This window comes from Kitasatospora sp. MBT66, from assembly GCF_000710405.2.
In the GTDB taxonomy this organism is placed as follows: domain Bacteria; phylum Actinomycetota; class Actinomycetes; order Streptomycetales; family Streptomycetaceae; genus Kitasatospora; species Kitasatospora purpeofusca.
The window spans coordinates 416,707-472,731 of the sequence record NZ_JAIY01000010.1 but is presented as its reverse complement, the minus strand read 5'-3'; the positions used below and the strand labels follow the sequence as shown (position 1 = coordinate 472,731).

Genomic DNA, 56,025 nt, shown 5'->3' with positions numbered 1-56,025 from the left:
TTCCGCACCCGCAAGGAGCTCAAGAACGTCGCCCGGCTCGGCCCGAAGGCCTTCGAGCAGTGCGCGGGCTTCCTGCGGATCCCGGACGGCGACGACCCGCTGGACGCCTCCGGGGTGCACCCGGAGGCCTACCCGGTGGTGCGCCGGATCCTGGCCGCGACCGGCGGGGAGCTGCGCGAGCTGATCGGCAACGGCAGCCGGCTGCGCGCGCTGCGGCCGAGCGACTTCGCCGACGGCACCTTCGGCGTCCCGACCGTCACCGACATCCTGGGCGAGCTGGACAAGCCGGGGCGCGACCCGCGTCCGGCGTTCCGCACCGCCACCTTCAAGGAGGGCGTCGACAAGATCGGCGACCTGGAGGTCGGCATGGTGCTGGAGGGCGTGGTGACCAATGTGGCCGCGTTCGGCGCCTTCGTCGACGTGGGTGTGCACCAGGACGGCCTGGTGCACGTCTCGGCGCTGTCGAAGAACTTCGTCAAGGACCCGCGCGAGGTGGTCAAGCCCGGCGACATCGTGACCGTCCGGGTCACCACGGTGGACGTGCCGCGCAAGCGGATCGGGCTCACCCTGCGGCTGGACGACGAGGTCGGCCGCGGTGGCGGCGAGGGCGGTCGGGGCGAGGGCGGGCGCGGCGGCGACCGGCAGGCGCGGCCGCCGCGCCAGGAGCGGCGCGGAGGCCAGGGGGGCCAGAGCGGTCAGGGCGGTCAGGGTGGCGGCCAGGGCGGTCGTGGCCAGGGCGGCGGCGGTCAGGAGCGTCGGGACCGGGGTGGTTCCGGTGGCTCGGGCGGCTCGGGGTCGCTGGGCAACAGCGCCATGGCGGACGCGCTGCGCCGGGCCGGTCTGGCCAGCGGGGGCGGATCGGACGACCGCCGCTCCGGGCGGCGCTGACACCCGGGGCGCCAGGACGTGGTGCAGTGGCCGGTGGACGTGCGTCCACCGGCCACCGCGGCCCTACCGGGGGTCAGACCAGCAGCTTGTCCTTGGCCCGCTGGTACTCCTCCTCGGTGATGGACCCGTCGGCCTTGAGCGCGGCTAGTTTCGCCAGGTCGTCGACATGGCTGCGGCCCGTGCCCTCGCCTCCGGTGCCGCCCTCGCCGGGGGTACCGGCCGCGTCCCGGATGTACGCCTTGAACGCCGCGTCGGCCTTCTGGGCCTGGGCGACATCGCGTTCCCCCATGCTCTTGCCGCGCACGATCACGTACACCAGCACGCCGATCAGTGGCAGCAGGATCACCAGGATCATCCAGCCGGCCTTGGCCCAGCCGCCCATGTCGTGGCTGCGGAAGATGTCCGTGATGATCTTGAACAGCAGGAAGAACCAGAGGATCCAGAGGAACAGCTCCAGCATCGTCCAGAAGATGTTGAGCAGCGGGTAGTTGTCCATGACGGCTCCCGTCGGTGCGGGCCCGAGAGGGACCCGAGTCCCTTCGAGTCATATCACCGTGAATCGGGCGCCATGCTGCCGTACTGGGCCATTCCGGTGACCTTCGCGGCGCGGCGCGGCGAGCCTCCGAGCGTTGGTCCGACGGGCTCCTGGGCGCGGCCCGGCGGCCGTCGGGCCCGGCTCAGCGCGGTCGTGACCGCAGCTCGACCGCCAGCGCGATCAGCTCGCCCCACCAGGCCTCGTGGCCGTCCAGCAGCAGCCGCCGGGCCTCGTCCGGCTCCACCGCCCGCACCTCGACGACCTGCTCGCCGTCGTCCGGGTTGGTCGGCACCGAGTCCACCGCCACGTCGGCCCAGCCCCAGAGCCACGCCTTCTCCGGGTGCGGCTGCCACGGCCGGTAGGGCACCGGGTCGTCGGTCACGCAGCGGTGCGCCCCCAGCCAGACCGGCTCGCCGAGCAGCCGGGCGCCGGCCTCCTCGCGCAGCTCACGGACCAGGCAGGAGTCCACGGACTCGTTGTGCTCGCGGGTGCCGCCGGGCAGGAACCAGTGGTTCCGGTCGTCACGGCAGAGCACCACCCGGTCGCCGTCGGTGAAGCCCACCAGGTGGATGTTGGTGACCAGCTCGTCCGGCGGCAGGACGGTCGAGAACTGCGCGTCGTAGCGGCCCCAGGCCCAGTACTGCGGGGCGTGCAGGGCGGGGAAGAGCGCGGCCAGCTCGGTGGCCCGGGACGCGTCACCGGGCCGGGGCGGTCTGGGGATCGACGGCGCCCCGGCCGTCCCGGTCGCCCCGGCCCCATTGGTCGCCCCGGCCGTATCGGTGACAGCGCCGACAGCTGTGACAGCGGCGGCATCGGCCGTCCCGGCCGCATCGGTGGCATGGCTGGCATCGGTGGTATCGGTCATTCGGTGATCGTAGTCCCGGCCGGACGCAGCAGGGGGGTGGTCTGGTGAGCCAGGGTCAGCTCTGCGGCGTCGATCGCCCGGGGCCGGCGCGGGACCTTCGCCTCCAGCGGTTGCCGCACCCAACTGCCCAGCGAGATCTCGGCGGTGATGCCCGGGCCGAAGCCCGCGATCAGACCCTGGGTGCCGTCCTCGACGCCGCCCTCCTCGAACATCCGGGCCAGAGCGTCGAAGACCACGGCGCTGGCGATGTTGCCGCGCTCGGTGAGCGTGGCACGGGAGAACCGGAACGCGGCCGGTTCCAGGTTGAGGAAGGTGCAGAGGTCGTCGAGGATCCGCGGGCCGCCCGCGTGCACGATGTAGAAGCCGAGGCCGGAGACGTCCCAGGCGTGGTCGGTGGCCAGGGCGCGCAGGGCGGGGGCGAGCATCTCCATGGTGCCGGGCACGCGCTTGTCGAGCTGGAAGTGGAAGCCGGTGTCCTTGACCCCGTAGGAGATCCAGTGCTCGGTGTCCGGGACGAGGTGCGAGCCGTTCCGCTCCAGGTGGACGCCGGTGCCGCCGTGGCCGCGCAGCACGACGGCGGCGATCGCGTCGCCGAACAGCCCGTTGGAGAGCAGCGAGCCGACGCCGAGGTCGGTGGGCTGGTAGCAGAGCGAGCAGAACTCGCAGGCGACGATGAGCACGTTGGCGCCGGGGTAGGCGCGGCAGAAGTCGTGTGCCCGGTTGACGGCGGCGCCACCGGCCGCGCAGCCGAGCTGGGCGATCGGCAACTGGCGGGTGTCGGAGCGGAACCCCATGCTGTTGATCAGCCAGGCGGTCAGCGAGGGCATCATGAAGCCGGTGCAGGACACGTAGAGGATGAGGTCGATGTCCTGGGCCGTGAGGTCGGCGTGGCCGAGGGCGCGCTCGACCACCTCGGGGACGCGGCGTTTGGCCTCCCGCTCGTAGACGGCGTTGCGCGCGGTGAAGCCGGGGTGGCGGAGGGTCTCCTCGATGGGCTGGACCAGGTGCCTGGTCCGCACCCCGGTGTTCTCGATCAGCCGCAGGGCGAGCCCGAGTTGCGGGTGGTCGGCGTGCAGGGTGCGCGCCAGGTCGAGGGTCTGGTCGAGCGTGATGACGTGCTCGGGGACGGCGACGGCGGGGCGGCAGAGCGTTGGCATGGCGGGGTCTCCGATGGGCAGGTGGCCTGGGTGCAGGTGGCCTGTTGGCAGGGTTCCTGCGGGCAGGCGGTCTGCGGCTGGGGGCGGTCGTCACCAGGCGACGGGCAGGGTCCGCGGGTAGCGCCAGATCGAGCCGGTCCGCCAGTCCAGCGCCTCCGGCGGCACGGCGAGCCGGAGCCCCGGGAACCGGTTCAGCAGGGTGCCGATGGCCACCTGGAGCTCCATCCGGGCCAGATGGGAGCCGAGGCAGTGGTGGGTGCCGTAGCCGAAGGTCATATGGGTGGGGGCGCCCCGGTCGAGGTCGAGCTCGTCGGGCCGCTCGTACACCGCCGGGTCGCGGTTGGCGGCCAGGTAGGAGACGTGCACCGGCTCGCCGGCCCGGATCAGCACGCCGCCGAGCTCGACGTCCTCGGTGGCGACCCGGGCGATGCCCACGCCCTGGCGGAACGGGATGAAGCGGAGCAACTCCTCCAGGGCGCGCGGCAGCATCTCGGGCTGGGCGCGGAGTTTGGCGAGCTGCTCGGGGTGGGTGAGCAGGGTGTAGGTGATGTTGGACAGCTCGTAGGTGCTGGTGTCGTGGCCGGTGACCAGCAGGACCATGGCCATCACGGCGAGTTCGTCGTCGTCCAGCAGCTCGGCGCCGTCGCGGGCGGTGGCGAGGGCGCTGATGAGGTCCTCGCCGGGGTCGCGGCGGCGGGCGGCGGTGAGCTCGGCGAAGTAGGCGCGCAGCGCGGTCTTGGCGTTGACCTGGCCGGCGCCGCTGTTCGGCCCCATCGCCATCATCGCGACGGCGTGGCCGCGGAGTTCGGTGCGGTCCTCGGCGGGGATGTCGAGCAGCTCGCAGATGGTGGTGAGCGGGAGCCGGGCGGAGAGGTGGGCGACGAGGTCGGCCGGGGCGCCGTGCTCGGTCATCTCGTCGAGGTAGCCGTCGACGACGCGCTGGGTGTGTGCGCGCATCCGCTCGACCTGGCGGTTGGTGAACCCCTGGGCGACGAGGCGGCGCAGCCGGTTGTGGGCCGGCGGGTCCATGAGGTTGATGGACTCGACCTGGGCGATCGGGGCGGGCGTCATCCGGGGCAGGTCCCGGCCGATGCCCGCGGCGCGGCTGAACCGGCGGTCGGTGGTGACCACGCGGACGTCCTCGTAGCGGGTGGCCAGCCAGGCCTCGCCCTCGCCGTGCGGCAGGCGGATTCTGGCGATCGGCTCCTCGGTGAGCAGTCGCTTGAGGAGGGGGTCGAACTCCAGGCCGTCGGTGTGGTTGAAGGGGCAGTCCCACACGGATGCGGAGGAGGGAGTCACGGGCTGATCCAGGGGCCGGGTTCTGCCGCCCGACCGGGATCGTTCGGGCGCGGACGTGCTGATGTTCCCCCATCCGGCGGCGAAAATGGCGTCATGGGCGATCTTTCCCTCGATCGAGGGAGATAGACGATTGTCATGCCATATGGGCGAGTTGGGGGTCTTCGGGCCGTCCGTGCCCGGCGGCGGCGTCAGCCCGCGGGGCGCGGGCCGACGCCGTGGAGGACGGTGTCCACGATCCGGGCCGCCAGCGCGTCCGGGTCGAGGGCCGTGGTCGTTCCCGCAGTGGCCGTTCCCGCGGTGGCCGGGCCGCAGCCGTGGGCCGGCTCCCCGTGCAGGACCTCGCCGATGAGGGCGTAGTAGACCCGCCGCACCCACTCCAGGTCGGCGTCCGCGGCGATCACGCCCTGCTCCTGGATCCGGCCGAGCAGTTCGACGCAGCGGCGGGCGATCTCCTCGTGGATCCGGGCGGCCGGCTCGCTCCCGGCGGCCGCCGGCCCGAGGGCGAAGCCCCAGGCCGCCTTCACCCGCAGCACATTGGCCGTCGCCCGGTGCAGCGCGACCAGCGGCGGTGCGGTCTCCGGGTGCCCGTCCTCGATCGCCTCGGCGAGCTTGGCCGCGGCCTCGGTGGCCAGCGCGTCGACGAGTGCCTGCCGGTTGGCGAAGCGGCGGTGCACGGTGGTGCGGGTGACCCCGGCGGCCTCCGCGATCTGCTCCATGGTCGCGCCCGGGTGCTCGGCCAGGACGCGTTCGGCCGCCGCGAGGATCGCGCGGACGCTGCGTTCGGCGTCGGCGCGCAGCGGGCGCCCGGGCGTGCGGTTCATCTGTGTGCCTCCAGCTCTGGCGTACCCGGGAACGGTACAGCGGGGGATCGGCTCGCCCACTAACTGAAACAGAGGTGTCGCAGATCTGCGGTTATCCGATACTCTAATGTCACAGATCGTGTCACAGATCGCGGGACAAGGGAGCACCACCGTGCGTACTGCCACCACTGCTCTGATCACCGGCGCGTCCTCCGGCCTCGGCGCCGAGTTCGCCGCCCAGCTCGCCGCGCGCGGCCACGACCTCGTCCTGGTCGCCCGCTCCGAGGACCGCCTGCACGACCTCGCCAAGCGCCTCGGCGAGGCCCACGGCATCACCGCCCACGTCCTGGTCCAGGACCTCTCCGCCCCCGACGCCGCCCACCGCGTCGGCGCCGAACTCGCCGACCGGGGCCTAGCCGTGGACCTCCTGGTCAACAACGCCGGCTTCGGCACCTGCGGCCCCTTCGAGACGATCGACGGGCAGCGTGACCACGACCAGCTGATGGTCAACGTGGTCGCGCTCGTCGACCTCACCCACGAACTGCTGCCCGGCATGCTCGCGCGCGGCGGGGGGTCGGTGATCAACGTGTCCTCCACGGCGAGCTTCCAGCCCACCCCGTACCTCGCCGTCTACGGCGCCTCGAAGACCTTCGTGCTCAACTTCAGCCTCGCGCTGCGCCAGGAGTACCGGCGGCGCGGGATCCGGGTGCTCGCCTTCTGCCCCGGGCCGGTGGAGACCGAGTTCTTCAACGTCATCGGAACCAGGAAGGCCGCCGTCACGGGCAGCTTCGCGACGGTCGGACCGGTCGTCCGGGCGGCGCTCCGGGCCCTCGATGCCGACCGCGCCTACGTCGTCCCCGGCCTGGCCAACCAGCTCAGCGCCCACCTCACCCCGCGCCGCCCGCGCACCCTGGTCGCCGCGATCGCCGAACGCCTCTCGCGCGGCGTCCGCGACGCGATGGCGGGCGGCGGGGCGGAGCGGCGCGAGCCGAGCGGCGAGCGGGTGGCCTGAACGGGTGATTTTTCCCCCCGACCGGGTGAACGGCCGGTACGGGGGCGGGTGCGGGGGAATCGACGCTGCGCCGGATGCGCCGGCACTGTTGAGCCCGAGGAACCACCATGCGCTTTCGCAACTCCCTGGTCGCCGCTACCGGGGCCCTGCTGATCACCCTCGCCGTACCGACCTCCGCCAACGCCGCCGACGGCGAGTTCCTCTACAAGGTCGGCCCCGGCGTCCCGACCGGACTGGCCGAGCCCGTGAGCGGCGACTGCATCAATGTGTTCGGTGCCACCGAGGAGCACCCGGCCTTCGCGCCGGAGAACTTCACCACCTCCACGGCCACGGTGTTCCTCGACTTCAACTGCGTCGGCGACACCTACTACGTCATGAACCCGGGCAAGCGGCTCGGCAACCGCCTGAAGTTCCGCTCGGTGATCTTCAGCTGACCGACCCGCCCCACCCCCTCGGCCTGCTGACCCCGCCAGGCCGAGGGCCGGGCACATGCACGTCGAAGCCCACCCCGCCCGACCCTTGGTTGTACGGGCCGCGCCGAACCGGAGTGCCAGGTCACGCGTTCGCCGCCGCGTAGGCGACGCGGTAGAACTCGGCAACGGTGGTGGCGTGTTCCCGGCGCGCGGCAAGGGTCGCGGCGTGGTTGGCGAGTTGGTTCGCCTGGTGGTACACCCGGGCGATGGCCGGATGTCGTTCGATCTCCACGATCGCTGACCAGTGCGCCACGAACGAGCGGAGCGGCTGAATGTTTCCGGTTGCGACGGCCTCGGCCATTGCCTCGGCCTGTCCGTCGAACATTTCCGGGAGGCGGTCTGCGGCAACCACGGTCAGTGCGGCCCTGAGCGCTGCCGGGTTCTGCTGGGGCCGAGGGATCAGCGCGATGCCCTCGTGGACGGGCCGGCTCATGAAGCACTCCTCTCTCCTGGAGTGAGGCTGTTCGGTATCGGCCGGACCGGGGAGGTGGGCGATGCCGAGGGGGTAATTCGCTTGACCTGGGCAGTCGGGGCGGATGCACTGTGGCTGGCGCCACGGGAGGTGGTGCGGACGAGCCGGGGAGGCCGCAGTACCGATGGAGATCCGCGCCACGACCGAGCAGGACCGCGAGAAGTTCATCGCCACCATGCACTCGGCCTTCGGGCTGTTCCCCGGAACCACCACCGAGGACGGCGGCGGGGCCTGGTGGTCGGCGTTCGAGATGGACCGGGGACTGTTCGCCGTGGCGGACGACGGGCGGCCCGTCGGCACCGCTGCCGCGTACACCTTCGAGCTCACCCTGCCCGGGGGCGCCGTCGTCCCGGTCTCGGGTGTCACCGCCGTCGGCGTCGCGCCCACCCACCGGCGCCGGGGCGCGCTCACCGCGATGATGCGGCGCCAGCTCGCGGACGTCCGGGAGCGCGGCGAGTTCCTCTCGGTGCTGCTGGCCTCGGAGGCCGTGATCTACCGCCGCTTCGGCTACGGACCGGCGACGTGGACCAACCGGCTGACCGTGCCGCGCAGGCGGGCCGAGCTGATCACCCCGAGGGCGGGCGGCGAGGACACCGGTTCGGTCGAGCTGCTGCGGAGCGACGACTGCCAGGAGATCCTGGAGGACGTCTACGACCGCTACCGCCTCGCCCAGCCCGGTGCTCTCTCCCGCCCGCACCGCTGGTGGGCCCTGCGGGGCGGACAGCCCCCCATCTCCCCGGCGCCGCGCTACGTCGTGCTGCACCGGGACGCCGCCGGCGTCCCGGACGGCTACGCCAGCTACGCGCTCGGCGAGTTCGACCGCGTGAACAAGACGAGCACGCTGACCGTGGACGAGGTCATCGCCCTCGACGACACGGTGTTCACGACCCTGGCCCGGACGGTGCTCGGCCACGACCTGGTCGGCCAGATCGTGTTCAAGCACGTCCCGTCCTGGCACCCGCTGCGGTGGCAGCTGGAGGACATCCGCAGCGGTGAGACCAGCGCCGAGGAGGACTGGCTCTGGGTGCGACTGCTGGACGTGCCGCGCGCCCTGGCCGCACGAGGCTGGTACGCGGACGGGGAGCTGGTGCTCGACGTCGACGACGCCTTCCTCGGCGAGCGCAACCGCTACCTGCTGACCGTCCGGGACGGCAAGGCGGAGTGCGTGGAGACCGAGCGGGAGCCGGACCTGACCCTGGACGTCAGCGACCTCGGCTCGATCTACCTCGGCGGCACCACCCCGAGCACCCTGGTCCGCGCCGGCCGCATCGAGGCCCGCCATCCGGGCGCGGCGGCCGTGGCGGACACCCTCTTCCGCACCGAGCAGCCCCCGCACTGCCTGCACTGGTTCTGACGGGCGTTCGGGGAGCGCAGGAAGTCGGATCCGCCGACTTCCTGCGCTCCGTTCACCCCTGAGTCGTCTCCGCCCGCACCCACTCCAGGTAGGCGGCGCTGCTCGCCACCACCGGCACGGCGATCACCTCCGGCGTGTCGTACTCGTGCCGCTCGCCGATGAACTCCACCAGTGCGTCAGCCAGTTCGGCGCGCGTCTTGAAGTCGGTCCGCCACTCCGCCGCGTCCTGGACCTCGCCGTCCCACCAGTACACGGACTGGATCCGGTACACCTGCGCACAGGCGGCCAGCCGCGCCCGTACGACGTCCGCCGCCAGGGTGCGCGCCGTCGTCTCCTCGTCGTGGGTCGTGGTCACCACGAGGAGCTCACTGTCGTTCGTTGCCATGACGGGAGAGCCTAACCACGGAGCGGAGCGCCGAGGGGGCACCGGAGCCCCGCGCTCGATAGGCTGCCCGCCCGGGATGTCCCTTCTTCACGACGCGACGACGGAGTGAACGCGATGCCTCTTGAGGGCGAGTACGAGCCGAGTCCGGCGCAGTGGATCCGCGACCAGGTCGAGCTGTACGAGAGTTCGGGCGGCACGCAGGGCACGACCCTCTGGGACACGGGCCTGCCGGTCGTCATCGTCACGATGCGCGGCGCGAAGAGCGGCAAGATCCGCAAGATCCCGGTGATGCGGGTGGAGCACGATGGGCGGTACGCGGCCGTGGCCTCGAAGGGCGGCTTCCCGGAGCACCCGGTCTGGTACTTCAACCTCAAGTCCGACCCGCACGTGGAGCTCCAGGACGGTCCCGCGCGCCAGGAGATGACGGCCCGCGAGGTCACGGGCGAGGAGAGGGCCGAGTGGTGGGAGCGCGCGGTCGCCGCGTACCCGGCGTACGCCGAGTACCAGGAGAAGACCGACCGGGTGATCCCCGTCTTCGTGCTGGAGTAAGGGCTCCGGTAGGCCCGGGTTCCGGGTTCACCCCAGCCGGCGTGCTTCGAGGAGGTAGGTGAAGGGGGTGTGCTGCTTGGGCGGCGTCGTGAATCCCGACGCCGCTTGGGACAGGCCGAGGAGAGCCCCCACGAGATCGGGTTGGTGCAGGGTCCAGGCGGCGCCCGCTCCGGCGAGGGCGAGCGATGCCAGGGGGCGGCCCCAGGCTCGACGGGTCCGGCGGAGTTCGGCGGCCTGGTCGGCGAGCGATTCCTTGCGATCGTTCAACAACTGCTTACGGTCTGCCGGGTGATCGATCCCTTCGAGCGCCCGGACGAAGACGCGCAGCTCACGGGCGTACCTCTTGTAGTCGTCGCCGTACCGTTTCTTGAAGTCGAGGATCTCGTCGAGCGGCACCGGCGAGAGGTCGATGCCGACGTCCTCCAGGTCGCGGTGCACGGCGAACGCGGTGGCGTGATTCGCTTCGGCCAGGTCACCCACCAGGTGCAGGCGGCTGTCGGCGATGCGCTGCTGGGCGACGAGGGCCAGCGCCATGAGGGCGGCCTCGCGGGCGGTGGGCGCCATCTCGACCATGTCCGGGCCGAGGTCAGGGCGCAGACGGGTCACCGCGCCGGACTGCAGCAGTTCGTCGATGCGTGGGGCCCGTATTTCCACGGGGCCGAAGTGGTCGGCGGTGATCGACCCGCTGAAGTCACCCGTCCTCGCGGCGTTCAGCGGCTCCTGGACCGTGCTCCGCCGAGTGTTCTGGGCAGCCTCCTGGACGAGCATCGCACTGTCCGCGTCGAGCCAGGTGTCCGGCTCCAGGTTGTGCAGCAGCCCCTTGTCGTGCAGCGGACCGGCGAGCCGCGCCTCGCGGGCGACCGTCGTCCCGAAGTGGTGCTCGGGCAGCAGCAGGGCGAAGCCGTCGAAGTAGAGCAGCAGGCTCTTCATCCGCCCCACGGCGGCGTCGTCCCAGATCCAGCCCGGGTAGTAGTGCGCCAGCTCCAGCGGTGCTCCCTCGGTGCTCATGCGGCAATTCTGGCAGCGGGTCGTGACCGCAGGCGGGCTGTCGGGGAATCTGCCCGTGCCGATCCGAACGACAGAGTCCGCGTACGGCGGTAACCTACTCACTTACCCAGCGGGGGATGTGCCCAAGCCGTCCTGAAGTCGCCATTTCTGACACGCACCTGACGAGACGTCAGCCATGTGCGTTCGAGGGAGTACCTATGTCCCGGAGCCGCAAGCTCCACCGTCTCAGCAATCCCGATGCCAACGAGCGCCGCGCCCAGCGGATGCTGTTCCGGCACCTCCGCGACGACACCAATGCGAACCGCGGCCGGATGGCACGGCGGGTGCGCGAGCTCCAACTCCTGCTGGAGATGGACCCGATCGAGTTCGAGCAGCTGATAGCCCGGCTGATGGAGTCGATGGGCATGAAGGTCGAGCTGACCGCCCGGTCGAAGGACGGCGGGGTGGACGTGCGCGGCATCGACAGCGACCCGTTCCGGGGCGGGAATGTGATCGTGCAGGTCAAGCGCTACCGGGACACGGTGACCCCGTCGGTCGTGCGGGACCTCTTCGGAACGCTCCAGCACGACCGGGCGGCCACCAAGGCCGTGCTCGTCACCACCAGCAAGTTCGGCCCCAGCTCGCACCAGTTCGTCTCCGGCAAGCCGATCACGCTGATCAACGGCTCCGAGCTGGTCGGCCTGCTCAAGCACCACGGCTTCCACGAGATGTTCGCGCCCGCCTACGCGAGCGCCGCGGACGACGCGGCCGGCGGCGGGTCGGGCGACAGTGCGCCCGCGATCGACGTGGCCGCCGAGCCCGCGCGGCTCCTGCTGCACTGGACGGGGGAGGAGGAGTACGACATCGCCGCCCTGGTCTGCCAGGGCAACCGCGCGCTCTCCGACGACCACCTCGTCTTCTACAACAACGCCTCCACGCCGGACGGTTCGGTCCGCCTCGTCACCGGCTACGACGACGCCAACGCCTGCCTGATGGTCGACTTCGACGCGCTGCCCGCCGAGGCGGACCGGCTCGTCGTCATCGCCGCCGCCGACACCGAGAACCACCCCTCGGCCACCATGGCCGGGTTCGCCGGACCGGCGCTGATCCTCGAGGCGGGCGCCGACCAGGACGCGGCCGTCGTCCACCTCGCGGACGGGGCGGAGAGCAACATCGCCATGCGCCTCGGCCGCTTCGACCGCAGCGAGGCGGGGGACTGGGACTTCACCCCCGCCCTCGCGGGCTATCCGGGCGGCCTGCGGCAGGCGGTCGTGGCGTACGGCCTGGAGGTCACGGACGAGGAAGCGGTGGCTGCCGGGCAGTGACCGCGGGGCAGTGACCGCTACCGGCCGCCGCGCAGGAAGTCGGCGAGGTCGACCTCCTGCGCGGCGGGCGTCGGAACGATCGTGCGTGACCCGATCGTTCGAACGGCATGACGGTAGTGGTGGCAGTGGTCATGGCGGCGGCCGTCCTGGTGACCGGTCTGGTCGCCCTGGCGGCGGTGGTGAGCAATCGCCGCAACGGCGGGCCGGAGGCCGGATCGGGATCCTCCGGTGGCTTCGGCATGTCGGTGTTCGAGGAACTGCACGCCCTTTTCCACGCGGGCAAGCGCGTCCAGGTCGAGCAGCGCCAGGCGCAGCTCGTCCTGCGCGACGACGACCACGCGACAGCCCCGCCCGGCCACGGTATCGACCTGGACGCGGGCACCGCGGTGGTGATCCGCAAGCGGGTGGCCGAGGAGGCGGCCGGGGGTCCGTCCGGCGGCTGAACGGGCACCCGGACCACTTATCGTCAGTTGGACGTTAAATATGTATGCTCGGCCGTGTGCGCCGCAGGGAACCGGCGTTCCGTGCGCGAGGGAGTGCCGAGGATGGATGAGGACCAACGGGCCGAGCTGCGGTACGAGCTGGGGGACCGGATCGACCGGCTGTGGGATCTTCTGGGGTTGAGTGAGTACGGCAGGCCGGGTTTCGCCCATGCGGAGGGAAGGCTCCTGGTGGTCGGTGTCGACGGGCGGCTGAGCTGTCTCGACTTCGACCGGGGTGTGAAGATCGGCGAGTGGGTGACCGACGACGAGTCCGAGCTGCTGTACCGGCTCGTCTGCGACGCGCTCCGCAGGCCCGAATGGACGGTGGAGCGGCGGGCGGCCGCGCTGTATGCCCTCGATCCGGCGTGGGCCGAGCGTTGGTGCGCGGAACTGGCCGAGCGGCCGCATGCGGTGCCGAAGCTTCCCCCGGAGGAGCCCTTTGTGCTTCGGCCGCCCAAGCTTCGAGCGCGCAGGTCGACGATCGCAGCCCGGGCGAAGGCCGCCGAGCGGGCCGCCCGCACCGAGCGCCCGCCGGTCCGGCTGCCCGCCGCGTTCGTGAGCTCAACCCGGTCGGTCGATTCGTGCGGCGCGTGCCGGGTGCGGCGGCGCACACCGAGGGAGTTTCCGCGTTTCAGGCTGCTCGACCGGTAGTGCCGGGGCGAGCAGGATCGATGAATGCGAAAGGACGTCCGGACCGCGACCACGGGCCGCGGTCCGGAGGGCCGACTCGCGGTCGGTCGGTCACCACGCCGCCTCGCGGTAGTCCTTGAGGAAGACCCCCGAGACCGGGGAGCCCGCCTCGCCGCGGACGACGGGGTCGTAGACGCGGGCGGCGCCGTCGACGATGTCGAGCGGGGTGCGGAAGCCGGTGGCGGCGATCCGGGCCTTTCGGGGGGCCGGGTTCTCGTCGGTGATCCAGCCGGTGTCGACGGCGCACATGTGCACGCCCTGGGTGGCGAGTTCGGCCGCGCTGGTGCGGGTGAGCATGTTGAGCGCGGCCTTGGCCATATTGGTGTGCGGGTGGCCGGCGGTTTTGTTGCGGACGGCGAACCGGCCCTCCACGGCCGTGACGTTGACGATGTAGCGGCGCGGGTGCGGGGAGGCGAGCAGCAGTGGCAGCAACCGGTCGCAGAGCAGGGCCGGGGCGAGCGCGTTGACGAGCTGGACCTCCAGGACCTCGGTGGGGTCGAGCGAACCGAGGCGTGCGGACCAGGAGTTGGTGTCCGCGAGGTCCGGCAGCAGGCCGGCCTCGTCGGCCCCGAGCGGGATCGGGAGCGTGATCGGAAGCGTGATCGGGAGCGGCCCCGGGAGCGGTGACGGTGACGGAGCCAGGGCGGCCGTCGGCCGGAAGCCGGGCGCATGCGTGATGCTCGCGGCGTCGCCCGAGGGCAGGGCGGACCGCTCGCCGGCGGTCAGCAGCGCGTAGGACTCGGGCGGGCGGCGCAGGGTCTGCGCGGCGTTGTTGACCAGAATGTCCAACGGCCGCCCGTCGGCGCGCAGTTGCTCGGTGAGGCCGAGGACCTGGCGCGGGTCGCGCAGGTCGATGCCGATGACGGTGAGCCGGTCCCACCAGGCGGCGCTGCCCTCGGCGGCCCGGAAGCGGCGTACGGTGTCGTGCGGGAAGCGGCTGGTGACGAGCAGCTCGGCGCCGTCGCGCAGCATCATCAGGGCCAGCTGGAAGCCGATCTTCACTCGGCCGCCGGTGAGCAGCGCGCGGCGGCCCCGGAGGTCGGTGGAGAGTGCGCGGCGGGCGGTGTTGTCGGCCGCGCAGGGGCGGCAGAGCATGTGGTAGAACGCGTCCACCTCGCGGTAGCGCTGTTTGCAGACGTAGCAGCGGCGGCTGCCGCGGAGTTCGCCGAGCGGTGCGGGGTGGGCGGTTGCGGGGCGGCCCGTTGCGGGGCCGACGGGTACGGCGGCGAGCGGGGCGTCCTCGCGGCGGTCCGGGGCGCCGGTGGCGGTGGCGGCGAGCAGACGGGCGTCGGCGGCCAGGATCTCGGCGCGCTCCTCCTGACGGCGCTGCTTGCGGCTCTCGCGGTGGAAGGAGCTGAGTTGTCGCTCGGCGTGCAGCCGGGTGAGGTCGCCGGTGGGCAGTGCGCGCAGGCGGCCGAGGGTGCGGCTGAACGCGGCCAGTTCCTCGGGGGTGATCTCCCCGGTCGTGGTGCCCGTGTCGTCCCGGACTGTCATGTCCGCCCCCTCGTGTGCCTGTTCACCTGCGTCGGAGCCGCTGGTGGGCGGCCCCGGTGATGGGGGGACTGTAGTGGACCGTCCGCGAACGCGCGCTCGAATAACGCCGCACCGGCGGCCCGTGGGGGTGGGGCCGCCGGTGCGGGTGCGGATGGGGCTGTTCGGCCGGGGTGTTCGGCCGGAGTCGCCCGGCCGGGGTTGCTCAGCCGGCGTACTGGGCGAAGATCTTGGCGAACTCGTAGGGCTGCTGCGGGATGTTGGTGCACTTGAAGAGGCCGCCGGTGCAGGCGTTGGCGTCCCGGGTGGCGTCCCAGAAGGCCAGCTCGCCGAGGTGGTGCTGACGGGCGAAGGCGACCAGCTGCTGGGCGTCGGCCTGGTTGTAGACCTGGTGGTCGTCGTTCTCGCCGATCATCGGGGTGACGCCGACCGCCGACCACAGCTGGGCGTCGCTCTTGGCCGGGTACAGGGCCTTGAGCTGGCCGTACAGGGACTGCGCGGCCTGGACGGCGGCGTCGCCGTAGTCCGCGCCGGAGCGGTAGTAGTCCATCGCCATGATGTTGACGAGGTCGACGTCCACGCCCGCGTCGCGGGCCGAGCGGACGATGGCGACGCCCTCGGTGGTGAGGCCCTCCGGGAGGACCGGCAGGGTGAAGGAGACCTTCAGCCCCGGGTTGGCCTTCTGCAGCTTGGCGAGGGCGGCGGAGCGGCGGTCGTTGGCGGCGGTGTCGGCGATCGCGGCGCCCTCGATGTCGAAGTCCACGTAGCGCAGGTTGTAGGCCTTCACGACGGCGTCGTACTCGGCGAACAGCGAGTCCACGGTGGTGCAGGCCGCGGCGAGTTCGGTGCCGCTCGCGCCGCCGAAGGAGAGCTTGACGTCGCCGCCGGCCGCGCGCAGCGCGTCGATCTGGTCCTTGGCCCAGCCGGTGCGCGGGTCGTAGGCGTTGAACCAGCTGGCCTTGCAGCCGACGCCGGTGACGAAGCCCATGGTGAAGGCCTTGAGGTTGCCGGACTTGGCCATCGCGGGCAGCGAGGGGGTCGGCCAGGCGCCCATGTCGATGTACGGGGCCACCGGGAGCGCCACGTTGGGCGCGGGGGTGGTGGGCGGCGCGGTCGTGGGCGGGGTGGTGGTCGGGGGCGTCGTGGTCGGCGGGGCGGTGGTGGGCGGCGGGGTGGTCGGGTTGCCGCCGGGGCCGGACAGCGCGACGTCGTCGGCGAGGTAGCCGCCCTGGCCGTACCAGCCGTGCAGGTAGACGTTGACGCTGGTGGTGGCCGCGCCGGTGGTGAAGGTGGCGGTCAGCTGCTGCCAGCTGCTGCCGCCGGGCGTCCAGACGGCCGGGTCGGTGACCCCGCTGCCGGTCGCGCCGAGGTACACGTACTGGCCCTTGACCCAGGCGCTCAGCGTGTAGGTGGTGTTGGGCTTCACGGCGACGCTCTGGCCGCACTGCGCGGTGTCGGAGCTGCCGACGGCGCCGCTCAGCGCGTAGGAGCCGCCGTGCGCGCCGGAGTTGACCACGCTGCCGGTGGTGCCGGAACAGCTCCAGGGGCCGAGCGAGCCGCTCTCGAACCCGGGGTTGGCGAGCAGGTTGCCGTCGGCGGCGCCGGCGTTCCCGGCGATCGTGGCCAGGCCGCCGCCCGCGAGGACGACGGCGGCGGTGAGGCCGAGCAGCTTGGAGCGGACCGCCGGGCGGCGGTGCCGGGCAGGGGTGTCGTGGGGCGCGCGTGGCATGGGGGTGCCTCTCGGGAACGAGGCCTGCCACCGGCCTCGCGCGGTGGGGAGGAGGCGCGGGGGCGGGTGACGGCGGAAGGTGGTCCGGGTGGGGGAGGTGCGCGGTGCTGAGGACCAAGCTGGACTAGACCACCTGGGCACGTCAAGAACCTTCGGGGCATCAAAGCAGGCTCCCGGCACGTCTTACGCGGACGTTAAGGTTCCGGCGGGAGGATGCCGGTGGGCGTACGGTCGCCGGCCGGGCGGTGCTCGCGCCGTCGGCCGGAAGAAGGGGGAGGGCATGGTGCTGCTGACACTGACCGGCGGTGCGGGAGCGGGCAAGACGACACTGGCCGCGGCGCTCGTGGCGGCCGCGGCGGAGGAGCCGGTCCGGGTCCTGCACGGCGACGACTACTGGTACGCCGAACCGGGGCGGGGCGTGTGGGCGCCCGACGAGACCGGGACGCCCCGGCTGGACGTCGGCGATCCGCGCTCGATCGACGGCGAGCGGCTGGACGCCGACCTCGCTGCGGCGCTCGACGCCGTCCCGGTGGTGATCGTCGAGGGCCTCTTCGCCCGCCGGGTGTCCTCGCCGCGCGCCCGCCCCCGACTGGACGTGTTCGTTGACGTGGCGGCGGACCTCCGGCTGGCCCGCAAGATCGAACGCAAGTGCGTCGCGGGCGACTTCCCGCTCGCGGTGCTGCTGCGGAACTACGTCGAGCACCGGCGGGACGCCCACGAGCGCCACATCGAGCCGCTGCGGGCCGACTGCGGCCTGACCGTCGACGGCACCCTGGCGCCGGAGGAACTGGCACGGCGGATCTGGACGGCCGCCGGTGCCGAGGCGCTCGCGCGGCGGGGCTGATGCGTGGATCGGCGGCGGGGCACCGGCCCCGCGCGGCGGTGTCGCTTGACCTTGAGTGCACTCCAAGGGGCAGGCTGGTGCCCGTTGATCCGGTCGCACGTCGGCGCCACGGGGGCCGACACCAGTGAGGAGTACGTCATGCGCAACGCCACGCTCGGCAGCGAGGGTCCCGAGGTCGGGGTCGTCGGCCTCGGCTGCATGGGGATGACCTGGGCCTACGACGTCCACAACCGGGACGACGAGACCTCGGTGCGGGTGATCCGGCAGGCGCTCGACCTCGGGGTCACGCTGATCGACACCTCCGACATCTACGGCCCGTACAGCAACGAGGAGGTGGTCGGCGCCGCGCTGGCCGGTCCGTACCGGGAGCGGGCGGTGCTCGCCACCAAGGTGGGCCTGGTGCCGGGCACGGGTGAGGAGCGGGTGCTGCGCAACGGCCGGCCCGAGCACATCCGGCGGGCGATCGACGACAGCCTGCACCGGCTCGGTACCGACCACGTCGACCTGTACCAGTTGCACCGGGTCGACCCGGAGGTGCCGATCGAGGAGTCCTGGGGCGCGCTCGCCGAGGCGGTGGCGGCCGGCAAGGCGCGCCGGATCGGGCTGTCCGAGGTGGGCGTCGAGGAGATCGAGCGGGCGCGGGCCGTCCACCCGGTGGCCTCGGTGCAGAACGAACTGTCGCTGTGGACCAGGGACTCGCTGGCCGAGGTGCTGCCCTACACCGAGGAGCACGGGATCGCGTTCCTGCCGTTCTCGCCGCTCGGCCGGGGCTTCCTGACCGGCGGCATCGCCTCCTTCGACGAGCTGCCGGCCGACGACTTCCGCCGTGGGCTGCCGCGCTTCCAGCAGGACGCGCTGAAGGCGAACCTGGCGCTGGTGGAGCGGGTGCGGGCGGTCGCGGCGCGGGTCGGCGCGACGCCCGCGCAGGTGGCGCTCGCCTGGGTGGTCGCGCAGGGGCGGTACGTGCTGCCGATCCCGGGCACCAAGACGCCCAAGTACCTGGCGGAGAACGCGGCGGCGGCCGAGCTGGTGCTGTCGCCGGCGGACCTTGCCGAGCTGGACGCGCTGCCGGCGCCCTCGGGCGACCGGTACTGAGTGGGGCGCTGCCGGACGGAGCGCCACGGGGCGGAACGCTACCGGGCGGGGCGGCGCTCCTGCACCCAGATCTGCTTGCGCCCGGTCTCGCCCGGTGCCCGCACCGGTGCGTCGATCTCGCGGTCGAGGCGGAAGCCGAGCCGTCGGGCCACCGCGGCGCTGGCGGCGTTCGCCGGGTCGCAGTGGATCTCGACCCGGTGGATGCCGGGCAGGGCGAACGCCGCCTCGGTGAGGGCCCGGGCGGCGGTGGTGGCGATGCCCCGGCCGACGTGGTCGGTGCCGACCCAGTAGCCGATCTCCAGCGCGCCCGGCCCGATCCGGCGGTGCAGGCCGAACGAGCCGATCACCCGGCCGGGTTCGGCGTCCAGGCCGACCAGGTAGATGAAGTCGGTGCCGGCGTCCCAGGCGGCGGCACCGGCCTCGGTCAGCTCGGCGGTGCGGGCGACGGTGGGGGCCTCGGCGGCCCACTCCAGCCAGGGGCGCAGATGGTCCAGATTGGCCCGGACGGCGGCGTTGAGGGCGAGGCTCTGGGCGGCGGAACGGCGGCGCAGGGTGATCCCCTCGGCCGGCCGCAGCAGTTCGGGCGGCCGGCCGAGGGTGGGTGTACTGAGGGTGGGCCCGTCGGGCACGGGCGCGTCGGGCGTACCGGGCGCGGGCGCGCCGGGCGAAGGCGAGGAGGACGGAGGCGAGGAGGACGGAGGCGCGGACGACGAGAGGGAACCGGACGCGCCCCCGCACGGCGATGGCATGACGTGATTCATGACAGCGATTATGTCGACGTCCTGTATCCGTCACCACCGCCCGTCGCCGCTTACCGGGCCGTCCGGGGGCGCGTCAGAGGCGGATCAGCACCTCGTCGAGCTCCTTGCGCCGCAGGTCCGGTACGCGCGCCCCCTCCGCGGGGTACCCCACCGGGATGACGTACGCGGCCCGTTCCTCCTGCGGCCGTTCGCACACCTCGTTGAGGAACTTCATCGGGCTCGGCGTGTGGGTGAGCGTGGCCAGCCCCGCCTGGTGCAGCGTGGCGAGCAGCAGGCCGACCGCGATGCCCACCGACTCCTTGGTGTAGTACGGGCGCGGCGAGTGCGGGCCCTTGTGCACCTCGAAGACCACGATCACGGCCGGGGCGTCCTCCAGGAAGGGCTTCTCCCAGTCGGTGCCGATCGGCGCCAGTGCGGCCAGCCACTCCTCGGAGGCCCGGTGCGCGTAGAACTCGCGCTCCTCGGCCTCGGCGGCCTCCCGCAGTCGGCGCTTGCGCTCCGGATCGGTGATCACCACGAACCGCCAGGGCTGGACGTGCGCGCCGCTCGGCGCGGTGTTGGCGGTGCGGATCGCCCACTCCACCACACCGTCCGGGATCGGCCGGGTCGAGTAGTCGCGGACGGTCCGGCGCTGCGCCATCACGTCGTGGAAGGACCTGCTGCGTGCCTCCGCCTCGTGGGCGGGCACGGTCATGGGGGTGAGCGGGACACTCGGGTAGGGCGTCCCCGCCACCGCGCTGTCGAGCGCTGTGCTGTCAACCATGGGCGACAGCACAGCACATGACGGCGGGCCGGGGAAGAGGTCTGGACCTCCTCCCCGGCCCGCAGTGCTCACGGATTCCGGGCTACAGCTCGGCGACCCGCCCGCCGCCGACCTCGATCCGCCGGTTCACCGCCACCGTGTCCAGCATCCGCCGGTCGTGCGTGACCAGCAGCAGCGTGCCGGTGTACGAGGCGAGCGCCGACTCCAACTGCTCGATGGCCGCCAGGTCCAGGTGGTTGGTGGGCTCGTCCAGCACCAACAGGTTCACCCCGCGCGCCTGGAGCAGCGCGAGCGCCGCCCTGGTCCGCTCGCCGGGGGAGAGGGTGTCCGCGGGGCGCAGCACGTGCACCGCCTTCAGCCCGAACTTCGCCAGCAGGGTGCGGACCTCGTCCGGCGCGAGCTCCGGGACGGCGGCGGCGAACGCCTCCAGCAGCGGCTCCCCGCCGAGGAACAGCCCGCGCGCCTGGTCCACCTCGCCGACGACCACGCCGGAGCCCAGCGCCGCGCTGCCGGAGTCGAGTTCGAGCCGGCCCAGCAGGGCGGCCAGCAGCGTGGACTTGCCCGCGCCGTTGGCACCGGTGATGGCGACCCGGTCCGCCCAGTCGATCTGCAGGTCCACCGGGCCGAGCACGAAGTCGCCGCGCCGGGCGGTGGCCCCGCGCAGGGTGGCGACCACCGAGCCGGAGCGCGGCGCGGCGGCGATCTCCATCCGCAGCTCCCACTCCTTGCGGGGCTCCTCGACCGTGTCCAGCCGTTCGATCATCCGCTGGGTCTGCCGGGCCTTGGCGGCCTGCTTCTCGGTGGACTCGGTGCGCATCGCGCGCCCGATCTTGTCGTTGTCGCTGGACTTGCGGCGGGCGTTGCGGACGCCGTTCTCCATCCAGCCGCGCTGCATCCGGGCCCGGGCCTCCAGGCCCGCCTTGGTGTCGGCGTACTCCTCGTAGTCCTCGCGGGCGTGCCGGCGGGCCGTGGCGCGCTCCTCGAGGTACGCCTCGTAGCCGCCGCCGAACAGGTTGACCTGGTTCTGGTGCAGGTCGAGCTCCAGCACCTTGGTCACCGTGCGGGCCAGGAACTCGCGGTCGTGGCTGATCACCACGGTGCCGGCGCGCAGGCCCTTGACGAAGGACTCCAGCCGCTCCAGGCCGTCCAGGTCGAGGTCGTTGGTGGGCTCGTCGAGCAGGAAGACGTCGTAGCGGGAGAGCAGCAGCGAGGCGAGGCCGGCCCGGGCGGCCTGGCCGCCCGAGAGCGCGGTCATCGGCAGGTCCAGGGAGATCCTGAGGCCGAGCGAGTCGGCGACCTCCTCGGCCCGGTCCTCCAGGTCGGCGCCGCCGAGCTCCAGCCAGCGGTCCAGGCTCTCCGCGTAGGCGTCGTCGGCACCGGGCGTGCCGTCGACCAGGCCCTGGGTGGCCTCGTCCAGCGCGGCCTGCGCGGCGGACACACCGGTGCGGCGGGCCAGGAAGTCGCGGACCGACTCGTCGGCGCGGCGCTCCGGCTCCTGCGGGAGGTGGCCGACGTTGGCGGAGGCGGGGCTGAGCCGCCGCGAACCGCCCTCCGGGGTGTCCAGGCCGGCCAGCAGGCGCAGCAGGGTCGACTTGCCGGCCCCGTTCACGCCGACCAGGCCGATCACGTCGCCGGGGGCGACGACCAGGTCCAGGCCGGAGAAGAGGGTGCGCTCGCCGTGGCCGGCGGCGAGGTCCTTGACGACGAGTGTGGCGCTCATGATGTCGTCGATTCTAGGCGGGTCGGGGAGCGCACCGGGCGGGTGCCGCCGGAGGTGACGTCGCCAGTGCCGTCGTCAGTGCCGCCGGAAACGCCGCCGGGGGCGGTGGCACGCGCGGTGCCACCGCCCCCGGCGGGGAGTTCAGCGGGTGACCGGGGTCACTTGCTCTTCTTGGAGAAGTACTCCAGCGCGTGCTGGGCGACGTCGTCCAGGTACGGGCCGGCCTCCCAGGTGTTGTCGGAGCCGCCGATGGAGGTGTCCGACACCAGCACCTGCTTGCCGTCCTTGGTGGTGAACCAGCCGCCGCCGCTGTCGCCGCCGCTGCCGTTGCAGCCGGTCATCAGCATGGTCGGGCGGGACGGGTCCATCGAGCGGCGGGCCGGCTTGCCGGCCTCGCAGTGCTCCAGCTCCATGCCGTCGAACGGCTTGGCGGCCGGGTAGCCGTAGGTGCTGACCGAGGCGATCTGCTCACGCGGGGCGTTGAACCAGACCGGCACCGAGCCGCCGACGACCTCCTCCAGGGACTTGGCGCTGCCGTCCGGGTTGGCGACCCTGAGGATGCCGAAGTCGTACTGGCTCCACGGGCCGCCGTTCTCCGGGTCGGCCTCGGCCGTCCACTGCGGGGCGACCATGCCCGCGACGGCGCCCCACTCGCCGTACGGCTCGGCGTCGGCGAGGGTGCCCTGCTTGCCGGCGCTCACCGCGCCGCTGCTGTTGAAGGCCGGGGCGAAGGTGATGTTGGTGTGGTACTTGCCGCCCTTGCCGCCGTGCAGGCAGTGGCTGGCGGTCCAGACGAGGTTGCTCTTCCCCGGGTTGGCGGGGTCGGAGACGACCGTGCCGGAGCAGACGTAGTCCTGCTTGCCGTCCTGGAAGAACAGCTTGCCGTTGACGTGGGCCGGCTTGGCGAACGGGTGCGGGAGGGGCTTCATCTCGACCAGCTTCGGCTGCGGGTCGTTCTGGCTGCCGCCGCCGTTGCCACCGGTGCCGCCACCGGTACCGCCGCTGCCGCCCGGCTGGGTGGGGGCGGCGGTGGTGGGCTGCGCCGCGGTCGGCTGCGCCGGCGGCGGGGTGGTCGGCTGCGCCGGCGCGGCACTCGTCGGCTGCGCGGTGGCCGGCGCGGTCGGCTGGCTGCCCGGGCCCGGCTTGTAGGGCTTGGCCTTGAGGATCTTCTGCAGGTCCCAGAAGCCCTTCACGGCCGGGGAGACGACGTTCTGCTGGGCCCACTTGTCCCAGTCGTCGAAGTTCCACTTCTTCAGCTCGTCGGCCGTCGGCAGCTTGATCGGCGGCAGACCGCCCGGCTTGTCGGTCGCGCCCGCGGTGGCCGCGGCGGTCGTCCCGCCCGGAGCCCCGGCGGTCGGCGCGGCGGCCGGGTCGCTGTTGTCCGGGCCGCACGCGGTCGCGACGACCATCGTCAGAGCGACGACGGAGGCGCCCAGCGCGGCACGCGTCGCCCGGGATATCGATGACATGATGTTCGGTTCCCCCTGTGAATGCACGCCACGGATGTGAGTGCCCGCCACGGACCGTGCGGCGGACGGGCCGCGGGTGTGGCGGGAGTGGCAGGGGAGGAGTCTGCCATGTGCGGCGGACGGCTTCCGGCAGTCGGCCGTTCCGGGACGGGGCTGTCACCGGATCGGCACGCGATCGGCACCGAAAAAACCGGTTGCACACCACCGGGGCGCCTTCGTAGCGTGATCCTTGCCACCCGCCAGAACAGGAGAAGGCCGTTGCTCTACTGAGGTCCCGAGACACCGCCCCCGCCGCGCCGCAGCGCCTTCGCTGCCCTGCCGCAGCCCCAGTGCTGCCCGCGCGGTCCGTGAGTGTGCGAGTGCCCGACCTCAGTGGTGAGCCGGCCCGGCGTCCCCCGTCGCTCTGACGACCCGAGCCCCGTCCCGGCCCCTTCCCGGTCCCGCCCGCACCCGCGGTGTCTCCCCGTGCCGTCCCACGACCACGTCCGGTGACCGGCCGCGTCCGGCAGACCCTCGGGAGGCCTCCATGGCACAACCCACCACCTCGCTCCTCTGCACCGACCTCTCCTTCGACTGGCCGGACGGCAGGCCCGTCCTCGACGGCTTCCACCTCGCCGTCGGCCCCGGCCGCACCGGGCTGATCGGGCTCAACGGCGCGGGCAAGTCCACCCTGCTCCGCCTGCTCGCGGGCGAACTCACGCCCACCTCCGGCACGGTGAAGGTGGGCGGCGAGATCGGCTACCTCCCGCAGGGACTCACCCTGGACACCGGTCTGCGGGTCGACGAGGCGCTCGGCGTCCGGGCCGCGCGCGAGGCCCTGCACGCCGTCGAGGCCGGATCCACCGACCAGCGCCACTTCGACGCGATCGGCGACGACTGGGACGTCGAGGAGCGCGCCCGCGCCCTGCTCGACCGGCTCGGCCTGCGCCGGCTCGGCCTCGACCGCACCACCGGCGAACTCTCCGGCGGCGAGGCCGTCCTGCTGCGGCTGGCCGCCCTGCTGCTGCGCCGCCCCGACGTCCTGCTGCTCGACGAGCCGACCAACAACCTCGACCGGGCCGCCCGCGAGCGGCTCTACGACACGGTGGCCGGCTGGGGCGGGGTGATGGTGATCGTCAGCCACGACCGCGAGCTGCTCCAGCACGTCGACCAGATCGCCGAGCTGAGGGACGGCCAGGTCACCTGGTACGGGGGCAACTTCACCGACTACGAGCGCACCGTCGCCGCCCAGCAGGAGACCGCCGAGCGGCTGCTGCGCCACGCCGAGGCCGATGTCCAGCGCCAGAAGCGGGACTTGGTCGACGCCAGGACGCGGCTGGATCGCAGCGCCAGCTACGGGAAGAAGCGCTCGGTCACCCGCAACGATCCGCACATCGTCGCCGGCAAGCTCAAACGCCAGGGCCAGGAGACCGCCGGCCGCCTCCAGGGCATGCACACCGAGCGGCTGGAGGAGGCCAGGCGCAAGCTCACCGCGGCCGAGGAGGCCGTGCGGGACGACGCCGAGATCCGGATCGACCTGCCCCGCACCGCGGTTCCGGCCGGGCGCACCGTGCTCACCCTGGAGCGGGTGCGGCTGCCGCACGGCATCACCGCGGAGCTCGACCTGCGCGGGCCCGAGCGGATCGCCCTGGTCGGCCGCAACGGCGCGGGCAAGACCACCCTGCTGCGCACCGTCGCCGGTGAGCTCGCCCCGCTCTCCGGCACGATCACCGCCCCGGTGTCGCTGCGGCACCTGCCGCAGCGGCTGGACCTGCTGGACGACAAGCTGACCGTCGTGGGCAACGTCAAGCTGTTCGCACCGAACGCGGGGGACAACGCGATCCGGGCCCGGCTGGCCCGGTTCCTGTTCCGCGGCGGGCGGGCGGACCAGCCGGCCGGCACGCTCTCCGGCGGCGAGCGGTTCCGGGCCACCCTGGCGGCGCTGCTGCTGGCCGACCCGCCGCCGCAGCTGCTGCTGCTCGACGAGCCGACCAACAACCTCGACCTGGCCAGCGTGCGCCAGCTCACCCAGGCACTCGCCGCCTACCAGGGGGCGCTGATCGTCGCCAGCCACGACCTGCCGTTCCTGCGCGGCCTCGGCATCACCCGGTGGCTGGAGCTGGACGGCGAGTTGAGGACGGTGGATCCGATGTGACGGTCAGCGGGGGCCGGCCCCGGCGGCTGCGGCGGCGTCCGCGGCGTCCGCGGCCTCCGCGGCGTCCCCAGCGTCCGCGGTGTCCGCCGCTCCGGTGCTCCCCGCGGAGAGGATCCTGCGGGCCTCGGTCAGGGCGGAGTCGCGGCCCTGGCCCAGCTCCTCCGGGGTGAACACCGGGGTGCGGACGTTCGGCGGGATGCCCGGTCCGTCGAAGGTGCTGCCGGAGCGGGTGAGGAACTTCTCGTTCGGCAGGACGGCCACGAGGTCGGCCGAGACCGGCTTGAACATGATGTCGGAGAACACGCCCTGGGTGTTCTCGCCGATCCGGACGGGTGCCGGCCGCCGCTCCGCCATCGCCTGGGTGAAGGTCTCGCCCGCGCTGACGGTGGAGCCGGCGGTCAGCAGGGCGACCGGTCCGGTGTACCGGGTCGTGCCGACGGCGGGGCGGACCACACTCGGCTGGGGGCGGGTGAACCCGGTCGGGTCGGCCGGGTCGTTGCGGGCCACCTTGCGGTAGGCCAGGAAGGGCCGGTCGGTGAGCCGGGAGGCGATCCGCAGTCCCAGCCGGTCCGACCCGCCGCCGTTCAGCCGCAGGTCGACCACCAGGCCGTTCAGCCGCTCGGGGTGCGCCAGCAGGAGGTCCAGCGCCTTGTCCAGCTCGGCGGCGTGGTCCTGGTAGGGGCCGTCCTCGACATAGCCGTCGAAGGCGCTGACCCGCAGGTAGCCGATGCCGCCCGGGAGTTCGCCGACCCCCAGTCGGCCCTGGCCGAAGGTCCGCTCGGGGGCGAGGAGCTGGGCGGCCACCGCCCGGGCCGCCTGCTCCCGTACTTCGTCGGTGGGCTCCGCGGTGCCCGGGCGCAGCCCGCCGAAGACGCCGGTGTACCCGCCGCCGGGGCGCTTGCGGCCCAGCGCGGTGTGCGCGTCGCCGAGCGGTTCCAGCAGGTCCACGATGATCTTCTGCAGGTCGTCGGTGCTGGTCTGCGGGGTGATGCCGGCCCGCGCCTGCGCACCCTTGGCGCGCCAGTCGATGCCCTTGGCAGCGAAGAAGGGGTAGTTCTCCTCGAAGGTCGCCCAGAACCGGTCGAAGGCCGAGAGCGCGTCCTGCGGGGCGGGCTGCCGGCACTGGGCCGGGAGGCCGCCGGGCAGCCGGGTGAGGTCCCTGGCGGAGGCGGCGCCGTCCTCCTGGTACACGGCCCGATCGCGCCCCCGGGGCGTGAGCGAGGACGAGGCGTAGGCCTTGCCGGACTGGCCGTACCGGACGGTGCCGTCGCGTCCGGGCGCACCGACCTGGGCGCCGGAGAAGAAGCCCGGGGTGCAGCTGACCCGGGTCACGTCGTAGGTGGTGAAGGCCGTTCCGTGGACCTCGACGAGGATGCCGTACCCGTTCGTCTGCCAGACCCCCTCCAGCCGGTTGACGCCCGGCCGCCGCGCGTCGCCGTCCCCGTCCGGTGGGGCGCCGACGGCGCCCGCCGTGCCGATGGTGCCCGCCGTGACCGCGAGCGCGACCGCCGCGACCCCCGCCGCCCTGCTCGCCCTGGCCGCCCCGCTCGTCCTGGCCGCCCCCGCAGCCCTCGCGGCCCCCGCCGTCCTGGTTGCTCCGGCCGTCGGCCTCCGCCGTCCGATACCCATCTCGTCCCCTGCCGTTTCCGGTCCGGGCTTCCCCCCGCGGAACTCTCCGCCGCCCACGGCCGACGGTACGGGCCCGACCGGTTTCGGCACGTCAACCTGCGGATCTGTCCCCACCTGGACCCCGGAGGTAGGCTCCGGCCCACCCGGCTCCGACCTGCGGACCAGAGGCTCCCCCGAGTGCTGTCAGGGTTGTCGACTCAGTGTCCAACTCCTGTGAGCTCCAGTACCATCGGCGCCATGCCAGCACTCAACATCGAGTACACGGAGCACGAACTCGCCGCCATCCGCGAGGCCGCCGCCGCCGACGGAAAGAGTGTCAAGGCGTATGTCCACGACCTGAGTGTGCGGGAGCAGCAGCGCCGGGTGTTCGTCTCCCACGCGGTGGCGTTCTGGAACGAGCACCGCGAGGAGTTCGACCGGGCGTTCCCGGAGGACGCGCCCGCCGCCTGAGCGGAGCCGTCACGGGAGGGGGCCGATGATGCTGCCGCGCGTCGATCTGCGCTGGCTGCTCGACATCCAGGAGCTGGCCTCGCCCGAGGACCTCAGCGTGCGCGACTACTCGGCACTCCAGGCGGCCGTCGCACGGCACCGGGTGAACACCGCTCAGCTCGGCCACGACGCCGATCCGGCCTGGTGCGCCGCCACCCTGATGCACACCATCGTGCTGCTGCGCCCGCTGCCGCTGCGCAACAACCTCTACGCCTGCATGGCCACGGCCGCGTACATGCACGCGGCGGGCGAGGGCGTCGATCCGCCGTACGGGGCGCTGGTCGAGCTGGCCCGGGACATCGCGGAGGGGCGGGCGGACGTGTTCGCGGCGGCCGACCGGATCCGGTCCTGGCGGATCTGAGGCCGGACGGCTGCCCCGACGCCGGACGGCTCCTCCGACGCCGGACTGCTGTTCCGATGCCGGACCGGAACCGACTGGGCGTCAGGCTTCGGCCGGGGTGCCGTTGTCCCGCCCCAGCCGGGTGCGGACCAGGGTCCCGAGCCGGTCCAGGCCGACCACGACGGCGGCCAGTGCGACGAACTCGACCGTCAGCAGGGCGATCTGACCCCAGACGTAGCCGTACCCCTCGGTGGTCGGGTCGAAGAAGAAGTACGGGTACGGCAGCGGGTAGTTGGAGAACAGCGCGTTGCGGACCAGTACCAGCGCCGCGTAGCCGAGCGGGAACGTCAGCCAGAGCGGGATGTCCCGCCAGGAGGAGGCGTTGCGGGGCCGGAACACCAGCCAGTCGACGATCACCAGCACCGGGGTGACGTAGTGCACGAAGAACGACGACCAGTGCTGGAGCTTGTCCGGTCCGTCGAACAGGCCGGGCAGCGGGTTGGCGCCGTGCTCCAGCAGGATGTGCGAGACCAGCCCGGTGATCAGGATGTACAGGGTGGCGGCGCCGCGCAGCCGGGGCGCGGGCGCGTCGGTGGTCCCGCGCTTGAGCATCCAGTACACGGCGCCGACGAAGTAGCCGAGCACGATCACATTGCTCTGGATGGTGAAGTACACCAGCGGCGCGGTCTGGAGGCTCAGGCCGAGGGCGGTCGAGAGCACGATGCCGGCGCGCCACCAGAGCGCCGGGCTGGTCCGGACTGACATACGGCCACCAGTTCTTTCCGGGCGATACGGGAGGTATCGGACGTCGAAGGGGAAGATCGCACTCTACCTGTGGGTCGGCGGGAGGGAAAAAACGTTCCTCCACCCACCGGATTCCCTGTGGATGCCCCTGCGACATTCGGCCGACACCTCGGTGGGTGGCCGCCGGCGCCGGACTCAGCCCGGCAGGACGAAGCCCGACTCGTAGGCGGTGATGACCGCCTGGGTGCGGTCCCGCGCGCCCAGCTTGGCGAGCACGCCGCCCACGTGGGTCTTGATCGTCTCCTGGCTGAGTGCGAGCTTCGCGGCGATCTCGCCGTTGCTCAGCCCCGCCGCCATCAGCCGCAGCACCTGGCCCTCACGCTCGGTCAGGCGCTCGATCGGCGAACGGCCCCGACCCGGGTCGGCCCCCCGGCCGGGCGCCGGACGGGCGTCCCGCGCGGACGGAGCCCCGTAGCGGAGGGCCAGCTCGCGGACGGCCGCCGGGAACAGCAGCGAGTCGCCGCGCGCGATCAGCCGCACCGCCTGCACCATCTCCTCCGCCCGGGCCCGCTTCAGCAGGAAGCCGGCCGCCCCCGCCCGCAGCGCGTCGTAGACGTGGTCGTCGTGCTCGAAGGTGGTGACCACCAGGATCCGGGGCGGCTCGGCCATCCCGCCGACCAACTGCTCGGTGGCCCGGATGCCGTCGATCCCGGGCATCCGGACGTCCATCAGCACCACGTCCGGACGCAGTTCGCGCACCAGCGGCACCACCTCGGCGCCGTCGGCGGCCTCACCGACCACGGTGAGGTCCGGTTCGGCGTCGATCACCACCCGCAGGCCCGTCCGCACCAGCCGCTCGTCGTCGGCGATCACCACCCGCACCGGGTCGCTGCCGCCCGCCGACGCTCCCTCGACCCCCGCCGTGCTCCTCGAAGCACTCCTCGAACCGTTCACCGCTGCTCTCCTCCCGTTCCCACCGGCAGCCGGACGGCCAGCCGCCACATCGTTCCGTCGTCCGTCGGCCCGGCCTCGCAGTCGCCGCGCAGCGCCGCCGCGCGTTCGCCGATCCCGCGCAGCCCGCGCCCGCCGCCGGGCCGGCCGGGCCGGAGCCGGTCGAGCGGACTGGTCAGCTCGATCCCCACCTGTTCCTCGGCCAGGGAGACCCGCAGCCGGGCCGGTGCGGGCCCGGCGTGCCGCAGCACATTGGTGAGCCCCTCCTGGACGATCCGGTACGCCTCGCGGGAGAACCCGGGCGGCAGCCGGTCCAGGCCCGGCGCCAGTTCGGCGTCCACCGTCACCCCGGTCCTGGCGAGCTGCCGAAGCAGGTCGTCCAGTCCGGCGAGGGTCGGCCCGGCCGTCTCGGCCTCGCCTCGCTCCTCCTCGCGGAGCAGCCCCAGCACCGCGTCCAGTTCGGCGACGGCGCCCCGCGCGGTCTCCTCGATGGCGGCCAGCGCCTCCGCCGCGAACTCCGGGTCGGTGCGCAGCACCCGGGCGGCGGCCGAGGCCTGGATGCCGACGGCGCTCAGCGCGTGGCCGACCGAGTCGTGCAGTTCGCGGGCCAGCCGGTTGCGCTGGGCGAGTACGGTGGCGCGCCGTTCGGCGGCGGCCAGGCGCTCGTCCGGGGTCGGGCCGAGCAGCACGGGTGCCCAGCGGGCCAGCAGGCCGCCCAGGCCGGCGCTGGTGCCGACGACCAGCGCGAGCAGGGCGAGGCCCAGTACCGGTCCCGGCAGCGGTCCCGGCACGCCGCGGTCCTCCCAGAACCGGGTCAACTCCTCGAAGCCGGTGGGCTGGAGGATCAGCATCACCGCGAACGGCGTGGCGGTCAGCGTCATCCCGCTGACGATGCCGCCGAACGCGAGGTGCAGCACGAACCAGCCGGCCGTCCGCCGCCGGGCCGCCCAGGACCGGGCCGGTCCGGTGGCCACCTCGTCCGCGCGGGCGGGTGCGCAGAGCGCCAGGGCGGCCGCGCCCTCCAGTGCCCGTACGGTCGGTACCAGTGCGGTGGCGGCGGCCATCGGGAGCGAGGCGGCGAGGGCGGCGAAGTAGAGCAGGACCTGGAGCAGAGGGCCCTTGCGCGGGTCGAGCGAGCCCAGCAGGACCGTCGACAGCAGCCAGTACGGCATCAGCAGCGCGCCGCCGAGCACCAGGTGCACCCACCGCAGCCGGGCCTGCCGCCCGAACAGGGCGCGCAGCGCGCGGCGGACGGGGCGCGTGCCCCGGCCGGTCTCCGTGTCTCCGCTGTGCTCCGCGTCCGTGCCCGCGTCCGTGTGCCGGTCGGCCCCCGCCCCCGTGATCATTGCGCAGACTCTACGTCAGCGGCCCGGCCGGACCGCGGGACCGCCGTGGCCCACGCGGTGTCCGGGACGGCGCGGGCCGCGGACCGCTCGGCCAGGGCGATCGCGCCCACCGCCAGCACCAGCAGCCCGGTCACCACCTGCGCGGCCTCCACCAGGGTCATCAGGCCCGGCACCGCCCGCCGCGGGTCGGGCGCCGCCGTGAACGTCCCGAACGCCACCAACTGCCAGGACCCCCAGCCGAACAGCGACCCGGCCGCCGTCCACACCACGGCCAGCGGTCCGCGCAGCCGCCACCCCGGACGGCCCCGGAACACCAGCAGCATCAGTGCCGCGCCGGCGGCCACCGCCATCACGGCCGTCACCCCGTCCATCACCGCCACGCCCCGGCCGCGGTACTCCTGCCACTCCAGCGGCAGCCCGGTCGTCCCCCCGCAGGCCCAGTACACCCGGGCCGCCGCGACCCCGGCGGCGAGCGGAGCGGCGACGCAGGCGAAGGCCCGCTGGGTGGTCAGGGTGGGGGAGCGGGGCAGGTCGCCGATCCGGTCCTGGCGCAGCAGCCCGGCCCAGCGTTCCCGCGCGTACAGCAGGAAGCCGGTGATCAGCGCCACCCCCTGGACGGCGAACCCGCCGTACACCACCGGGAACACCCAGCCGCTCGGCCCGTCGTCGGCACCGGCCGGCGCCTGGTCCGGGCCCAGCAGCAGGGTGGAGAGCAGGAACAGCGGCAGGGCGACCAGGACGGTCCCGAGCAGTCCGGTCGCGACCCACATCGGGAAGGCCACCAGTCCGGCCGGCGCCCGGCGCCCCCACGGCCGGACGAAGGAGAGGGCGAGCAGGACGGCGACGGCGTCCATGCCGAAGGTCAGCAGGTTGACGAGCCACAGGTCGTCCATGGCGTCGGCGTCGCCGGCCCCGACCGGGTGGCCGGTGAGCCAGAGCAGCTTGAGGCCGAGGTAGGGCACGGTCGCCGCGACGGCCGTCCAGGTTGCCGCAGCCCGGACTCGGCCGACCGGTCCGGCGGGGTGGGTCCGGCCGACCGGTGCGGCGGGGTGGGGCGCGGTGGCCGGTACGCCGTTCGGGGCCGGAGCGGGCGTCGTGGCGGGCGGCGCGGCCGGGGCCGGTGTGCGGGGCGGGAGCATCGAGGTCATGTGCCCCACGGTCCCGCGGGCCCGGCGGCCCGCGCGTCGTCCGGAGACCGGATCCGCCTCCCCCGCTGGGGGGATCCGGGCGGGCCGCGACCGTCCCGGCGGACGAGGCCGGAGGTCTTGTTACCGGCGAGTCGCTTGCCTATCATCGCGAGTGTTACAGCTTTACTGTCAGACTTCGTCGATCCTCGGAGGGGCCGTGGCGCCCGTGGGTGACAGCGGTGTGCGCGGCGGTGGTGGCGTCGGTGCGGGCGGTGGTCCGGGTGGGCCGCTGGCCGGGGTCCGGGTGGTCGAACTCGCCGGGATCGGGCCCGGACCGTTCGCCGCGATGCTGCTGGGCGACCTCGGCGCCGACGTGGTCCGGGTGGACCGCCCCGAGCCCTCACCGCTGGGCATCGAGCCGGCGTACGACATCGCCAACCGCAACAAGCGCTCGGTGGTCGTCGACCTCAAGGCCCCCGAGGGGCCGGGGCGGGTGCTCGACCTGGTGGCCCGCGCCGATCTGCTGATCGAGGGGTACCGGCCGGGGGTGGCCGAGCGGCTCGGGGTCGGGCCGGAGGCCTGCCTGGCCCGCAATCCGGCGCTGGTCTACGGGCGGATGACCGGCTGGGGGCAGCACGGGCCGCTGGCCGCCAGGGCCGGGCACGACATCGGGTACACGGCGGTGGCCGGCGTCCTCGGCCTCGTCGCCCCGACGGGCGCCGCGCCGTCGACTGCCGTCCCGCCGTCGACTGCCGCCGCCCTTCCGGGCGCCTCCCCGGCCGCCCCCGACGGGCCGCCCGCCCTCCCCGCCAACCTGCTCGGCGACTACGCCGGCGGCTCGCTCTACCTGGTCGTCGGCCTGCTCGCGGCCCTCCACCACGCCCGCGCCACCGGTGCCGGTCAGGTGGTGGACGCGGCCATCGTCGACGGCGCCGCCCACCTCACCGCCGTCCTACAGGGACTGCTCGCCGGCGGCCGGTGGCAGGACCGGCGCGGCGTCAACCTCCTCGACGGCGGGGCCCCGTTCTACGCCGTCTACCAGGCTGCCGACGGCGGCCACCTCGCGGTCGGCGCGCTGGAGCCGCAGTTCTACGCCGAGTTCGCCCGGCTGCTGGAGCTCGGTCCGGACGCGCCCGCACAGTGGGACACCGCCCGCTGGCCCGAGCTGCGGGCCCGGATCGCCGCGCGCTTCGCCACCCGCACCCGCGCCGAGTGGGAGGCCGTCTTCGCCGGGTCGGACGCCTGCGTGGAACCGGTGCTGACGATGCGGCAGGCGCACGCGCACGAGCACCTGGTGGGCCGGGGCACCTATGTCGAGGCGGACGGCGTCACCCAGCCGGCCCCCGCGCCCAGGTTCTCCGCCACCCCCGGCGCGCTGCGCCGCCCGCCCGCCCGGCCGGGCGCCGACACCGCCGAGGTCGCCCGCGACTGGGGCGTACCCGCGCTCGCGGCCGAGCCTGCCGGGCCCGCCGGGCCCGCCGGTCCGGCCGCGTCCACCACCGCCGCCCGCACCCCCGCACCGCCGACCGCCTGAACCCGCCACCCTCCCAAGGAGTTTGCCGTGCAACGCGACCTCTTCACCGACGAGCACGAGGACTTCCGCGGCACCGTCCGGGCGTTCCTCGCCAAGGAGGTGCTGCCGCACTACGACCGCTGGGAGAAGGCCGGCATCGTGGACCGCGAAGCCTGGCTGGCGGCCGGCCGGCAGGGGCTGCTCGGTCTCGCCGTCGACGAGGAGTACGGCGGCGGAGGGAACGCCGACTTCCGCTACGCCGCCGTGCTGGCCGAGGAGTTCGCCCGGGCCGGGGCGTCCGGACTGGCGATCGGGCTGCACAACGACATCATCGGCCCGTACCTGACCTCGCTCGCCACCGAGGAGCAGCGGCGCCGCTGGCTGCCCGGTTTCTGCTCCGGCGAACTCGTCACGGCCATCGCGATGACCGAGCCCGGGACCGGCTCCGACCTCCAGGGCATCCGCACCCGCGCCGAGGACCGGGGGGACCACTTCCTCCTCAACGGCGCCAAGACCTTCATCTCCAACGGGATCCTCGCGGACCTGGTGATCGTGGTCGCCCGCACCACCGCCGAGGGTGGCGCGCACGGTCTCGGCCTGCTGGTCGTGGAGCGGGGGATGCCCGGCTTCGAGCGCGGCCGCAACCTCGACAAGATCGGCCAGAAAGCCCAGGACACCGCCGAGTTGTTCTTCGAGGACGTCCGCGTCCCGAAGGAGAACCTGCTCGGCGAGCTCGACCAGGGCTTCCTGTACCTGATGCGCAACCTCGCGCAGGAGCGGCTCACCATCGCGGCCGCGGCGATCGCCGGCGCGGAGTACCTGGTCGAGATCACCACCGAGTACGTCAAGGGGCGCGAGGCGTTCGGCCGGCCGCTGGCGAAGCTCCAGCACGTCCGCTTCGAGATCGCCGAACTGGTCACCGAGTGCGCCGTCACCCGCGCCTTCGTGGACCGCTGCATCACCGAGCACAACCGCTACGCGCTCACCCCGGCCGACGCCTCGATGGCCAAGTGGTGGGCCACCGAACTGCAGAAGCGCACCGCCGACCGGTGCCTCCAACTGCACGGCGGCTACGGTTACATGAGCGAGTACCCGGTGGCCAGGGCGTTCACCGACGGCCGCATCCAGACCATCTACGGCGGCACCACCGAGATCATGAAGGAGATCGTGGGCCGCTCCGTCCTCGGCTGAGTCCCGGCCGGCCCCCGGCCGCCGCCTCGCCCTCCAACTGTCCTCTCCCGGAACCAAGTTCTCAGTACCCCGCCCCGAAAGGCTGCCCACCGTGACCACCGAAGCGTACGTCTACGACGCGATCCGCACCCCGCGCGGCCGGGGCAAGGCCACCGGCTCGCTGCACGGCACCAAGCCGATCGACCTCGTCGTCGGCCTGATCCACGAGATCCGCCGCCGCTTCCCCGGGCTGGACCCGGCGGCGATCGACGACATCGTGCTCGGCGTGGTCAGCCCCGTCGGCGACCAGGGCTCCGACATCGCCCGGATCGCCGCCGTCGCGGCCGGCCTGCCCGACACGGTGGCCGGCGTCCAGGAGAACCGCTTCTGCGCCTCCGGTCTGGAAGCCGTCAACATGGCCGCCGCCAAGGTCCGTTCCGGCTGGGAGGACCTGATCCTGGCCGGCGGCGTCGAGTCGATGTCCCGGGTGAAGATGGCCTCCGACGGCGGTGCCTGGTTCGCCGACCCGATGACCGCCTACGAGACCAACTTCGCCCCGCAGGGCATCGGCGCCGACCTGATCGCCACCATCGAGGGCTTCACCCGCACCGATGTCGACGCCTTCGCCGCCGAGTCCCAGGCCCGCGCCGCCAAGGCCCAGGCCGACGGGCTGTTCGACCGCTCGGTGGTCCCGGTCCGCGACCGCAACGGCCTGGTCGTCCTGGAGCGGGACGAGTTCATCCGCCCCGGCACCACCGTGGAGACCCTGGCCGGGCTCAAGCCCTCCTTCGCCGCGATCGGCGAGGCCGGCGGGTTCGACGCCGTCGCCCTGCAGAAGTACCACTGGGTGGAGGCCATCGACCACGTCCACCATGCCGGCAACTCCTCCGGCATCGTGGACGGCGCCGCTCTGGTCGCCATCGGCAGCCGCGAGATCGGCGAGCGCTACGGGCTGCGGCCGCGCGCCCGGATCGTCTCCGCCGCCGTCTCCGGTTCCGAGCCGACCATCATGCTCACCGGCCCGGCCCCCGCCACCCGCAAGGCGCTCGCCAAGGCCGGACTGACCGCCGCCGACATCGACCTGGTCGAGATCAACGAGGCCTTCGCCGCCGTCGCGCTGCGCTTCGTCCGGGAGATGGGCTTCTCCCCGGAGCAGGTGAACGTCAACGGCGGCGCGATCGCCCTCGGCCACCCGCTGGGCGCCACCGGGGCGATGCTCATCGGCACCCTGATCGACGAACTGGAGCGGCGCGACCTCCGCTACGGCCTGGCCACCCTCTGCGTGGGCGGCGGCATGGGCATCGCCACCGTCGTCGAGCGCGTCTGACCCGCGCCCCCGAGACCTCCTCCCTTTCCGGCCCCATCAGGAGACCAGAACCCCATGAGCGACACCGGCGACACCACCACCATCCGCTGGGAGCAGGCCGAGGACGGCGTGGTCACGCTCGTCCTCGACGACCCCACCCAGTCCGTCAACACCATGAACGAGGCGTTCACCGCCGACTTCGAGACCGTCGTCGCCCGGCTGGCCGACCTCGGGGCCTCCGGCGGGCTGCGCGGCGTGGTGATCACCTCCGCCAAGAAGACCTTCTTCGCCGGCGGCGACCTGAGGATGCTCTCCGCCGCCCGCCCGGAGGACGCCGCCGCCGTCTTCGAGAAGTCGATGCGGATCAAGCGCGCCCTGCGCACCCTGGAGACCCTCGGACTGCCGGTCGTCGCCGCGATCAACGGCAGTGCGCTCGGCGGCGGCCTGGAACTCGCCCTCGCCTGCCACCACCGGATCGCCCTGGACACCCCGGCCAGCCGGATCGGCCTGCCCGAGGTCACCCTCGGGCTGCTCCCCGGCGGCGGCGGGATCGTCCGCACGGTGCGGCTGTTCGGCATCACCGACGCCCTGCTGAAGTTCCTGCTGCAGGGCCGCCAGTACCGTCCGGCACAGGCCCTCCAGCACGGCCTGGTCCACGAACTGGTCGCCACCCCGGAGGAGTTGGCCGAGCGGGCGCGCACCTGGATCGAGGCGAACCCGGCCCCCGTCCAGCCCTGGGACGTCAAGGGCTACAAGATCCCCGGCGGCACCCCGAGCACCCCGGCCTTCGCCGCCAACCTGCCCGCCTTCCCCGCCAACCTGCGCAAGCAGCTGGCCGGCGCCCCCTACCCGGCACCGCGCAATGTGCTCGCCGCGGCCGTCGAGAGCGCCCAGGTGGACGTCGACACCGCAATGGCGATCGAGGCCCGCTACTTCACCGAGCTGGCCTGCGGGCAGACCAGCAAGAACATGATCCAGGCGCTCTTCTTCGACCTCCAGGCGGTCAACTCCGGCGCCGGGCGGCCCGCTTCGGTGGAGAAGCGGACGGTCCGCCGGGTCGCCGTGCTGGGCGCCGGGATGATGGGCGCCGGCATCGCCCACACCTGCGCCGAGGCCGGTATCGAGGTGCTGCTCAAGGACGTCACCGTCGAGGCCGCCGAGCGCGGGAAGGCCTACTCCGAGGGCCTGTTGGCGAAGGCGGTGGCCCGGGGCCGGCGCACCGAGGCGCAGCGCGACGAGGTGCTCGCCCGGATCACCCCGACCGCCGACGCCGCCGACCTGGCCGGCTGCGACGCGGTGATCGAGGCGGTCTTCGAGAACCCGGAGCTCAAGCACAAGGTGTTCCAGGAGATCGAGGGGATCGTCGCCCCCGACGCGCTGCTCTGCTCCAACACCTCCACCCTGCCGATCGGCCTGCTCGCCGAGGGTGTGCAGCGCACCGCCGACTTCATCGGGCTGCACTTCTTCTCGCCGGTCGACAAGATGCGGCTGGTGGAGATCATCCGGGGGCCGCAGACCGGGGACGAGGCGCTGGCGCGCGCCTTCGACCTGGTCCGGCAGATCGGCCGGACCCCGATCGTGGTGAACGACTCGCGCGGCTTCTTCACCTCGCGGGTGATCGGCCAGTTCATCAACGAGGGCGTCGCCATGATCGGCGAGGGCGTCGAGCCGGCCAGCGTCGAGCAGGCCGCCGCCCAGGCCGGCTACCCGGCCAAGGTGCTGTCGCTGCTCGACGAGCTGACCCTGACCCTGCCGCGCCGGATCCGCGACGAGTACCGGCGCGCCGTCGAGGCGGCCGGCGGCGAGTGGACCGCCCACCCGGCGGACGCGGTGGTGGACCGGATGGTGGACGAGTTCGGCCGCCCCGGTCGCAGCGGCGGCGCCGGCTTCTACGACTACGACGAGAACGGCACCCGGGGCCGGCTCTGGCCCGGCCTGCGCGAGCACTTCACCCGGGCGGAGGTGGACATCCCGTTCGAGGACCTCAAGGAGCGGATGCTCTTCAGCGAGGCCCTGGACTCGGTCCGCTGCCTGGAGGAGGGCGTGCTCACCTCGGTCGCGGACGCCAACGTCGGCTCCATCCTCGGCATCGGCTTCCCGGCCTGGACCGGCGGTGTGCTCCAGTACATCAACGGCTATCCGGGCGGCCCGGCCGGCTTCGCGGAGCGCGCCCGCGAACTCGCCGCCGCGTACGGGGAGCGGTTCGCGCCGCCCGTGCTGCTGGAGCGGATCGCCGCCGAGGGGCGCACCTTCACCGACTGACCCGCAGGCTCCTCACCCGGGCGGGGCGGTCCGCCTGTCCTCGGCGGCCGCCTCGCCCAGTTCCTCCCGCAACGACCGCTGGAACGCCGTGACCAGCGCCTGCGCCACCATCGGCTGGATGTGGTCGGTGAGCGCCTTCATCCGCTCCACGTCGTCCGGTGCCGGCTCGCTCTCCCGGTACGGCTTCCACACCGTCTCCCGGAACAGCCGGTGCAGCTCCCGCGCGGTCGCCCGGCTGTGCTCCACCACCACCGCGCGCGCGGCCAGCAGGGTCTCCAACGGGATCGGCACGTCCAGGATCCGCACCCCCAGCGGGAGCAGCCCCGGGTCCACCCGGAACACCTCCGGGTCCGCCGTCCGTTCCACCGCCCCCATCGCGGCCAGCCGGTCGACCTGTTCCTCCGACAGCCGACGCCCGGCCCGCCGCTCCACCTCCTCACGACCCGCCTCCTCCGGCACCTCCGGCGTCCACGAGGCCACCAGCGCCCGGTGGATCGCCAGGTCCAGCGGGGTGGAGTCCTGCGGCAGCCGGGCCAGGTACCGCTCGATCGCGGCCAGCGTCAGCCCCTGCCGCTGCAACTCCTCGATCAGCCCCAGCCGGTCCAGGTGCTCGGCCCCGTACCACCCCACCCGCCGCGCCCCCAGCACCGGCGGCGGCAGCAGCCCCTTCGTCCCGTAGAACCGCACCGTCCGCACCGTCACCCCCGCCCGCGCCGCCAACTCGTCCACCGTCAGCCGCACCTCCACCCCCGCCTCCACTTCGTAGCACCACCACTGTGACAGCGCCAGTGTGACACCACTGTCCCACCCGGTCCACGCCCGCGAACGCCTCCGGGCCGCGGGAGCCCCGCCGGCTCAGCCCACCGGGCAGCTCGGATCGCTCGACTTGATGATCTGCCAGTGCTCCCGCTTTACGACGACCGAGCTGCGGTCGGTCAAGTCCCAGAGCCTGATCCAGTCCGCCGAGGACGGGAACGCGAGGTACGGGTGGTCGGGGCTGACGGCGCTGCCCTGGAACGGCGGCGCAGTGGAGCCGGCGGCCGGGCGCACGCAGACCCGCTGCGGTGCTATGCCGAAGTACTGCTCGGGTTGACTGCCGGCCCTGGCCTGCGTGGCCGCGGCGGCGGCTGCCTCGGTCGCCGGGGTGAGGACCTGTACCCAGAACACCGCGACGGTGGCCATGAGAGCGACGCAGAGCAGGCCACCCCAGAGCGGGATTCCCTCGGCGCCGCGAATGGCGTGGAAGTGTCGTGCGTAGCCCAGGAGCGCGAGTGCGACGAGCGGGCCCACCACGATCACCATCCCCTTGGTGTCGGCGATGAGCTGCCAGCTGACGGGGATGAACACCTCCTCGCGGCTGGCGTCGAAATAGTCGAGGTAATAGGTGTGGAGGGAGAACCCCGGGACCGGCAGGACGGGGAGCGCGAGTGGGAGGAGTGCGGGGACGAGCCAGGCTGCCATCGCCTTCCGCGACAGATTGCGGAACAGCAGGCGCAGGCCGTTCCCGGCCAGGAACGCGGCGGACATGACGGCTGTGAGTACCGCGGCGCCCTGTCGCGAGGGCGCCGCGAAGGGCAGGGCCAACCCCGTCCCGATCACGACCAGGCCCGCCGCCCAGCCGACGGCCGAGGCCGGCAACGGCCGGGTGTGTTCGGGGTGGGTGCCGTACTGGGCCAGGAGCAGGCCCGCCGGGGCGCCGAGCAGCAGGGCGAGAAGGAGGGCGGCTGCCCCCGTGGCCAGGGGATGGGGCTGTGCCGCGTTGAGCCACGTCCCGAGGTTCAGCAGGACGACGGCCGCGGTGAGGGCGATCGGCAGACCGATCCGCTCCGGTACGACGTGCTGCCGACGTCGACTCGGCTGCTCGACCCGGGAGGACGGGCCGAGCAGCCGGGGGAGGGCGTTGTGCGGGGGTGCGGCGCTCTCGGTCAGGGCGCGGACGGTCGCCAGCTCGGCGGCCTGCCGGACGCCCGGTCCGGTGGGCAGGAAGATCTCCCGGCCGGTGTCGAAGAGGCCGCTCCGCAGCAGAGGGCGGCGGAGCCAGTCCGGCCGTACGGCCGAGGGGAGCGGAAGGTGGGCGAGCCACCGGGTGCGGGGCGGATCGGAGGGGACGATCGGCTCCAGGACCTTGAGCTCGACCGACACCGGGGTCCCGCGGCGGGCGCGTTCCAGCGCGGTCTTGACGACCTGGGCCGCGCCCCAGCGGGAGCCATTGACCCCGGCCTCGACGATCCAGGTCTCGGGTGCCCTTCCGGCCTCGGCCGCAGTCTCCGTCCCGGACGGGGCCGAGACGATCCAGCCGCGTGCGGCGAGAAGCTCCTTCAGCCGGCTCCGGCCGCCCGGTGAGCCGCTCACCTCGATCTCCAGGCGGAACCAGTAGTCGTAACCCGGTTCGTTCTCGGTCATGTGAGCCCCCTTTTTGCGCCGAAATTCCTCGGGTTCGGCGGTCGGACGGAGTCTAGGGAGCTTCCTGATCGAAAAGCCAGCGATTTATGAATTCAAAAAACAACTGAGATTATTTATTGCAACGATATTTGGATATGTTTCGGCGCGCGCCCGTCGGAGTGGGCGCGCGCCGGAGTGGAACACGGTGGAGCAGGCGGACCGGGTCCGGCCTCAGGCGGCTCTACCTTCTGAGCCGGGTTGATCGAGCCATTCGTAAGGTTGGGTCGCCCAGGGGTGCTGGGTGTGGCTATCAGGCGGCTGCCGTTTCGTGGCTTGCGTCGCTTTGCCGCCCGGTGCCCCACGACGACTCGGCCGCCGATTAGGAAGTGCGAGCAAGTCGCTGAGTAGAGCAATGCCGGCGAGGTCGTCCGTGGTACGAACAGCACGAACACGCACGTCAGGAGCATGATGAGCCGGATATGGGCGGGGATCGACAGCGGCAAGGGCCACCACCACGGCCTGGCCCTGGACACCGAGGGCAAGACCCTGCTGTCGCGGCGGGTCGCCAACGACGAGCCCGAGCTGCTGCAGCTGATCGGCGATGTTCTCGCCCTGGCCGGCGGCGATCGGGTGACCTGGGCGATCGACATGACCGGTGGGGAGCCGGCCCTGCTGCTGAGCCTGCTCGTCGCGCAAGGCCAGGAGGTCCTGTACATCCCCGGCCGGCTGGTGAACCGGGCATCCGACGGCTACCGCGGCGAGGGGAAGACCGACGCCCGCGACGCCTACGTGATCGCCGACCAGGCCCGGATGCGGCGCGACCTGCAGCCCGTCCGTCCCGGTGACGAGGCTGCGATCGAGCTCAGGCTGCTGACCGGCCGACGGGCCGACCTGGTCGAGGACCGAACCCGGGCTGTCAACCGCCTGCGCGGCACTCTGCTGAGCATGTTCCCGGCCCTGGAGAGGGCCCTGGACGTGACCAACACCGGTCCGCTCAAGCTGCTGACCGGGTACCAGACCCCGGCCGCGATCCGCCGCACCGGCGTCGCACGGCTGACGAAGTGGCTGGCCAACCGCAAGGTCCGCAACGCCAGAGCCCTCGCCGAGGCGGCCGTCGAGGCCGCCGAGCGCCAGTACACCTCCGTCCCCGGGGAGAAGACCATCGCCAGGCTGGTCCACACCCTGGCCGAGGGGGTGATGGCCCTCAACGAGCAGATCGCCGAGATGGACAAGCTCATCGAGGGCCGGTTTCGAGAGCACGAACTCGCCGGCATAGTCGAGAGCGTCCCCGGTATCGGCATCGTGCTCGGCGCCGAGTTCCTGGCCGGCGTGGGCGGCGGTCTGGACGGCTTCGCCTCCCCGGACGCCCTGGCGGCGTTCGCCGGCGTCGCACCGGCGCCCCGCGACTCCGGCAAGGTCAGCGGGAACCTGCACCGGCCAACCGTCTACCACCGCAGACTCCAACGCGTCTTCTACACCTCCGCGTTGGTCAGCATCCGGTGCGACCCGAACTCGCGGAAGTTCTACGACCGCAAGCGCGCGGAGGGCAAGCGGCACGTCCAAGCCGTGATGGCCCTGGCCCGCCGACGGGTCAACGTTCTCTGGGCCCTGATCCGTGACCGACGGTGCTACCACGTCACACCTCCAGTGACCACGGCGGCTTGACAACGACATTAGGAAGCGAGGTCGGGGTGGTGGCGGCGGGTGACCTCGGGGTGGGCGCGGGTGTAGCCCTTCCACTCGTTGAAGCCGAAGTCGGCGTAGAGCGGGTTGGCCGGGTCCTGGGTGGCGCCGGGGGCGTGGTGGGCGAGCGGGAAGTCCAGCGGCTCGATGTGGGCGTCCAGGCGCGGGTTGTAGAAGAACGGGACGGAGTAGCGCTCGCGGGCGCCGGGCGGGCTGACCACGCGGTGGCTGGTGGCCTTGAGGTAGCCGTCGGTGGCGACCTCCAGCAGTTCGCCGAGGTTGACCACGAAGGCGCCCGGCATCGGCGGGACGTCCAGGAAGGAGCCGTCGGCGCGCTGGACCTGCAGGCCGCCCACGGTGTCCTGGAGGAGCAGGGTGATGAAGCCGTAGTCCTTGTGGGCGCCGACGCCCTGGCCGGCGCCGTCCGGGGCGGTGCCCGGGTAGCGGACCAGCTTGAGCCGCAGGTGCGGGTGGCCGGCGAAGGCGTAGTCGTAGAACTCCGGGCGGGCGCCGATCGCGGTGAGGAGCTCGTGCAGCAGCGTGCGGGCGACGGAGCCGAGCCGGTCGATCCAGTTCAGGGCGGCGTCGCGCAGCTCCGGCAGGGCCGTCGGCCACTGGTTGGGGCCCTCCAGCCACCAGTAGGCCGGCTCGCCCGGGGCGGGGACGTGCGGGGGCAGTTCGGCGCCGATGTCGAGCTGGTCGCGCCAGTCCTGGCTGCCGCCGGTGCGCTCGTCGCCGGTGCGGGTGTAGCCGCGGTAGTGCGGCGAGTTGAGGTTGGCGACGGCGAGGCGGTCGGCCTCGGGGAGGGTGAAGAAGGCCCGCATGGCGTCGGTGAGGGCGTCCGTCTCGGCCGGGGTGACCCCGTGGCCGACGAGCTGGAAGAAGCCGACACCGGTGGCGGCGGCCCGGAGCGCGTCGTGCAGCCGGGTGCGGTCCGCCGGGCTGCCGTGGGCGAGCGAGAGGTCGATCACCGGGAGGGCGTCCTCGGTGGTCGGGAGGGTGGCCGAGGAGGTGGTGGGGTGCTGCTGCGACATGGATGACATCCGCTGGGTCTCGTCCCGGCCGGCTCCGGTGGTGACCGGGAATGCCGGGGACGCGCGCCTGGTGCGGCGGATGTGCCCGGGGCCGGGGAGGGGGGACGCGGCCGGTGGGGGCCGCGCTGAGGGTGGGGTGCGAGGTTCAGCTGGAGCGTCGACAGGACATGCTGGTCACGCGGAGCAGGTCCACGTGGCGACGGCGAACGAGTATGAGCACGTCACCAGCCTAGATCAACCGTTCGGGTGGTGGCGCCGGGGGCGGGGTTCTATGGCATGGGCATGCCGAGATAGTGCTCCCGCCGCGCCGTCCCGGCAAGGGGCCGGGCGCCGCCCCGGACGGGGCTTGACCTCAAGCGGGCTTCAACTTCCATGATTGTCCACATGAACAACGCACTCATGAACGCCGGTTCCGTCGAGGCCGAGATCGCCGCCATCCAGCAGGTTGTCGCCACCGTCCAGCACGCGCAGATCAACGAACTCCCGGAGGTGTTCATCGACCTCTTCCGCGAGGACGCGATCTGGACCACCGGGCACGGCAAGGTCCTCCTGGGCCGGGACGCGATCGCCGAGTTCACCCGCAAGGTGCTCCCCGGGGCCTTCGCCGGCACCGGCCGGACCGCCAGTTACGAGGTGGCGCACGTGTTCTTCCTCCGCCCCGACGTCGCCGCCGTCAAGGTCCGCCAGCGGTACCTCGACGCCGCCGGCGAGCAGGTCGGCGACGAGGGCAGCCCGCTGTACGTGATGGCCAAGGAGGACGGCCGCTGGCTGCTGACGGCCAATCAGAACACCGTGGTGGTCCCGGAGCAGTAAGGGCTACCGGTGCCGGAGGTGGGCGGCCGCGGTCGCCCGGAGCCGGTCGTGCAGGCCGTCGTACGCCCGGCTCCGGCCCAGCAGGGACTTGGGCAGCTTGGCGGCCATGGTGTAGTTGGTGTCGCACACATTGGCCGCCGGGGCCAGCCCGGCCTGGCTGACCAGCTGGTAGGCGTCCAGGGTGTCCAGGCCGAGCAACTCCCCGGTCCAGCCGACGAGATCGTGCTGGCTGATCCGGAAGGCGTCCTCCAGCGGGCGGGCCGAACCGGTGGAGATCAGATAGCGGTCGTCCTCCAGCCGGGGCCAGGCGGGCCCGCCGCCCTTGATCAGGTCGACCACGACCGTGGTGCGCATCGCCGTCTCGACCGCCGTGCCGCACACCTCGCCCTCGCCCTGGCGGGCGTGGCCGTCGCCGACGGCCAGCAGGCCGCCGGGCACGTTGACCCGGAAGTAGGCGGTGGCCCCGGCCCGCATCTCGGGGGTGTCGAGGTTGCCGCCGTGCGCGCCGGGCGTGATCGACATCAGGGTCTCGCCGCCGGCCGGGGCGACACCGACCGTGCCGTGCATCGGATCGAGCGGCAGGTCGACGGTGAAGTCCCCGACCCGGGCCCGGAACCGGCAGGTTCCGGCCGCCCGGTCCAGCTCGTACACCCAGACCCGCTCCTCCAGTGGGGCGTGCAGCATCGCGGTGCTGTGGGTCGCGGTGAGCGCGCCGAAGTGCGGGAAGGTGCTGGAGATCCCCCAGTCCCGGGCCGGGGTGATCTCCACGAAGTGCACCGCGAGGGTGTCGCCGGGCTCGGCGCCGGCCACCGCGATCGGTCCGGTCACCGGGTTGAGGTAGGGGAACTCGCAGACCTCGCTCGGCAGGTCGCCGGTGCCCCGGACCCGGCCGCCGAAGCAGTCCTCGGTGGTCAACTCGACGATCGTGCCCGGCCGGACGGTCACCAGGGGGGCGCGTCCGCCGAAGGTGTAGGCGTACTCGTCGGGGGTCGGGGAGAGCGTGACGACGTCGGGGAGGCTCACTGGTTCTCCTTGCTGAGGGGCGAGTCGGAGGTCGGGGAATCGGGCGAGGGCGAGTCGGCGACCGCCGTCAGGTTCGGCCGGCGGCCGGAGAGCATCAGTCCGGCCAGGACCAGCCCGCCGATCGCCAGCCAGACGAAGCCGAGCCGCTGGGCGGCGATGTCCGCGTTCACGACCACGTACGCCAGGATGGCGAATCCGGCGGCCGGGGCGAGCAGATGGCGCCACCAGTCCCGGCTGCGCCGCCGCACCAGGTAGTGCACCACCACGGACACGTGCAGGACCAGGAAGGTGGTCAGCGCGCCGAAGTTCACCAGCGTGGACAGCAGGGTGATGCCGTCCTCGCGCGAGGCCGTCCAGAGGCCGAGGACGAGCGAGACGCCCGCCGTCAGCAGGGTGGCGTTCACCGGGACGCGGCGGGTCGGGTGGATCCTGGCGAGGAAGGCGGGCAACTGCCGGTCCCGCGCCATCGCGTACAGCAGCCGGGAGGTGGCGGCCTGGGCCACCAGGGAGTTGGCGAAGCCCCAGGCGACGGCGGTGGCGGCGGCCGTCACGGTGGCGAGCCAGCCGCCGGCGGCGACCCGGGCCGCGTCGTAGAAGGCGGTGCCGTCCGGATCGCCCTCGGTGATCAGCGCGTTCGGGTCCGGGACGAGCAGGGAGGCGATCCAGGTCTGGGCGATGAACAGCGAACCGGCGAGCAGCAGGGCGGCGATCATCGAGCGGCCGATGGCCCGGGTGGAGTCCCGGTTCTCCTCGGAGAGGGTGGAGATCCCGTCGAAGCCGAGGAAGCTCAGTACCGCCACCGAGACCGCGCCGAACACCAGACTCCAGGAGAACGTCTGGGAGTTGTAGACGGGCGTGAAGTCGAAGCCGCGTCCCTTTCCGGCGGCCAGTGCCGCCAGGCCGAAGCCGACGAAGACCAGCAGCACCAGCAACTCGCCCACCAGCATGACCTTGTTGACCTTCGAGGTCATCTCGACGCCCAGGTAGTTGACGGCGGTGTTGAGCAGCACGAAGCCGACCAGCCACAGCCAGACCGGGACGGCCGGCACCAGGGAGTTCATCGCCACACCGGCGATCAGGTACAGCAGGCCGGGGACGAGGACGTAGTCCAGCAGGATCATCCAGCCGGCCAGGAAGCCGACCGGGGCCGCGATGCCGCGCCCGGCGTAGGTGTACACCGAGCCGGCCATCGGGAAGGCCCGCGACATCTGGGCGTAGGAGAGGGCGGTGAACATCATCGCCACCATCCCGAGCCCGTACGCCAGGGCGACCATGCCGCCCGAGCCCTGGAAGACGCTGCCGAAGATGCCGAAGGGGGCGATCGGCACCATGAAGACCAGGCCGTAGACCAGCAGGTCGGTGAAGCGCAGGGAGCGGCGCAGCTCCTGCCGGTAGCCGTAGCCCTCGATGCCCGCGGGGCCGGAGGGGTCGGCCGGCGTGGAGGGGTCGGCGGGCGCTGACGGGCTGGTGGGCGCGGACGGGCTGGTGGGGCCGGACGGGCCGGAGGGCGGGGCGGGTGCTTCGGACATGGGGGGCTCGCTTCCGTGACGACCCGGGGTGGTGGTGGGAGACACTAGAGCCAGTTATTTCCAAATGGAAGGGTTTTCGCGGGAGGTCGCCCGGGTACTCCACCGTTCACGGCAGGACGGTGAACCCCAGGCCCTCCGCCCGCGCCAGGTGCACCCCCTCCCGGGCCGGTCCCAGCGGGGCCCGCGCCCACGCCCGCCGCACCGCCGGGCCCTCCCCGCACAGCAGGCGCGCCGCCGCCCGCGCGAGCCCCCCGTCCGCGACCAGCTCCCCGCGCGCCGCCAGTGCCGCCACCAGGTGCAGCCCGTCGTAGAGGCCCACCGCGTACGCGTCCAGCACCGGCGCGTACGGGCCGAACACCGCCCGGTGCCGCTCGGCCAGCCGCACCCGCCGCTCCTCCCCGAGGCTCACGAACGACGGCATCGCGGCGTACAGCGTGCCTGTGGTGTCCCCGCCGTACGCGAGCAGGCTGTTCTCCTCCAGCGCGCCGGACAGCCGCACCAGCCGCCGGTCCAGGCCGGTGCGGCGCAGCGCCCGGTTGAACCGCACCAGGTCGGCGCCGATCAGGCTCAGCAGCAGCGCGTCCGCCCGCAGCGTCCGCAGCGCGTCCAGCAGCGGCTCCAGTCCCCGTTCGGTGGTCCCGAACGGCAGATGCCGGTCCAGCACCACCCGCGCTCCGGCCCGGGCCACCGCCGACCCGGCCGTCCGGTGCACGGAGCGGGGCCAGATGTAGTCGTTGCCGACCAGCGCCCAACGGCGCAGCCGGTGCTGCCCGGTGAGCCGTTCGACCACCCCGGCCAGCTGGCGGGCCGGCTCCACCCCGGTGCACAGGACGCCCGGCAGCCGCGTCCCGCCCTCGTGCGGCGGGGTGAACACGTACGCCGCCCGCCCGGTGGTCACCGCCTCCACGGCCCGGTGCACATCGCTGGAGTGGCAGCCCGCCACCGTGTCCACCGCCCCGGCGTCCAGCAGCTGCGCCACCTCCCGGGCCACCGCCTCCGGCGGGCCGCCGCCGTCCACCAGCACCAGTTCCAGCGGCCGGCCGCGCACACCGCCGCCGGTGTTCACCTCGTGCGCGGCCAGCAGCGCGCCGTCCAGCGCCGAGGGCCCGGTCAGGCCGAGCGGGCCGGACTGCGGCACGACCAGGCCCACCCTCAGCGCCGGTGCCTCACGGGGGAGGTACAGCGCGTCGAGTGGCTCCAGCAGCTTCACGTCGGCGCCCATGGCTTGCGAGTATCGTCATGGCAGCCGGTCCGGCCAAGCGGGCCCGGCGAGGCCGGGCGGGACGACAGGACCGGCCGCGGGAAGAGCGACGGGGAGAGCGAGACGGCCATGACACCACCAGCCACCCCCGACACCTCGGCCCCCGCCGCCTCCACCCCCGGTACCCCGGCCCCCGCCGCCGTCGACGAGCCGCTGCTGATCGAACTCCTCACCCTCGCCCAGCGCCGGCTGTCCCGCGACCTGGCCGCCCGCCTGGAGGCCGAGGGCTGCACGCTGGACCAGTGGCGGGTCATGCGGTGCCTCACCGACGACGCCGGCCGCTCGATGGGCGACCTCGCCCAGGCGCTGCTCATCCCGCAGGCCAGCCTCAGCCGCATCGTCGACGCCCTCACCGAGGCCGGCCTCGCCTACCGCCGCCAGGACGAGCAGGACCGCCGCCGGATCACCGCCCACCTCTCCCGGCGCGGCCTGATCCGCCTCGAACGCCTCGACGCCCTCGCCGCCGCCCACGACGCCGCCGTCCGCACCGCCTGCGGCACCCCCGACCCGGGCCCCCTCCTGCGCCACCTCACCGGCGCCTGACCGGGCGCCTGCCCGACCCGGCACCCAGCGTGACCTGCGGGGACGGCGTTTGACGAACCGGCGGCCCGGCCTGCATTGTGCGGGGTCGAATCAGCTTTCCGCGCCCCGGGAGAATCGTTCATGCCTGCCAACCGTGCCGTCGTCGCGGCTCTCGCCGCTCTGGGTCTGGCCCTCACTGCGACGGCCTGTGACGACGCCAAGGACTCCACCGCTGCCGCTGCCGCTGCCGCGTCGAGCCCGGCCTCGCCCAGCCCGACCGAGCGGGTCGCCTCGATGACCGGGAAGCGCCTGCTGGACAAGGGGCGGGAGGCGTACGGCAAGGCGTCCTCGCTGAGGATGACAGGATTCGTCGTCGACGAGGACAGCGGTCGGAGGACCGGCGTCCAGCTGGCCGCCGACCGGAAGGGCCAGTGCCAACTCAAGGCCGACGTCGACGGCACGGGCCAGTTCGAGATCCTGCGCACCGAGGGGACGACGCTGTTCCGGCCGAGCACCGCGACGCTCACCGCGATACGGGGCGCGGCGGTCGCCGAGCGCTACCGGGACCGCTGGTTCAAGATCCCCGCCGGGTCGGAGTACTCGTCCCTGGGCGACCTCTGCGACCTGGCCGGGCTGACGGCCTTCGGCGATCCGAACGGTTCGTGGCAGGCGCTGGCCGGCGAGCCCGGTACGGTCGCCGGCCGGGCGAGCATGGGCGTCCAGCTGAGCTCCACTGAGGAGGGTGCCTTCACCGCCCACCTTGCAGCGGAGGGTGCCATGGTGCCGCTGCGGATGGAGGACGGGTGGGGCGAGTCCGCGGGGAAGAAGATGACCCTCGACTTCACCGACTACGACGTGCCGGTCGTCCTGCCCGCCGTGCCCGCGGGGTCGGTCGTCGACGGCGATCTCCCGGCGAAGGGCGCCGCCTGACCTGCCCGGGCCGGTGGGCGCCTGGGGGAGTGCCGGCCGGGCGGCTGCGCCTCCCCGTCCGGAGAACGAGAACGGAACCCTGCAGTTCCGGGTCGACATCCCTCGTAGAGCGCGTCCCGCTGAACCTGCTGTCCCTCGGCCCGTCTCCGTCGCCGGGACTCGCACGTGGCTGCGCGGAAGGCCGGAAGGGCCGCTCCCCGGCCGGCGGTCGGCCGATGCCGGGTACCGAGCAGGTGCGGTGGAATGATTTTTCCCGGAATTCCGGCCGGCGATGTCGAGACCGTGCGGCCGGCTCCGACCCCTCGGTGCAGGCCCACCACGAACGAGGAGCGCAACCGTGAAGTACATGCTGTTGATGCAGTTCAGCAAGAAGGACGTCGACTTCCCGAAGGTCGAGGACTGGCCGCTGGAGGACGTCCGGATCCACGTCCAGTACATGCGGGACCTGAACGCCGAGCTGGCCGGCACCGGCGAACTCGTCGACGCCCAGGGCCTGGACATGCCGGAGACCGCCCGGATCGTCCGGGCCCAGGGCGGCGGCGTGCCGGTGGTCACCGACGGGCCGTTCGCGGAGAGCAAGGAGTGGGTGGCCGGCTGGTGGATCGTGGACTGCGCCACCCAGCAGCGGGCGATCGAGGTCGCGGCCAAGGTCTCGGCCGCCCCCGGGCCGGAGGGGAAGCCGCTCGACATGCCGGTCGAGGTGCGCCGGATCATGTCGGAGCCGCCGGTCGAGGTGTGAGCGCCGACGTGTGAACGCCGGTCCGGCCGGGTCCTGGGGGCAGCCCGACCGGACCCCCGTCCGGACGGCGCGGCCCGGCCGCGCCGTCCGCGGGGTGTCAGGACCGCCCCGCCGCGCTCTCCGCCGCCGTCCGGGCGGCCCGCTCGACCCGGGCCCGGTGGGCCGCCCACCAGGCCTCGTCGCCCGGAGCCGTGTTCTCGCCGTCCCGGCGCTGCCCGGTCGCGCCGTCGACGAGCTCCCGCACGATGTCGGCGTGTCCGGCGTGCCGCTGGGTCTCGGCGGTCATGTGGACCAGGCTGTGGTGCAGCGTCACCGCACTGCGGTCGCCCCACGGCACCCGCCCGACGGCGTCCAGCGGCAGCGCGGCGATGGTCTCGTCCGCGTGCGCGCAGGCCGCGCGGTACTGGCCGACGATCAGCTCCCGGCTCTCCTCGGGGGTCGCCCAGAAGTCCGCGTTCGGTTCGGCGTCCCCGGTGATCCACGGCCGGGGAGCCTCGACGGGCCGGCCGAAGGTCTCCCCGAAGTAGAGGGCCTCCGCCGCCGTCGCGTGCTTGACCAGCCCCAGCAGATTGGTCCCGGTCGGTGTCAGCGGGCGGCGGACGTCGTACTCGGACAGCCCTTCGAGCTTCCACAGCAGGGCGTCCCTGGCGTCCTGGAGGTAGGTCCGCAGGTCCTTCTTGAACGCCTCCGCGGGAGGGGCGGTCTCGGTCCTGGTCGCGGTCCTGGTCTCGGCGTCGGTCCTGGTCTCGGCGTCGGTCCTGGTTTCGGTCATGGCGGCCAGTCTTCCGCCGCCGCCCGGTCCGTTCACCGGATTTTCCGGCGGCGGGGCCGGGCCGCCCTCACTGCGCCCCGACGGGCAGCAGCCCGCGCTCGCCGAAGACCTTCTTGGCGACGAACGTGGCGTTCAGGGCCTTCGGGAAGCCGCAGTAGCCGGTGGAGTGCAGCAGCACCTCGGTGATCTCGGCGGGCGTGAGGCCGACGTTGAGGGCGGCGTTGAGGTGGACCTCCAGCTGCGGTTCGCAGCCGCCGAGCGCGGTGAGCATGCCCAGGGTCACCAGCTGCCGGTCGCGGGGCTGCAGCCCGGGGCGGCTGTAGATCTCGCCGAAGCCCCAGGCGACGATCTGGTGGGCGAGTTCGGGGTGCACGTCGGCGAGCGCGTCGATCACCCGCTGTCCGGCCTCGCCGTCGACGGCGGTGAGGACGGCCAGGCCCCGGTCGAACCGCTCCTGCCTGGTGCTGGCGGTCTCGGCGCCGGTGCTCTCGCTGCTGGTGCTCTCGCTGCTGTTGGTGCTGTCGGTGCTCATGGGGGTCTCCGTTCCCTGGTGGTCCTCGGTGTGCGGTGCCGCCGACCGTACGACTTGGAGTGCACTCAAGGTCAACCTTTCCCACCGGCGCGGCGGGTCGCCGGGTTCCGCCGATCTGAGCAGGGCGGATGCCGATGGTTATCATGCGGACGGGGGAGTCGTTCCGGTGTGGGGGGAGTCGGTAGGTGGGCCAGGTCGGGGGGTCCGGCGGGCTGGGGTTCGAGGTGCTCGGGCCGGTGCGCGCGCTGCGGGACGGGGAGGAACTGCCGCTCGGTTCGCCGCAGCAACAGGGGCTGCTGCTGTCCCTGCTGTTCCGGTCGGGCCGGCAGGTGTCGGGCGGCCAGCTGATCGACGACCTGTGGGGCGACGAGCCGCCGGCCAGCGCCCACGGCGTCATCCGGACGTATGTGCACCGGCTGCGCCGGGTCCTCGGTCCGGACGTGCTGACCTCGCTCGGCGGCGGCTACCTGCTGGTGGCCGACCACGACGGCCTCGACACCGCCCGGTGCGAGAACCTGGTGGCCCGGGCGCGGATGCTGCGCTCCGACGGGCGGCCCGCCGAGGCCGCCACCGCACTGCGGGCGGCGCTGGCGCTCTGGCGGGGCGAACCGATGTCGGGGGTGCCCGGACCCTATGTGCAGCGTCGGCGCCGGGAGTGGGAGGAACGGCGGCTCGCCGTCCTGGAAGCACGCCTGGAGGCCGAGGCGGAGGCCGGGGCCGCGCGCGGGACCGTGGGCGGCCGGTGGACCGGGGCGGTCGCCGAACTGACGGCCCTGGTCGAGGAGCACCCGCTGCGCGAGCGCCTCTCCGAACTGCTGATGCTCGCGCTGTACCGCTCCGGACGGCAGGCGGACGCGCTGGAGGCGTACCGCGCGGCGGACCGCCGGCTGCGCACCGAACTGGGCGTCGCGCCCGGCCCGGGCCTGCGCGAGCTGCACGGGCGGATCCTCGCGGCGGACCGGACGCTCACAGTGCCCGTCGCACGGACGCCTACGGTGCCCGCTGTCCGGGACGTCGCCGCCGGGGAGGTCGCGCCGACGCTCCCGGGGGAGGCCGCCGGGCCGGCCGGGGCGGATCCGGCCGCTCTGCTCGTTCCCGACCAACTCCCGGCCGCCGTAGCCGATTTCACCGGCCGGGAGGCGGAGGCCGAAGCGCTGCGGGCCGCCCTGCGGGAGCCTGGCTGCGTGCCCGTGGCGGCGGTCGCGGGCATGGGCGGGGTCGGCAAGACCGCGCTCGCCGTGCAGGTCGCGCACGACCTCGCCGGGGAGTTCCCGGACGGCCGGCTCCATCTCGACCTGCACGGCACCGACGGCCGTCCGACCCGGCCCGAGGACGCGTTGGCGGTCTTCCTGCGCTCGTTCGGCGTGGTCGGCGGGGCGATCCCGACGGGTTTGGCCGAACGCGCCGCCCGCTACCGCTCGTTGCTGTCCGGACGGCGGGTTCTCGTACTGCTCGACAACGCGCGCGACGCGGAACAGGTCCGGCCGCTGCTGCCGGGCAGCCCGGGCTGCGCCGTCCTGATCACCGGCCGGACCCGGATCGGGGCGCTGCCCAACGCCCGCTTCACCGAACTGGCGGTGCTGTCCGCCGACGAGGCCGTCACCCTGCTGAGCCGGACGGTGGGCGGCGAGCGGGTCACGGCCGAGCCCGAGGCGGCCCGCGAACTCGTGCGCCTCTGCGGGCAGTTGCCGCTGGCGGTGCGGATCCTCGCGGCCCGGCTGGCTTGCCGTCCGGGCTGGAGCATCGCCCGGCTGGTGGAGCAACTCGGCGGCGACCGCTACCGCTTGGACGCGCTGCGGGCCGGGGACCTCGCCGTGGAGCCCTCGTTCCGGTTCGGCTTCGACCAGCTGGACGCCGAACAGGCGCGCGCGTTCCGGCTGTTGGCGGTTCCGGAGGTGCCGGACCTGTCGCCCGGGGAGGTGGCCGCGGTGCTGGACCGGCCGGCGGCCGCGGCCGAGGAGCTCGCCGAGTCCCTGGTGGACTGTTCGATGCTGGAGATCGCGGCGAACCCGGACCGCTACCGCTACCACGATCTGCTGCGGGCGTTCGCCCAGCGGCTCGGTCGCGGCGACGCCGCCGGGGTGCAGGCGGAGGGGGCGGCAGGGGCAGAGGCAGGGGCAGAGGCGCAGGCGGAGGCGGAGGCGGAGCGACTGGATGTGCTGGCCCGGTTGGTGGACCACCACCACGCGAGGGTGACGGCCGGCCCCAGCATCCCGGCGGCCGTAGCCGGGGACTACGTGGCCGTCGGCGCGCTGGTGAGCCAGTGCGCGAAGCTGCCGCGCCCGGCCGCCGGGGCGGCGCCCTCACTCGACCGCCTCGCCGAACTCCTCCTGGGCGTCTGCCTGTCGGTGGACTCCGGCCGTGCCGCCCGGCCGCTCGGGCACGCCGCCAACGCCCTGCTGCGCTCGGCCCTGGAGCAGGGCGACCGCACCGCCGAGGCCCGGGCCAGACTGGTGCTCGGCCGGCTGCTGACCGAGGTCGGCTCCGCGTCCTCCGCGCTCTCCGAACTGCTCCGGGCCCGCGACCTGTGCACCGCGCACGGGCTGCCGGAGCCGTTGCTCGCCCTGGCGCACGGCTCGCTCGCGGCCTGCTTCGTCCAACTCGGCCGGGCGGAGGAGGCGGTGGCCGGTTTCTCGGCGGCGGTCGCGGTCCGGGAGCGGTCCGGGGACCGGCGGGCGCTGGCCGCCGAACTGCTCGACCTGGCCGGGGCGTTCGCCGGGCAGGGGCGCTACGACGCGGCGGGCCGGGTGATCGACCAGTCGTTGCTGGTCAGTCATGAACTGGCCGACCACGCCTTGGAGGCCCGGGCCCGGGAAGCGCTGGGATCGATCGCCCACGACCTCGGCCGCCACGACGGGGCGGTCTCCCACCGGCGGGCCGCGTTGGCCCTGACCGACCCGGCCGACCACCGGCGCACCGGCCGGATCCTGCTGCGGCTGGTCGAGTCCCTGCGCGCGGCCGGGCGCGGCCCGGAGGCGGTCGAGGCGGCGGAACGCGCCGTCGAGGCGCTGACCCTCGACGGCGACCATCGGGGCCGCGGTCTGGCCCTGGCCGCACTCGGCGACGCCCTGGCCGATGGCCCGGGGGCGGCCGGCTCCCCGGGCGCCGGAGTGCTGCCGAGTACGGCCGACGATCCGGTGCCGGCCGACGATCCGGTGCCGGCCGAGGTCCGGGCGCGGGCCCGGGCCTGCTGGGCCGAGGCGCACGACATCCTGGCCCCGATCGGCTCGCCCGAGGCCGAACGCCTGGTGCCCCTGCTCGGCCAGGACCACCCGACGGGGCTGCCCCGGCGGCGCTGGCCCTCCTGGCTCCCGGCCTGAGCCGTCGGGCCGGGAGCGGGGAGGGAGGGCCCGGCGCCGCCGGGGGCGGGGTCAGGCCGCGGTGACCGTCCAGATCTGGTCGGCGGAGGCCTCACAGCTACGGAGCATGGCGGGCGTGTTCGGACCGACCGCGGACAGGCAGTGCAGCGCATCCCCCAGGACGCCCAGCAGATAGCCGCCGGACACCGGGACCAACGTCCAGGCCTGGTTCGTCCGGTCGGGCACCGGCTGGGACAGCCTGGTCAGGGCATGGCTCTCCTCCAGGTCCAGGACCTTGGCGAACCGGCTGGAGCCGTTGAGGAGGGAGTACCCGCCCCCGGCCCGCGCGGCCAGCTGCCACACGCCGCCGGGGCCGCCGTCGTCCCGAACGACGACCACCGGGTTGCCGTCCCGGTCCACGGACGCCAGGTTGTAGAGCACGGCCCCGGCGTTGGAGAGCCGGGCGCGCGGGGGCAGCGGGCCGGGCTGCTGGGTCGGCGGCTTGATCGGCGGTGTCGAGTAGGGCGGGCCCGCGGTGTACGCCGGGGGTGTGTACGGCGCCGGCGGCGTGTACACCGGGGCGGGCGGCAGCGTGGAGGTCGTGTACGCCGGGGGGACGGTCCGGCGCGGCGCGGTGGTGTAGGCCGGGTCGCCCGGCGGCGGGGCGGCCGTGTAGACGGGGTCGGAGGGTGTCGACGGCCGCTCGGGAGGGTTCGTGGCGGCGGTGCCGGGGGTGCCCGGTCCGCCCGCCGCCGAGCCCGGGGCCTGGGGAGCGGCGGGACCGCCGGGTGCTCCGGGGGCCGTGGCGCCGGAGGCGTTCGGCGCGGTGTCCCGGCTCGCGGGACCGCCCGTCGATCCGGCCACCGGGCCCCCGGCTCCGCCGACCGCTCCGGCACCCGCGCCGCCCGCCGCCCCGCCCACCGCTCCGGCGCCGACACCGGCCTCGGGGAACTGGGCGCCCGGTATGCCGGGCGGGAGGGAGGCGGAAGGCGAGGGGGCGGCGGGGGAGGGCGAGGCCGCGCCCGGGTCGGAGGCCGGTCCGGCCGAGGCCGCCGACAGCGGGTCCGCCCGGACGGGGTCGCCCGGTGCTCCCGCGGCGGCCGCCCCCGCCACGACGTCGGCCCGCTTCCCGTCCTGGTGCAGTACGACGGCCGTGCCGGCGGTGACGGCGCAGCACAGCACGGCCGCGCCCGTCGCGAGCAGGGTCCGGCGGCGGCTGCCGAAGAGCGTCGCCCGCCATCCGGTCGCACGCTTCGGTGGGGCGACGGTCTCCACCAGGAGCAGTTCGCGCGCCGCAGTCCCGAGCGGATGCGGCCCGGTGCCGGCCAGGAGCGACCCGGTGCCGATCGA

At 73.5% G+C, this 56,025-nt stretch carries 50 protein-coding genes and 1 pseudogene (1 of these 51 only partly in view); 23 read left to right on the top strand and 28 right to left on the bottom strand.

Translation table 11 applies throughout. The features are described 5' to 3' along the window. Positions 1–888: the end of a Tex family protein gene (locus BI06_RS26790; RefSeq protein ID WP_051742212.1), read on the top strand. Its footprint begins 1,623 nt before the window's first position; only the last 888 of its 2,511 coding nucleotides appear in the window; its start codon lies off the left edge, out of view; it ends in the stop codon at positions 886–888. Positions 889–961: 73 nt separating this feature from the next. Here BI06_RS26790 and BI06_RS26785 read toward each other — a convergent pair whose 3' ends face one another. The 5 genes from BI06_RS26785 to BI06_RS26765 form a co-directional block, all read right to left on the bottom strand. After that, positions 962–1,384, bottom strand: a complete 423-nt coding sequence (locus BI06_RS26785; protein WP_043472159.1) for an SHOCT domain-containing protein — start codon at positions 1,382–1,384, stop codon at positions 962–964. A gap of 181 nt (positions 1,385–1,565) precedes the next feature. Beyond that, positions 1,566–2,288: an NUDIX hydrolase gene (locus BI06_RS26780; protein ID WP_078879547.1), complete on the bottom strand. Its 723-nt coding sequence runs from the start codon at positions 2,286–2,288 to the stop codon at positions 1,566–1,568. Then, on the bottom strand, positions 2,285–3,445 hold the full coding sequence (locus BI06_RS26775; RefSeq protein ID WP_051741929.1) for a type III polyketide synthase: 1,161 nt from the start codon (positions 3,443–3,445) through the stop codon (positions 2,285–2,287). The genes BI06_RS26780 and BI06_RS26775 overlap by 4 nt, the downstream gene beginning before the upstream one ends. Before the next feature lie 90 nt (positions 3,446–3,535). Next, positions 3,536–4,756 carry a cytochrome P450 gene (locus tag BI06_RS26770; RefSeq protein ID WP_369826259.1) on the bottom strand — a complete coding sequence of 407 codons (1,221 nt, stop codon included), beginning with the start codon at positions 4,754–4,756 and terminating at the stop codon, positions 3,536–3,538. 176 nt (positions 4,757–4,932) lie between these two features. After that, positions 4,933–5,565, bottom strand: a complete 633-nt coding sequence (locus tag BI06_RS26765; RefSeq protein ID WP_043472157.1) for a TetR/AcrR family transcriptional regulator — start codon at positions 5,563–5,565, stop codon at positions 4,933–4,935. Positions 5,566–5,671: 106 nt separating this feature from the next. Here BI06_RS26765 and BI06_RS26760 point away from each other — a divergent pair, with 106 nt between their 5' ends. Further along, positions 5,672–6,556: an SDR family oxidoreductase gene (locus BI06_RS26760; protein ID WP_051741928.1), complete on the top strand. Its 885-nt coding sequence runs from the start codon at positions 5,672–5,674 to the stop codon at positions 6,554–6,556. A gap of 107 nt (positions 6,557–6,663) precedes the next feature. After that, entirely contained in the window at positions 6,664–6,990 is a 327-nt protein-coding gene (locus tag BI06_RS26755; protein ID WP_043472152.1) for a hypothetical protein, read from the top strand. A gap of 121 nt (positions 6,991–7,111) precedes the next feature. Here the strand turns inward: BI06_RS26755 and BI06_RS26750 are convergent, their stop codons facing one another. Beyond that, a complete protein-coding gene (locus BI06_RS26750) occupies positions 7,112–7,462 on the bottom strand; it encodes a DUF6247 family protein (RefSeq protein ID WP_043472149.1) in 351 nt (116 codons plus the stop codon). A 163-nt stretch (positions 7,463–7,625) separates the two neighbouring features. Here BI06_RS26750 and BI06_RS26745 point away from each other — a divergent pair, with 163 nt between their 5' ends. Beyond that, entirely contained in the window at positions 7,626–8,855 is a 1,230-nt protein-coding gene (locus BI06_RS26745; RefSeq protein WP_043472146.1) for a GNAT family N-acetyltransferase, read from the top strand. Positions 8,856–8,907: 52 nt separating this feature from the next. On the opposite strand, the gene cutA is transcribed toward BI06_RS26745, so the two are convergent. Next, the gene (cutA, locus tag BI06_RS26740) at positions 8,908–9,240 is read right to left on the bottom strand and encodes a divalent-cation tolerance protein CutA (RefSeq protein ID WP_043472143.1); all 333 of its coding nucleotides are present in this window, start codon (positions 9,238–9,240) and stop codon (positions 8,908–8,910) included. Positions 9,241–9,354: 114 nt separating this feature from the next. Here cutA and BI06_RS26735 point away from each other — a divergent pair, with 114 nt between their 5' ends. Continuing rightward, a complete protein-coding gene (locus BI06_RS26735) occupies positions 9,355–9,789 on the top strand; it encodes a nitroreductase family deazaflavin-dependent oxidoreductase (RefSeq protein ID WP_043472140.1) in 435 nt (144 codons plus the stop codon). A gap of 27 nt (positions 9,790–9,816) precedes the next feature. On the opposite strand, the gene BI06_RS26730 is transcribed toward BI06_RS26735, so the two are convergent. Continuing rightward, entirely contained in the window at positions 9,817–10,797 is a 981-nt protein-coding gene (locus BI06_RS26730) for a hypothetical protein (RefSeq protein ID WP_043472137.1), read from the bottom strand. 197 nt (positions 10,798–10,994) lie between these two features. Between BI06_RS26730 and BI06_RS26725 the strand changes: the two genes are divergently transcribed. The 3 genes from BI06_RS26725 to BI06_RS26715 all read left to right on the top strand — a co-directional run bounded on the left by BI06_RS26725 (position 10,995) and on the right by BI06_RS26715 (position 13,234). Beyond that, positions 10,995–12,101 carry a restriction endonuclease gene (locus BI06_RS26725; protein ID WP_051741925.1) on the top strand — a complete coding sequence of 369 codons (1,107 nt, stop codon included), beginning with the start codon at positions 10,995–10,997 and terminating at the stop codon, positions 12,099–12,101. Between the two features lie 107 nt (positions 12,102–12,208). Next, positions 12,209–12,544: a DUF6191 domain-containing protein gene (locus BI06_RS26720; RefSeq protein WP_149030484.1), complete on the top strand. Its 336-nt coding sequence runs from the start codon at positions 12,209–12,211 to the stop codon at positions 12,542–12,544. A 102-nt stretch (positions 12,545–12,646) separates the two neighbouring features. Beyond that, positions 12,647–13,234 carry a hypothetical protein gene (locus BI06_RS26715; protein WP_043472134.1) on the top strand — a complete coding sequence of 196 codons (588 nt, stop codon included), beginning with the start codon at positions 12,647–12,649 and terminating at the stop codon, positions 13,232–13,234. 90 nt (positions 13,235–13,324) lie between these two features. On the opposite strand, the gene BI06_RS26710 is transcribed toward BI06_RS26715, so the two are convergent. Both BI06_RS26710 and BI06_RS45575 read right to left on the bottom strand, forming a co-directional pair. After that, positions 13,325–14,767 carry an SDR family NAD(P)-dependent oxidoreductase gene (locus BI06_RS26710; RefSeq protein WP_043472131.1) on the bottom strand — a complete coding sequence of 481 codons (1,443 nt, stop codon included), beginning with the start codon at positions 14,765–14,767 and terminating at the stop codon, positions 13,325–13,327. Positions 14,768–14,969: 202 nt separating this feature from the next. After that, a complete protein-coding gene (locus BI06_RS45575; protein ID WP_078879542.1) occupies positions 14,970–16,493 on the bottom strand; it encodes a carbohydrate binding domain-containing protein in 1,524 nt (507 codons plus the stop codon). 280 nt (positions 16,494–16,773) lie between these two features. Here BI06_RS45575 and BI06_RS26700 point away from each other — a divergent pair, with 280 nt between their 5' ends. Then, a complete protein-coding gene (locus BI06_RS26700; protein WP_233290301.1) occupies positions 16,774–17,337 on the top strand; it encodes a hypothetical protein in 564 nt (187 codons plus the stop codon). A 138-nt stretch (positions 17,338–17,475) separates the two neighbouring features. Beyond that, a complete protein-coding gene (locus tag BI06_RS26695; protein WP_030391182.1) occupies positions 17,476–18,432 on the top strand; it encodes an aldo/keto reductase in 957 nt (318 codons plus the stop codon). A 38-nt stretch (positions 18,433–18,470) separates the two neighbouring features. Here BI06_RS26695 and BI06_RS26690 read toward each other — a convergent pair whose 3' ends face one another. From BI06_RS26690 to BI06_RS51205, 4 genes are all read right to left on the bottom strand, one after another. Beyond that, positions 18,471–19,061, bottom strand: coding sequence for a GNAT family N-acetyltransferase (locus BI06_RS26690; protein ID WP_051741921.1), 591 nt, complete (start codon positions 19,059–19,061; stop codon positions 18,471–18,473). A 205-nt stretch (positions 19,062–19,266) separates the two neighbouring features. Continuing rightward, on the bottom strand, positions 19,267–19,956 hold the full coding sequence (locus BI06_RS26685; RefSeq protein WP_051742210.1) for a nitroreductase family protein: 690 nt from the start codon (positions 19,954–19,956) through the stop codon (positions 19,267–19,269). Positions 19,957–20,038: 82 nt separating this feature from the next. Then, positions 20,039–21,676, bottom strand: a complete 1,638-nt coding sequence (locus tag BI06_RS26680; RefSeq protein ID WP_030391179.1) for an ABC-F family ATP-binding cassette domain-containing protein — start codon at positions 21,674–21,676, stop codon at positions 20,039–20,041. A 158-nt stretch (positions 21,677–21,834) separates the two neighbouring features. Beyond that, the gene (locus BI06_RS51205; protein ID WP_051741919.1) at positions 21,835–23,145 is read right to left on the bottom strand and encodes a serine protease; all 1,311 of its coding nucleotides are present in this window, start codon (positions 23,143–23,145) and stop codon (positions 21,835–21,837) included. A 526-nt stretch (positions 23,146–23,671) separates the two neighbouring features. Here BI06_RS51205 and BI06_RS26670 point away from each other — a divergent pair. Next, the gene (locus BI06_RS26670; protein ID WP_043472128.1) at positions 23,672–25,279 is read left to right on the top strand and encodes an ABC-F family ATP-binding cassette domain-containing protein; all 1,608 of its coding nucleotides are present in this window, start codon (positions 23,672–23,674) and stop codon (positions 25,277–25,279) included. Between the two features lie 3 nt (positions 25,280–25,282). On the opposite strand, the gene BI06_RS26665 is transcribed toward BI06_RS26670, so the two are convergent. Then, positions 25,283–26,908, bottom strand: a complete 1,626-nt coding sequence (locus BI06_RS26665; RefSeq protein WP_051741917.1) for a S41 family peptidase — start codon at positions 26,906–26,908, stop codon at positions 25,283–25,285. Positions 26,909–27,145: 237 nt separating this feature from the next. Here BI06_RS26665 and BI06_RS26660 point away from each other — a divergent pair, with 237 nt between their 5' ends. Together BI06_RS26660 and BI06_RS26655 are read left to right on the top strand one after the other, a co-directional pair. Beyond that, on the top strand, positions 27,146–27,358 hold the full coding sequence (locus BI06_RS26660) for a hypothetical protein (protein WP_030391175.1): 213 nt from the start codon (positions 27,146–27,148) through the stop codon (positions 27,356–27,358). A 28-nt stretch (positions 27,359–27,386) separates the two neighbouring features. Then, positions 27,387–27,758, top strand: coding sequence for a hypothetical protein (locus BI06_RS26655; RefSeq protein ID WP_030391174.1), 372 nt, complete (start codon positions 27,387–27,389; stop codon positions 27,756–27,758). 81 nt (positions 27,759–27,839) lie between these two features. Here BI06_RS26655 and BI06_RS26650 read toward each other — a convergent pair whose 3' ends face one another. The 4 genes from BI06_RS26650 to BI06_RS26635 all read right to left on the bottom strand — a co-directional run bounded on the left by BI06_RS26650 (position 27,840) and on the right by BI06_RS26635 (position 31,926). Then, positions 27,840–28,502 (bottom strand): Pr6Pr family membrane protein, encoded by a 663-nt coding sequence (locus BI06_RS26650; protein WP_051741914.1) that lies wholly within the window; start codon positions 28,500–28,502, stop codon positions 27,840–27,842. Between the two features lie 174 nt (positions 28,503–28,676). Then, a complete protein-coding gene (locus BI06_RS26645) occupies positions 28,677–29,363 on the bottom strand; it encodes a response regulator transcription factor (protein WP_043472125.1) in 687 nt (228 codons plus the stop codon). 68 nt (positions 29,364–29,431) lie between these two features. Then, positions 29,432–30,778 (bottom strand): sensor histidine kinase, encoded by a 1,347-nt coding sequence (locus tag BI06_RS26640; RefSeq protein ID WP_082558698.1) that lies wholly within the window; start codon positions 30,776–30,778, stop codon positions 29,432–29,434. Further along, a complete protein-coding gene (locus BI06_RS26635) occupies positions 30,775–31,926 on the bottom strand; it encodes a hypothetical protein (RefSeq protein WP_051741912.1) in 1,152 nt (383 codons plus the stop codon). Before BI06_RS26635 ends, BI06_RS26640 begins: the two co-directional genes overlap by 4 nt. Positions 31,927–32,131: 205 nt before the next feature. Between BI06_RS26635 and BI06_RS26630 the strand changes: the two genes are divergently transcribed. From BI06_RS26630 to BI06_RS26615, 4 genes are all read left to right on the top strand, one after another. Beyond that, positions 32,132–33,439, top strand: a complete 1,308-nt coding sequence (locus BI06_RS26630) for a CaiB/BaiF CoA-transferase family protein (protein WP_233290300.1) — start codon at positions 32,132–32,134, stop codon at positions 33,437–33,439. A 27-nt stretch (positions 33,440–33,466) separates the two neighbouring features. After that, entirely contained in the window at positions 33,467–34,609 is a 1,143-nt protein-coding gene (locus BI06_RS26625; RefSeq protein ID WP_030391168.1) for an acyl-CoA dehydrogenase family protein, read from the top strand. Between the two features lie 91 nt (positions 34,610–34,700). After that, a complete protein-coding gene (locus BI06_RS26620) occupies positions 34,701–35,915 on the top strand; it encodes an acetyl-CoA C-acetyltransferase (protein WP_030391167.1) in 1,215 nt (404 codons plus the stop codon). Between the two features lie 54 nt (positions 35,916–35,969). Further along, positions 35,970–38,156 (top strand): 3-hydroxyacyl-CoA dehydrogenase NAD-binding domain-containing protein, encoded by a 2,187-nt coding sequence (locus BI06_RS26615; RefSeq protein WP_043472123.1) that lies wholly within the window; start codon positions 35,970–35,972, stop codon positions 38,154–38,156. Between the two features lie 12 nt (positions 38,157–38,168). Here the strand turns inward: BI06_RS26615 and BI06_RS26610 are convergent, their stop codons facing one another. Both BI06_RS26610 and BI06_RS26605 read right to left on the bottom strand, forming a co-directional pair. Beyond that, positions 38,169–38,903: a MerR family transcriptional regulator gene (locus BI06_RS26610; RefSeq protein ID WP_233290299.1), complete on the bottom strand. Its 735-nt coding sequence runs from the start codon at positions 38,901–38,903 to the stop codon at positions 38,169–38,171. A gap of 108 nt (positions 38,904–39,011) precedes the next feature. Beyond that, positions 39,012–40,559, bottom strand: a complete 1,548-nt coding sequence (locus tag BI06_RS26605; protein WP_043472120.1) for a hypothetical protein — start codon at positions 40,557–40,559, stop codon at positions 39,012–39,014. 447 nt (positions 40,560–41,006) lie between these two features. Here BI06_RS26605 and BI06_RS26600 point away from each other — a divergent pair, with 447 nt between their 5' ends. Further along, the gene (locus BI06_RS26600; protein ID WP_043463675.1) at positions 41,007–42,203 is read left to right on the top strand and encodes an IS110 family transposase; all 1,197 of its coding nucleotides are present in this window, start codon (positions 41,007–41,009) and stop codon (positions 42,201–42,203) included. An 8-nt stretch (positions 42,204–42,211) separates the two neighbouring features. On the opposite strand, the gene BI06_RS26595 is transcribed toward BI06_RS26600, so the two are convergent. Next, entirely contained in the window at positions 42,212–43,255 is a 1,044-nt protein-coding gene (locus BI06_RS26595; protein WP_082558697.1) for an isopenicillin N synthase family oxygenase, read from the bottom strand. Positions 43,256–43,639: 384 nt separating this feature from the next. Here BI06_RS26595 and BI06_RS26590 point away from each other — a divergent pair, with 384 nt between their 5' ends. Then, a complete protein-coding gene (locus BI06_RS26590) occupies positions 43,640–44,068 on the top strand; it encodes an SgcJ/EcaC family oxidoreductase (RefSeq protein ID WP_030391162.1) in 429 nt (142 codons plus the stop codon). Between the two features lie 3 nt (positions 44,069–44,071). Here the strand turns inward: BI06_RS26590 and BI06_RS26585 are convergent, their stop codons facing one another. The 3 genes from BI06_RS26585 to BI06_RS26575 form a co-directional block, all read right to left on the bottom strand. Then, positions 44,072–45,091 (bottom strand): acetamidase/formamidase family protein, encoded by a 1,020-nt coding sequence (locus tag BI06_RS26585; protein ID WP_043472114.1) that lies wholly within the window; start codon positions 45,089–45,091, stop codon positions 44,072–44,074. After that, positions 45,088–46,620 carry an APC family permease gene (locus BI06_RS26580; RefSeq protein ID WP_082558696.1) on the bottom strand — a complete coding sequence of 511 codons (1,533 nt, stop codon included), beginning with the start codon at positions 46,618–46,620 and terminating at the stop codon, positions 45,088–45,090. The genes BI06_RS26585 and BI06_RS26580 overlap by 4 nt, the downstream gene beginning before the upstream one ends. Positions 46,621–46,726: 106 nt before the next feature. Beyond that, positions 46,727–47,842: a substrate-binding domain-containing protein gene (locus tag BI06_RS26575; RefSeq protein ID WP_030391159.1), complete on the bottom strand. Its 1,116-nt coding sequence runs from the start codon at positions 47,840–47,842 to the stop codon at positions 46,727–46,729. A 108-nt stretch (positions 47,843–47,950) separates the two neighbouring features. On the opposite strand from BI06_RS26575, the gene BI06_RS26570 reads away from it, so the two are divergent. From BI06_RS26570 to BI06_RS26560, 3 genes are all read left to right on the top strand, one after another. Continuing rightward, positions 47,951–48,424 (top strand): MarR family winged helix-turn-helix transcriptional regulator, encoded by a 474-nt coding sequence (locus BI06_RS26570; RefSeq protein WP_051741908.1) that lies wholly within the window; start codon positions 47,951–47,953, stop codon positions 48,422–48,424. 120 nt (positions 48,425–48,544) lie between these two features. Beyond that, positions 48,545–49,333, top strand: a complete 789-nt coding sequence (locus BI06_RS26565; RefSeq protein WP_043472110.1) for a hypothetical protein — start codon at positions 48,545–48,547, stop codon at positions 49,331–49,333. Positions 49,334–49,679: 346 nt separating this feature from the next. Beyond that, positions 49,680–50,072, top strand: a complete 393-nt coding sequence (locus BI06_RS26560) for a YciI family protein (RefSeq protein ID WP_037778695.1) — start codon at positions 49,680–49,682, stop codon at positions 50,070–50,072. Positions 50,073–50,169: 97 nt separating this feature from the next. Here the strand turns inward: BI06_RS26560 and BI06_RS26555 are convergent, their stop codons facing one another. Further along, entirely contained in the window at positions 50,170–50,844 is a 675-nt protein-coding gene (locus BI06_RS26555; RefSeq protein ID WP_082558774.1) for a DinB family protein, read from the bottom strand. 67 nt (positions 50,845–50,911) lie between these two features. After that, on the bottom strand, positions 50,912–51,376 hold the full coding sequence (locus BI06_RS26550; protein WP_082558695.1) for a carboxymuconolactone decarboxylase family protein: 465 nt from the start codon (positions 51,374–51,376) through the stop codon (positions 50,912–50,914). Positions 51,377–51,561: 185 nt separating this feature from the next. On the opposite strand from BI06_RS26550, the gene BI06_RS26545 reads away from it, so the two are divergent. Next, positions 51,562–54,696 carry a BTAD domain-containing putative transcriptional regulator gene (locus tag BI06_RS26545; RefSeq protein ID WP_051741905.1) on the top strand — a complete coding sequence of 1,045 codons (3,135 nt, stop codon included), beginning with the start codon at positions 51,562–51,564 and terminating at the stop codon, positions 54,694–54,696. Positions 54,697–54,747: 51 nt separating this feature from the next. On the opposite strand, the pseudogene BI06_RS51200 reads toward BI06_RS26545, so the two are convergent. After that, a pseudogene (locus tag BI06_RS51200) lies at positions 54,748–56,025 on the bottom strand (hypothetical protein); the annotation flags it as partial.

Coding starts and splice junctions, on each gene's coding strand:
- BI06_RS26785 (WP_043472159.1), bottom strand. CDS start 1,384: ATGGACAACTACCCGCTGCTCAACATCTTCTGGACGATGCTGGAGCTG.
- BI06_RS26780 (WP_078879547.1), bottom strand. CDS start 2,288: ATGACCGATACCACCGATGCCAGCCATGCCACCGATGCGGCCGGGACG.
- BI06_RS26775 (WP_051741929.1), bottom strand. CDS start 3,445: ATGCCAACGCTCTGCCGCCCCGCCGTCGCCGTCCCCGAGCACGTCATC.
- BI06_RS26765 (WP_043472157.1), bottom strand. CDS start 5,565: ATGAACCGCACGCCCGGGCGCCCGCTGCGCGCCGACGCCGAACGCAGC.
- BI06_RS26760 (WP_051741928.1), top strand. CDS start 5,672: ATGTCACAGATCGTGTCACAGATCGCGGGACAAGGGAGCACCACCGTG.
- BI06_RS26755 (WP_043472152.1), top strand. CDS start 6,664: ATGCGCTTTCGCAACTCCCTGGTCGCCGCTACCGGGGCCCTGCTGATC.
- BI06_RS26750 (WP_043472149.1), bottom strand. CDS start 7,462: ATGAGCCGGCCCGTCCACGAGGGCATCGCGCTGATCCCTCGGCCCCAG.
- BI06_RS26745 (WP_043472146.1), top strand. CDS start 7,626: ATGGAGATCCGCGCCACGACCGAGCAGGACCGCGAGAAGTTCATCGCC.
- cutA (WP_043472143.1), bottom strand. CDS start 9,240: ATGGCAACGAACGACAGTGAGCTCCTCGTGGTGACCACGACCCACGAC.
- BI06_RS26735 (WP_043472140.1), top strand. CDS start 9,355: ATGCCTCTTGAGGGCGAGTACGAGCCGAGTCCGGCGCAGTGGATCCGC.
- BI06_RS26730 (WP_043472137.1), bottom strand. CDS start 10,797: ATGAGCACCGAGGGAGCACCGCTGGAGCTGGCGCACTACTACCCGGGC.
- BI06_RS26725 (WP_051741925.1), top strand. CDS start 10,995: ATGTCCCGGAGCCGCAAGCTCCACCGTCTCAGCAATCCCGATGCCAAC.
- BI06_RS26720 (WP_149030484.1), top strand. CDS start 12,209: ATGACGGTAGTGGTGGCAGTGGTCATGGCGGCGGCCGTCCTGGTGACC.
- BI06_RS26715 (WP_043472134.1), top strand. CDS start 12,647: ATGGATGAGGACCAACGGGCCGAGCTGCGGTACGAGCTGGGGGACCGG.
- BI06_RS26710 (WP_043472131.1), bottom strand. CDS start 14,767: ATGACAGTCCGGGACGACACGGGCACCACGACCGGGGAGATCACCCCC.
- BI06_RS45575 (WP_078879542.1), bottom strand. CDS start 16,493: ATGCCACGCGCGCCCCACGACACCCCTGCCCGGCACCGCCGCCCGGCG.
- BI06_RS26700 (WP_233290301.1), top strand. CDS start 16,774: ATGGTGCTGCTGACACTGACCGGCGGTGCGGGAGCGGGCAAGACGACA.
- BI06_RS26695 (WP_030391182.1), top strand. CDS start 17,476: ATGCGCAACGCCACGCTCGGCAGCGAGGGTCCCGAGGTCGGGGTCGTC.
- BI06_RS26685 (WP_051742210.1), bottom strand. CDS start 19,956: ATGGTTGACAGCACAGCGCTCGACAGCGCGGTGGCGGGGACGCCCTAC.
- BI06_RS26680 (WP_030391179.1), bottom strand. CDS start 21,676: ATGAGCGCCACACTCGTCGTCAAGGACCTCGCCGCCGGCCACGGCGAG.
- BI06_RS51205 (WP_051741919.1), bottom strand. CDS start 23,145: ATGTCATCGATATCCCGGGCGACGCGTGCCGCGCTGGGCGCCTCCGTC.
- BI06_RS26670 (WP_043472128.1), top strand. CDS start 23,672: ATGGCACAACCCACCACCTCGCTCCTCTGCACCGACCTCTCCTTCGAC.
- BI06_RS26665 (WP_051741917.1), bottom strand. CDS start 26,908: ATGGGTATCGGACGGCGGAGGCCGACGGCCGGAGCAACCAGGACGGCG.
- BI06_RS26660 (WP_030391175.1), top strand. CDS start 27,146: ATGCCAGCACTCAACATCGAGTACACGGAGCACGAACTCGCCGCCATC.
- BI06_RS26655 (WP_030391174.1), top strand. CDS start 27,387: ATGCTGCCGCGCGTCGATCTGCGCTGGCTGCTCGACATCCAGGAGCTG.
- BI06_RS26650 (WP_051741914.1), bottom strand. CDS start 28,502: ATGTCAGTCCGGACCAGCCCGGCGCTCTGGTGGCGCGCCGGCATCGTG.
- BI06_RS26640 (WP_082558698.1), bottom strand. CDS start 30,778: ATGATCACGGGGGCGGGGGCCGACCGGCACACGGACGCGGGCACGGAC.
- BI06_RS26635 (WP_051741912.1), bottom strand. CDS start 31,926: ATGACCTCGATGCTCCCGCCCCGCACACCGGCCCCGGCCGCGCCGCCC.
- BI06_RS26615 (WP_043472123.1), top strand. CDS start 35,970: ATGAGCGACACCGGCGACACCACCACCATCCGCTGGGAGCAGGCCGAG.
- BI06_RS26605 (WP_043472120.1), bottom strand. CDS start 40,559: ATGACCGAGAACGAACCGGGTTACGACTACTGGTTCCGCCTGGAGATC.
- BI06_RS26600 (WP_043463675.1), top strand. CDS start 41,007: ATGAGCCGGATATGGGCGGGGATCGACAGCGGCAAGGGCCACCACCAC.
- BI06_RS26595 (WP_082558697.1), bottom strand. CDS start 43,255: ATGTCGCAGCAGCACCCCACCACCTCCTCGGCCACCCTCCCGACCACC.
- BI06_RS26590 (WP_030391162.1), top strand. CDS start 43,640: ATGAACAACGCACTCATGAACGCCGGTTCCGTCGAGGCCGAGATCGCC.
- BI06_RS26580 (WP_082558696.1), bottom strand. CDS start 46,620: ATGTCCGAAGCACCCGCCCCGCCCTCCGGCCCGTCCGGCCCCACCAGC.
- BI06_RS26575 (WP_030391159.1), bottom strand. CDS start 47,842: ATGGGCGCCGACGTGAAGCTGCTGGAGCCACTCGACGCGCTGTACCTC.
- BI06_RS26570 (WP_051741908.1), top strand. CDS start 47,951: ATGACACCACCAGCCACCCCCGACACCTCGGCCCCCGCCGCCTCCACC.
- BI06_RS26565 (WP_043472110.1), top strand. CDS start 48,545: ATGCCTGCCAACCGTGCCGTCGTCGCGGCTCTCGCCGCTCTGGGTCTG.
- BI06_RS26560 (WP_037778695.1), top strand. CDS start 49,680: ATGCTGTTGATGCAGTTCAGCAAGAAGGACGTCGACTTCCCGAAGGTC.
- BI06_RS26555 (WP_082558774.1), bottom strand. CDS start 50,844: ATGACCGAAACCAGGACCGACGCCGAGACCAGGACCGACGCCGAGACC.
- BI06_RS26550 (WP_082558695.1), bottom strand. CDS start 51,376: ATGAGCACCGACAGCACCAACAGCAGCGAGAGCACCAGCAGCGAGAGC.